A 56851-nucleotide genomic window follows, 5' to 3' on the forward strand; every position below is an offset into this window, starting at 1 on the left:
GACTCGGTCCCAGTCGATCGGGCCGGGACGGACCAGATACAGCTCCTTGCGCCAGCCGATCCCGCGGTCGCCGCGTGCGCGGGCCTGGTCGAGCCATTCGGCCGGTACCGCGCCCGCGGTGGCGGCGGTGAGCAGGTTCTCGCGCCCGAGGGCGTGGCGCTGGTACGCGCCGAACCACTGCGGTGAGGGTGCGCCATCGATTCCTTGCGCTTCGGTGAGCAGGTCCGCGAGGGCGCGACTGGAGTTCTGGACGGCCGCGAGTACGCGGGTCTGGGCTCGGGTGGGTGTGATCACGGCTGCTCCTGGGTGTCCTCGCCGGGGGCGAGGAGTCGGTAGTCGGGGCCGAATCCGAGTCGTTCGATCACCGGGCGCGTGCCGGGCGCGCCGAACCAGTTGCGGGGCACACGGCTGGCGGTGAGTCCGGGCAGGTCGACGTGCTCGCCCGGTACGCAGCGGTGCAGGGGCCCGTTGGCGGCGTCGAGGACCAGGCGCATGGTGGGGTCGATACCGCGGGTGAACAGCGACGACATCGCGGTCTTGTTCGCGGAGATGACCGCGGCCTCGAACGCGGCGTGCAGGAGCGCGAAGCGGACCGCGACGCTGTGGTGTTCCCACCAGCGGGTGCACCAGGTGTAGGTGCCCTCCCGGTGCTGGCCGGCGATCCGCACCGAGGTCACCGGCAGCAGCCAGTCCTGCACCCAGAGCCGGTAGTCGCTGAATCGCGGCGGCGGCGGTTTCTTCTTTTTCGCGCCGCCGTCCTCGCCGGTGCCGCTCCCCGAACCGGCACCGGCCCCGGCCGCCGACTCCGGGTCGGTGTCGGCGCGCGGGATGATGCGTGGGAGTTGTTCGGCGGGAACGGGTTCGAACGGCAACGAGGGTGTCGTGACGTGCTCGGTCGGGGTGCAGCGGTGCAGCGGGCCTTGCGCGGCGTCGAGGATGACCCGGAAGTGCGGGTCGACGTGGCCGGTGACGAACGCGCTGACGCCGGAGCCGCGGGAGGCTTCGAACGCGGCGTGCAGGTGCGCGACGCGGACCGCGACCGCCCGGTGCGCCCACCACTGCGCACACCAGGTGTAGGTGTTCTCGCGGTTGCCGCCCGAGATCCGCACGCTGATCAACGGCAGCAACCATTTCTCGGCGAAGGCCACGAAATGCGGATACGAGGGCTTGCGTGCCCGCGCCGTTTTCGCGGCCGGTGCCGCAGGCGGATTCGGAGTGCTCATCACTGGTCCCCCGCCCCGCCCGAAACGCTCGGATCGTCGTCACCGTCGTCGGGTGCGACAACGACGACGGACTGGCCGCTGGTGGCGAATTCCTTCAGCGATCGGCGGATGACCGGCGCGTAGTCGGTGTCCTGCCACCACACCTTCTCCACGAGCACCGGTCCGTGGCCTGGCAGTCGCACCAGGGCGCGGTCTTTCGGCAGCGCGGCGAGCGCGGAGACTTCGAGGATGGGTTCGGCCCGCCACGACAGGGTGCGGTTGGTGCCGCCCTGGCCGCGGCTGCGGGAGCGGTCGGCGACATCGTGCTGTCCGGCCATCTGCGACCAGTGCTGGAGGTAGTCCACCGCGGCGATACCGCCGCCGTAGACCTCGATGCTCTGGGCGCGCATCGTCTTGAGTCCGCTTGCGCCCCAGAGGTCTTCGCCCTGTTCGAGGACTTGCAGGATCGTCATGAGGATGATTCCGCAGCCCCCGGCGTAGGTGTAGTAGGAGGGCAGCTCCGAGATGCGGGCACAGTTGGCGGCTTCGTCGAGCACACCGAGCAGCGGCACCGCCAGCCGCCCGTCAGGCCGGGCGCGGGCCGCAGTGAGGGCGGCTTCGATGATCTGCCCGACCAGTGCCGAGGTGAGCGGGGTGGCGCCGTCGGGTCCGGCCATCGACAGCGCGTACACGGTGTCGGTGGATTCGACGAAATCGACCGGCTTGAATTCCGGCAACTCGTGCGTGCGCGACTGGATCTTCTTCTCGATCACGACCTTCGCCTTGGCTTCCCGCACGCGCAGGTGCGTGCGCGCGGGCGGGGTGACCATCTGCGCGTAGTCGGCATCGGCGAGGACGTTCAAGAACCGTCTCGCCATGTCGTAGAGCCCGTCGCGCTGGCGGGCGTACAGGGCCTGGGACTCGCGGATACGGTCGGCCGGGCGGCGCTGGCCGTGGGCGTCCAGGATCAGCGCCGGGGTCGGATCCTGGTCCTTGCCGAGCCACTCGGCCACGTGCAGCAGATCTCCGCCCGCACGAGCGGCGGCCAGGATGTAGAGAGCCAGCAACTCTTGGGCCCCGCCATCGAAATAGCTGTCCACCTTGGCATTCGCGGCCTGAGCCGCGGTGCCCGAGGACGCGGAGACGAAGAACCCCGCCAGCTTGCGCGCCGCCGGGAGCCCGGCGACCTGGGTCAGCAGGTTCACCCAGAACCCGCACACCGCGGTACCGGTCACCCCTTGCAGATCCGTCACCCACACCCGGCCGCGTTCCTCACGGCCGCCCACGGTGTGGCGGTAGAGATCGGGTTTGTTGCTGGTGGCCAGGCACGGCCCCCACGCCGCCAGCACCGCCGGAATCGCCCAGGCCATCGTCTTGCCGGTGCGGGTACCGGCCGCGATCGTCACCCCCAACTCCGTGGGCACGAACAACTCGACCCCGCCGACCACGGTGCGCCCCAGCGGCGGGCCTTTCAGTTGCTGCACGTCCTCGGGCGCGTCGGCCAGCAACCGCTGATTAGCCGCGGCGTTGTCGCGAGCGCGGGCGATACGGATCTGGTTGGGGCGCTGCATGGTCCGCGCCGCCGCATCGATCTCGTGCAGTGTGCGCAGCAGCCGCCACCCGGCCACGAGCACGCCCGCTTCGAGGCCGTAGAGGACAACGGCCACGAGTGTGGCCTGCCACGGCCACCCGGTGTTGCCGAGCACCACGGCCAGCAGGGCGGCGGCCGGGTTCCCGGTGACCGGTAACCCGGCCCACCACCGGCCCACCGACAATGCCGCCCACGCGGTGCCCGCGAGTGCGAGTGCCGCGAGGAACAGCAGCAGCATCGTGGTTTCCTCGCCGACTCCGCTCTTGGTCCGTCGACGGGTCTCTCGTGTCGCGATCATGCGCGCACTCCTGGATAAGGATCGGTGATCTGTTGGTGGACAGGTGTTTTCACAGCGACGCTCCGATGTCTCGGGACGGTTCGGGCTCGACGTCGACGTCGACACCGGGTTCGGGTTCAGGGTCGGGTGGATCGATGCCGTCGGCGTCGCCGAGGGCGGCGGCGACGGCGGCGTCGATGTGGGCGGTCGGGTCGGCCTCGGTGGTGGCGTGGGCGTAGGTGCCGTCCCGTCCGGCCAGGTAGGCGCGATGAATTTGTTCCGGGTCGGCCCCGGCCAGCGCCGCGTCGCCGCGTGCTTGGCGGGTCTGGTCGAGAAGTTCTTCCAGGCGCTCGATGAGGGCTTGGTCGTGGTTGGGCAGGTCGGCGAAGCGTTCGCTGGTGCGGGTGTGCTCGGCCGAGAGGTCCTGCACCCGCCGCAGCGCCGCAGCCCGGTCCACGCTGCGTCGGTCGGTGCCGGTATCGAGATCGCCGTCGAGTTCTTCGGCGTCGAGCAGGTCGTCGGTGGTGGCGATGAGCGCGTCGATCTCGGCCATCGAGACCTCGGGGCCACGTCCGCCGAGTGCGCGGTCGACGGCGTTGCCGGGGCGTAGTTCGATAACGTTGGCCCGGTCCTGGGGGCGGGAGCGGGCACTGTCCTGCGCCGAGCCGGTGATGTCGGGCTCGACGCGGCCGGTCAACACCGCCGCCTGGCGCAGGCTGCGCAAGGTGAGGTCGTCGACGACCTCGTCACCGTCGGCGTGGGCCGCGGCGACGCGGACGTAGGCGGTGCGGGTGGTTTCCGGGTGGGACTGCCACGCGCGGGTGGCGGCATCCAATTGCGTCCACAACTCGTGGGCTTCGACATCGCCCGGATCGGCCCACCGGAGTGCCAGCAGTCGGGCTCGCTCGGTGAGTTCAGCGACCTGCTCGGATGTTTCGCCGAAGGGAGCGATCTCGCTCAGGTAGTGGTGGAGGGCGAAATCGGCGCGCAGCCGGGCTTCGCGGTCGTCGGCGGCATCGTGGTAGTAGCCGGGATCGGTGGGGGACCCAGGCTGCGACTGCGCCCAGCTCATCGGCACCGCCCCAGCAGACGGTCAGCCGGTCGCGGCGGGTGGTGGTGTGGTTGGTACGGAATGGACATCGGCAGCCTCGTGAAAGAGAGGAATGCGGTGTCCCCGGGGTGGGTTCGATGTCGCGGCCAGTACCCGTGACCGGCGGCATCAACGAAACGCGAGGGTCGATCAACGGGTCAGGGGTCGGTGCCGTAGTCGTAGCGGTATCCGCCGTCGTTCTCCGGCTCCGGCCCGGGATCGGTGGCGGTGTCGAGCCCGGTGGTGTCGGTGGGCAGCGCGTCGTCGACGGCGGCGGAGATGGCGCCGAGCGCGGCGGTGGCGTCGGCGGTGTCGATGAGTGCGGCGTCGATGAATTCGGCGCGCAATGTCGCGGCGGCGGCGGCGATCATCTGTTGGGGTGTCGGCGGCAGCGCGTGCGCGCCGGCGATTGGGGTGCCGGTAGCCGGGTCGAGCGGCACATACGGCGGGATCGCCATCTCGGTGGAGGGTGTGGAGTAGGAATTCCATGCTTGGACCACGCTGAGTTCGTCTCGGATTTCCAGTCGCACGGCGTGGTCACGCCGATACGGTTCGGCGGCGTCGCCCCACAACGTGGCGGCCTCGTTCTCGGTGATCTGCGCGGCGTGTGCCAGGGCGACGACGCGTTCGTGGCGCAACGCCATGTTCTGGGCGAACGTCTTTTCCGAGTCCGGGTTCGCCCCGTAGCTCCACCGTCCGGTCGCGATGCGGTCGCCGCGTTCGGCCGCCAACGCGGCCATGCGTTCCAGGTGCCACAGGTCCAGCCCGAGCATGTCCATGAAGAACGATTGGGCGGCGTCGTCGCGCCAGGGCATGGAGTCCTGTCGCGACAGGGCGTCCACGCGCGGCAGGGCGCTGTTCTCCCCGAGCGCGACCGCGTCCGCGATCCAGTCCTGGCGCACCCCCGCGGTCAGCGCGGTCTGCTCCGCGCGTTCGCGTTCGCCGGTCAGCGCGTCCAGATGCGCGCGCCAGGCGGATTCGGCGTCACCGCCGGGGTCCAGGGGCTCGAAGCCCTCCCAGCCCTCACCGAGGATGCGGGTGTGCTCGGCGGTGAGCAGCCGGATCTGGGTCAGCAGTTGTGCCTGCCACTGCACGACCGTCTCACGGGCCCGGGGCGGCGGGGGCGGTGTGCTCATGATCGCCGCCCGCTCATGGTTCGACTCCGCCGTCGAATCCGACCTCGGGTGGGTGGTCCATGCCGAGGATCCACCGCTCCTCGCGTGCCTCGGGCCCGCTGACCGTCAGCGCGTGCCCGATCGCCTCGGCGTCGGCGGCGGCGGTCACGGCCTCGCGTGCGTGATCAAGCAGTACCTGCGGTCTCGGCGGCCGGTCGGCGTCGGGGACCTGCGACCGTGCGGCGTCGGCGCCCATGTTCTCGACGCCGCGGTGCACGTCCCAGGCGATTCCCGCCCAGGCGTGGGTGCGCCATAGCTGTTCGAGTTCGAGGTCGTCGTAGCCGTCGACGGTGTAGTCCACCAGGCGATCCCAGCCGTGGATGTCACGGCCCCAGAGTTGCTCGCGTTCGGTCTCGCTCAGCTCGGCCAGCGCGGCGACCGAGTCGACCCGGTCCCACAGCAGATCCATGTTGATCAGGTACTGCTGGTGTCCGGCGCTATCGGTCTGGTTGCCGACCCCGCGGTGTTCACGCTCGAGGGCGATGACGGCCATGTGTTCCAACGTCCACACGTCCTCGGCGATCGCCGCGATCATGCGCGCTCGGGTCGGGTCCTCGCCGTGGCGGGTGGTCGGCGGGTCGGTCACGCTCTCGCCCCACCGCCTACCGGCCGCCCCGTTGTCGATCGCCGCGGTGATCGCCGTGTCCGGGATTCCGGACGCGCCGGCGCGCACGATCAGTTCCTGTTGTTCGGCCTCCAGGTCACGCAGGTGCGCTCGCCAGGTCGCGATCGCGACGTCGCCGCGCTCGAATCCGGGCTTGTAGTCCGGATATCCCCGAAACAACAGCCGCGCGTGCTCGGTGCCGCGTTCCTGGATCCGGGCCAACAACCCGGCCTTCCACCCCGCCAGGTCCGCGATATCCTCGGGTCTACTCATCCGTGACGTCCTCTCTGTTCACTCTCTGGCACAACCGGTTTCGCAGGTGTCGATGTCGATGTCGTCATGGTTCGGCTCCCTCGCTCGGGTCGGGGTAGGACGGGGTCAGAGGGTGTTGGTCGGCCGGCCCGGTATCGGGGTCGGTGTCGGTGTCGGGTGTGGCCGGGTCGGTTTCCACCGCGGTCGCGATCGCGGCGGCGGTGCGGTCGAGGGCGGGGTCGGTGGTAGCGCGGTCGTCGAGCAGAGCGAGGGCTTCGGTGACCTCGGTGACCATGTCGTCGGGGGAGGTCGGCATCGCTGCCGAGGCGTCGGCGGCGGTGATCCCGGCGGCTTGCAGCACGACCACGGGAATGGTCGCCGCGCTGAAGTCGGCGGAAACGATCCCGTTCCAGACCCGGGCCAACGCCTTGAGGTCGGCGTCGCGGACTCGCTCGGCGACCACGGTGGACCAATGGTGCTGCCCACGCGCCCAGACCTGATGGCGTTCTTCGGTCGTCACTCCCAGGGCGTGCGCGGTCGCGCCCAGACGCTGCCAGGTCATGCCCATCATCCGGCGGAAACGAGCGGTGACATCGGCGTCGATGCCGCGTTCGGTGAAGACCGCACCGAGCCCGGCCATGTCCTGGAGGCCGCGCACCTCCCGGCCCAGGCCGGTGATCAACTCGTCGCGGTCGACGTGACCGGAACCCAGCATCGGCCGACCTGCCTGCCAGCGCGTGCCGCGTTGCCCGGACGCGCGCGCGTAGTCGATCCACGCCTTCGGCACCCCGATGCCGAGAGCGACCTGCTCGAGCTGGTCCAGGGAGCGTTGCCCGATGCCCCACTGCTCATCGACGGGGGCGAGCTCGCCGCTCTCGGCCGGGCGGGGCCGGCGACGTTCGTTGTCCAAGGCCAGGTTCTGGATACCTCGGAGCAGGTGGGCTTGCAGGCCGGTCGGGGTGTCCATTACCGGCTCCTCGTCGCGGTCATAGGCCACGCTCCGGCTCCGGCCCGAACCGCTGATCCCACTCCGGGTCCGGACCGAACCACTCGGCACTCGGATCGATGCCCGCCTCGTCCCCCGGTTGCGGTCCGTCGCCGATGTCGCCGCCGACGGCGGCGTCCACGGCGTCGGCGACCAACGCACCCACCCCGCGGTCGGGCGCGAGTTCGGAATCCATGAACGGCTCGGCCACGTGCGACAAGCGCGTCTCGGCGGTCAGCTCCTCGGTCAGCCCTGTCACCGCATCCGCCGAGCTCGAGCTCGACCCCGGGTATTCCGGTTCGATGGGCTCACCGGGATCGGTGGCCGGCCCGTCGCTGCCGGTGGCCTCCGGGGTGTCGGGGTCGATGTCGAAGAATTCGACGTCGATGACGGCATCGTCGGCGGTAGCGGGCAGGGCCGCGGCGGTGAAGACCCCGTCGTCGGTGAACTCGTGGCCGGTGTCCTCGGCGAAGCGCTGAGCGAAAGCGTCGGCGTCGGCGTCGTGTTCGTCGGACAGGTCCCGGTTGGCGTCGGCGGCGGCGAACGCCGCCGTTGACGCCTCGGCCTGCCCCTCGCTGCCCTGGTTGGTGAGGGTGTCGGTGAAACCGGCCGCGCGCCTGCGGATATCGATCAGTAGCCGCTTGTACTCGACGTCGAGACCGTGCACTTCGTCGGCGCGTTCCTCGCGACGGTCGTATGCCTTGGTCTTCCTGTCGTGGATCTCCTGGTTGTGGGTGTGCTCCTGCTCACCGGCCTTGTCGCGTCGTGCCAGATCCCTGTCGGCGCGCCCCATGCGTGCCCGGGTCTCGGTCTCACCGAGTTCGTGCGCGTCCTTGTTGTGGCTGGTGCGGCCTTTGATCTCGTCGACGCGGGCTTGACCGATCTTCCAGTCCGTCCTGGCTTTGTCGATCGCGACGCCCACCCGGACGTTGTGCTCACGGATCGAACGCAGCTCGCGCTGCTCGGCTTGTTGGACGCGCTGGCGATGTTCGGTGGCCGAGCGGCCTTCGGTGCCGCGTCCACGCATCAACGCCGCGGTGGTGTGCGCGGTTTGCAGAGCCTGTACGAAGCCTTGGCGGACCTGCTGGCCGCCTTCCTCGACCGGGTCGCCGCTCATGCGCGCACCTGCAAACCCGACAACCGCCACGCCATCGACGACCCTGCCCGGGTCGCGGTGGCATACACCGCGAACACCTCCGGATCGGAGACGGGCGCGGCGATGTCGACGCGCACGACCCGCGCCACCCGGGTGGCGGTGTCGGGTGGGTGGTCATCGGGCAGCATGCGCGCGCTGGTTTCGACCGGGACCCGCTCGGATCGCCACTGCTGCCAGACCGCGGCGGTAACCGGGCTCCACACCAACGCGCTCGCGGCGGCATCGGCCGCGAACCGGTCGTCGAGCACGGGTCGCGCGGTGTCCAGCGCGTCGCGTGGGTCGGCGTGCACGTCGGGCCGGTAGCCGAAGACCGCCGTGACCGCCGCGGTGAGGACCTGCTCGGCGTCACACGGATCGACGTACTCGAACGGCGCGGCGAAACTAGCTGCACCGCAACCGGTCTCGAAAGCGTTCGGGTCGGCGGGGGTCTGGGTGGCGCATGCTGTCGCGGTGAGCGCGACCAGGGCGGTCAGTGCCGCTGTCGTGTTTCGACTGTTCATGACTGCTCCCGGTCGGGGTCGGTGAGGGCGAGTAGTTCGCTGCCCCGCCAGGCCACGCACGGGGCTGTGTTCGCGCGCGCGGCGGGATTACCTGCGGGGTCGGTGACGATGTCGAGCAGTAGATTCGCCGCCAGCGCGGCGCCGTGGAGCCCGACCAGGTCCATGCCGTGACTGCGCGCCACGACCAGGCGAAGGGCCGCGGCGTCGACTCCCCACTGCCCGCAGGTCTGTCCGGCGACCCGGATCGCTTGGTGCGCGGCGGATTCGGCGGCCCGGACCATGCTGTCCACCGCGGCCTCCGGTGGGTGGCGGTCGCGCCAGATGACGTGGCCGCCCGGGGCGACGACGGTGAACAGGCTGCGGGTGCCCGCGCACCACAGCAGCAGTCGAGGCCCGTGCGCGGCGCGCACGGCGAAGATCGGATCCAGGGCTTTGCGCGCGGCGTTGAGCGCGCGCACGGCCTCGTAGTCGATCCCCGCCGTGACCCGCAGTGCGCGCACGAAGTTCTCGAACGCGGGCGGATCATCGAGGCCGTGCTCGACCGCGAACCGTTCCAGATCCAGGGCGCGCGTCGTGCGACGAAGAAACGCGAGGTTGGCGGTGACCAGCTGTTGGATCTCGCGCAGGGTCATCGCGGCCCGGGGCTGCGGTCGGTCGCTGTGCTCGTTCACGGTTCGACCTCCGCCGGGTCCGGTGTCGCTGCGGCGTCCTGCTCGCCGAGGTCCTCGGTCGAGGAATCGACGGTCGTGGGGGTGTCGGGCTCGGTTACGAGCGCGGCGTCGATGGCGGCGCTGGCCTCGGTCCAGGCCGTAGCGCCCGGTGTCGTGGACGCGGCGTCGATTTCGTCGCGGGTGAAGGTCGGGCTGTGCCCCGCCATGGCGCGGGCTTGGAGCTGGCTGCGCAGTTGAACGGGAGTCATCACGTCGTAGCCCTCGGCACGGTCGGCACTGACCCGGTCCATGAACCGGGCCATCGTGTCCGGGCGTGCCCGCCAATCGGCGAAGGCGTCGACGAGATAGCCCCAGTCCCCGGCGAGGCGGTTGTGCTCGCGCCACCGCTGCCCGATCTCACCGATGCGGTCCTCGATGCGCTCGGCCAACTCGCTGTCGATCTCGCTGTCTTCGAGGGTGCGTGTGAACACTGTCGAGAGGGCGAAATCCAGGCGCATCGCGAACTCATCCGGATCGCGGTCGCGATAGCGTCGCGGCGCGCTGTAGGAATGGGAGAATTCAGCCATGCCGGCCAGCCCCCCTCGGCGCGGGATACGATCCTTGCGAGATCGGCGACCGGACGTGAGCGGTCATGACACTCCCACCGGGTCGCGAATCTCGTAGCGGCGCACGTCCATCCGCTCCCCGGCGAATCCGCTGAGAAGGGTGGTCGTGACCGTCTGCCCGGATTGCGGCGCGTGCAGGAGCTGGTCGCGTCCCTGCTCGTCGGGGCCCAGATAGATCCCGACGTGATGAGAATCCGTATCGCCGGGAGAGGTGAAGAAGATCAAATCGCCCGGCTGTCGTTGCGCGAACGGGACCACCACCGCGCTGGGATGGTCCTGTTGGGCCTGGGTGTAGTGCGGCAGCCGGATCCGACCGCCCGAGGCGTGATAGATCGCGTACAGCGTCAAGCCGGAACAGTCCACACCGCCGTTGGTAGGGCCGTTGATGTCCCCGCCGCCCCACACGTACGGGGTCCCGATCCACCGGGAGCCGTGCTCGATCACCGCGCGCCCGAACGCGCTGGCCTCGGCCGGGCTCAACGTCGACCCGACCCCCGAACCACACCCTGTCGGCGCCGCACCCACCACGGATGATGCTGTGCGGGGGTCGATGTCGGCGAAGCGTTGATACAGCTCGCGCGCGAGTTCGATCTGCCCGGCGTAGGCGTTGGGCGCCGAGCGTTCGATGTGCTGGGCCAACTCCGCGGGTGAGAGGTGTTGCGCAGCCGCGCCGGATTGTTCGGCGCGGTCGTAGAACCAGTTGATCTGGTAGACGGGGTTCATCAACTGGGCGATGCCGACCGACCCCCACACGCTCGCCCGGAGTTGGTGCGGTCCGATCGAGTCGTGGTCGTGGCCGAGGCCGTCGTTGGGGAAGCTCAGCGATTCCGGCACCGACGGATTCGCGAGATTCCGGAACCCGGACTCCACCCCTTGAGCGGCCAGTTCGGCGATGATCACCGATTCGGGCATCAGCCGTTGCTTGCCGATAACGACCCCGTCGCGCGCCAACCGCAATTGGGCTTCGGTCATCCCCGCGACCGTCTGCCCGGTCGGACCGCCCGCCGAGACGCCCAGTGGCGTGGCGCAGGAGGTGCGGGGGTCGGCGGCGATCACCCCGAGTAACAGGACCAGCAAGGCGATCGGTAGTAGGATCGCCGCGGCGGCGGTCGTTCTCGAGGTCGCGTTCATCATCATTTCCGCTGGTCATCGCCCGCTCGATTCGGTATCCAGATCGAAACGACGATTCGTGTTGTGGACCTGGCTGGCCCGCTCGGTCGGGGTGAACGTCATCCGGAAGGCGACACCGGGCTCGGCGGCTTCACCCGTCTTGAGCAGGAAGCAGCCTGTGCCGGGAGGGGTTTCGCGTTGCCCGGGATCGAGGTCGTCATCGGTGGGCGGACGCGGCGCCGCCCAGGAAGTGACCAGGAGTTTCTCGGTGTCGGTGATGCCGACCGCGGCTCTGATGCGATCGATCTCCTCGGGGCCGACCGGGCCGATGATCTTCGCGCGGGCGCGTTCGAAGAATCCGAGCGCTTTGGCTTGCGCGGCGGCGGAATCGAAGGCGGCGAGGTCTTTGATGGTGTGGCTGCACATGATCAGCCCGGTCCCTAGGGTGCGGTTGAGTCGGGTCAGGGCGTCGACGCGGTCGACCATGAATTCCCCGACCCCGAGGACGCGCCAGATCTCGTCCATCACGACTTCGAAGGTGCGCGGCGGGGCGAGTCCGGCGTCGGAGAGGGCGTGCGCGGCGGCGACCGCGCCGAAACCCTCCGACCAGCACACCATCAACACCGCTGCCAGGAGTTTGGTGTCGCCCTCGGGGATGCGTGAGACGTCCACGCACACCGCCGGACTCGCCAGATTCAGGCGGGTGGTGGTGGGGCCGTTGAAGATCGCCCCGAACGGACCCTCCACCAGCGCCCGTAGGGATCGGCGCAGGGTTTTGGTGGAACCGCGGTAGGCGGTGTCGTCGTCTTCTTCGGCGAAACGCCGCATCTGCTCACCCCCGGTCGAGATCACGGCGAGGAGGTCTTCGATCAGCGGTGGCCGCTCGTAGGTGAATTCGTGTACGGGGCTGTAGAGTTCGCGCAGCCCGGCGGCGATGAGAACTTCTTCGTAGTCGGCGACACGGGATCCGCGCACGAGTTCGATGAGACCGGCGACGATGTTGACCTGTCCGGCTTCCACCCGGGCGGTGACCTGGCGGCGCTGGTCGGGATCGGTGAGCCGGTCCACGATCGACCCCAGCGCGCCGACGTCGAGAGGATTGAGCGTGCCGTGGCCGTAGCCGACATCGACGACCTGCCCACCCAGGTGCTCGACGAGGTCGCGGTAGTCGGGTTTGGTGTCGCCCATGCACAGCACGGTCTCCCCCGCCGCCACCGCGCCGGTCACCATCCGCCGGATGAGCGATGATTTTCCGAATCCGTTGAGCGCCAACACGAAAGCGATCGGCGCGGTGATGAATCCTCTCAGGAACCACGACATCGGGTCGAAATGGACAGGGGCGCCGGTGATGTAGTGCGAGCCGACCGGTGTGCCGACCGTGGGTGCGCTGGCGCCGACGGAGAAGGGCCACAGTCCGGCGACCTGGACGGTGGTGGCGCGCCATTCCGGGGTGGTGGGGACGACGGCGGCTCGGCCGCCGCCCGGCCCGCGGTAGCCGCGGTCGGTGAGCTGCGCGGGCGATCGGTCGAAGCCATCCCCGGCACCCGCGGTGTCGGTGCGGCGGGCGGCGGTGGCCCGGCGATGATCATCGCTCGATATCGCCAGCCGCGCCCACCAACCGCGCGGTCCGGGCCGGGCGGCAGCGGCTTCGGTCGCCGCGCGCGCGGTCGCGGTGAGCATCCGCACCCCCGCGACGGTCTCGTGGCGCCGCCGATCACGCCGGATGCTGTTCTCGCTGGTCATGCGCTGACCCGCTTGGAAATGGACGCGTGCTCCGGCAAGATCAACCCGATTCCCAGGCTGGCGGCGAAGGCCGCGGCTTGGGAGCCGTAGCAGCGGCGCACGCTCAACCGCGACGCCGCACTCATCGCCTTGACCGACGCCTCGATCCCGGGCAGGTCCCCGTCGAGATGATCGGTCACCGTCACCAACGCCCCGAACCGGGTCAAGCCCGCACCGCGCGCCTGTTCCTCGCGGGCGGCGCTGGTGTTGCCGACCCGGATCCGCGCCGACGCGGAAGCGATACCGCGTTCGGTCTGCTCGGCCGCGATCGCGTCACGGAAGTCCGAGTCGACCAGGGAGGTGGCTTCGGCGGCCGAGTGCAGCCGATACACCAGGGCCACGCGTTTGCGGGGCACGTCCGCGCGCGGGCGTAGGAGTTCTTCGAGGACGGTTTCCATGACCGCGCCGCGCGGCGCGGCGTCCATCTCCCAGGTGATCGAGCGGGCGCCGTCGTGGACGTAGTGATCCCAGCGATCGAGGTGGGCGACCGGGCCGACCGAATCCCAGGACTGGGTCTCCACCAGCGACGCGCCAGCGGCTTCGACGTCGCGTTGGGAGGCGAGGTCGTAGCGGCTGCGGACCAGGGCGAGGACTTCCCACGCCTGGAGCGGGGTGGCGGGCAGGCCGGCGCGGGCGAGTTGGGACAGCACGCCTTGCAGGCGTTGCCCGATCTCACGGGCCTGCTCGGCCTCGTCACGGCGGACACGGCCTTTGCCGATGGCGCGGTAGGTGATCGCGATGCGGGCCTCGATGCGCACCCCGACGCCGCCCAGGTCAGCGGCGGCCTCGCGCATCACCGCCCGCGCGAACTCCGGAGCTTGCTCGCGCACCAGCCGAGTGACCTCACGGGCTTGACGCAGCCGGGTCTCGACCACGTTGTCCAGGACCGCGGTAATGGCCACGACTTCCCCGCCCCGGCTCTGGGTCGCCAGGAACTGGCCGAATCCCTCGACCCAGGCGTCGATCTGGGGTTGATCGACCAGCTCCTTGCCGCGCGGGACGACCCGCAGCACGACGGTGTAGTGGTCGCTGCGGCGGATGTGCAGCATCGCGAACCTGCGCCCGCCCGCCGTCTCGTACTCCGAGAGCCTCGAATCCGCCAGCAGCCCGGGTAGTTTCGCGATGCCGGGGATGCGTGCGAAGCGCCCCGCTTTGTAGAGGTGTTCCCCGCGCGAGCGCGCGGCGGCGAACTGGATACGCAACGCCAGCAGCTCCCACCCCGTGCGGCCGTTGATCGTGACCGCCAACGGCGCGAACACCAACGCGGCCACGACCACCAAGACGGCGGCGACGCTGAGCGAGCGGGTGATCAGGAATCCGGCCATGATCGTGATCACCAGCCCGAGACCGAACATCGACACACCCCACGTGAACCCGAAAAACCCTGCGCTGCGGGGGCGTTCCCACCGCCCGTACATCCGCGCGGTCATCGCCGCACCTCCGCCGGGGTCAGCGAATCCGGATTCCAGCCCCCGTCGGCGGCGTCACGGGTCTGCGACTCGACCGCGGCAACGCCCTGCTCGCCCGCGGCCTTGACCTGCTGCGCCGCCATCACCGCCGCACCAGCAACTCCACCCGCGGCACCGCCGCCTGCCCCACCGCCATCGGCACCGCCCCCGGACTCCGCGCCCGCCCCTGCCGACGAGTTCGCATTCGGCGAGGTCGACCGCGCTGGAGATCCCGTCCCGGATCCACTCGAAGGCGCGCTGCCGGTATCGGCTGTCGACGCCGTGCCGGAGTCGCTGCCCGTACCACCGCCCAGGGGCCTGCCCCCGCCGCCGCCTCCACCGCCGCCGGGCGGTGCACCGCCGCCGGGGCCGTCACCGGATCCTGCTCCGCTGGGCGCGTTCTCACCTTCGCTGACCTTGCGCGCGCTACCGCCACCGCCGGTCGAGCCCATCGCGACACCGGCCGCGCCACCGGCCAGCACCGCGCTCGCGCCACCGCCCCCGCCCAGCGTTGCGACCGCCGGAGCGACCAGCCGGACCAGGGCCGGGAGCACGATCACGCTCATCACCAGCAGGATCAATCCGAGCAGCACCTGCTGCGGGTCGGTCTGGTTCTCGTCGCCCATGACCGTGAAGGCGATGGCGTAGACGAGGGCGCCGACGGGTTTGTAGAGCACGAACGCCAGCGACCAGGACATCAGCCTCTTGTAGGACTGCGATCCCGGCCCGGTGCCCGAGGCTGCCGCTGCTAGGGGGATGACTGCCACGACCAGGATCAGCAGGGCTTGGCGGATCACCAGCATGACCAGCTGGATCAGGGTGCTGATCAATCCGAGTAGCCCGACCACGAACAAGATCCCTGTGCCCAGAGTCGATTTGGTCTGCTCGTTCACCTGCCCGAACCGCTCGACCGCTCGCGCCCAGTCGCCGTCGCTGGCGGTGAAGATCACCCAGTTCGAGAACTCATCGCCAGCGCGGGTACCGGTGGTGACCAGGACCGCGAACGCCATCGAGGTGAAGGAGGCGCGTACCAGCATCAGGAAGCTTTCCTGGGCTTCGCCTGCCAGCCCGCCGCGTTTGGCCAGCGCCAGACGGGCGGCGGCGAACATGATCCCGGCGATGAGGAACACCACCTGGATCCCGCCACTAAACTCGCGGACCGCGGTCAGCGCCGCGCCCGGCTGGCCACCGGGACCGGTCAACACTGGAGACGGCAGATCAGTCCACCAACCCATCGCCATCCGCACGCCTCTGGTGAACCCGTCCATGAGGCGATCGACCATGTCGTCCCAGGCCGAGCCGACCGCGCGGGTCGCGACCTGGCCGACCTGGTCGCACACCTGCTGAGGGCCGAGCGGGATGTCGCAGACCATGGGTGTCGGCAGCTGTTCGCGCACGCCGCCGGGCGGTGCTGCGATGACGATGCTGTGGTTCATGCCGCTGTCCTCCAGCTGCCGAATCCGGTCAGTGAGTCGACGTAGGTGCCTGGTCCCCAAAGGGTTTCGATCTCGGTGGGCACCGCGACGCGCCAGTCGCCGTCGGCCCAGGCCATCGGCCAGCGCGCGATCCGGTAGCCGAGCCCGTCACGGATGGCGAATTCGACGACCGCGTAGTCGGGGCTGTAGCCCTGCGCGATCCGCACGCCGTCGGGGACGGTGACGTAGCGGGCGGCCTCGGGAGTGCGCGCCCGCGAGCGCGCGAACCGGTCGACCAGTGCCTGGCCACCGCCGCGATAGCGAGTCGCGAGTACTTGGCGCCAGGTGGGATCGGGCGCGGCCAGCGCGCGCCCGAGTGCGTCGGCGGCGGCGAGTCCCGCGCCTTGGGGTGTGCGCCCGAAGCCCGAGGCGATGCCGTCGGTGATCGTGGTGGGGCCGTCGCTGATCGAGACCGGCAGCGCCGCTCCGCCCCAGCCGCGTTGCCATGCCATCCCCGCGGGCGCGCGTACCAGGTAGTCCGGCTGGCTCGGGTCGGCACGGCGGGCTGGTTCCTGTACCAGAGCGGTACCGGAGTCGCTGGAGGCGATGTCGAGTCGGTTGCCGAACAGGTCCGCGGTCGGCCCCAGGGTTGCGGTGGCACTCGGGTGCGGCTCGGTGGCGCTCGCGTCTGGGCGGGGTGTCCGTGGCTCGGGCGGGGCGGGTTCGTCGTCGCGGGTGATGGTGACGACGAACACGACGATGACGACCACGACGATGGCGGTCATGAGGATGATCAGCAGTCGAGGAATTCGCATGCGGACGGCTCGCTTTCAGCGTGGCGGGAAGACGACGAGATCGGGTGGCGGCACAGCGACGGCGGTGACCGGCGGCGCCGGGTCGTGGGCGGGGTCGGGCAGGGCCAGGCGCCAGTCGCCGTACTGCCAGGCCACGGCGGCATGGTTGCGGGTGAGCGAGTTGTCCGGGTGCAGGCTGTAGATCTCGACCTCGACTGCCTCGGGGCTGTAGCGGGTGACGACGTAGCCGAGCAGGCGCGGGGCGCCCTCGGCGACGGGGTCGGTGATCGAGAGTTGTGCTCGCGCGGTCGCCCAACTGTCGCGGCCCGCGCCGGGGGCGAGCATGCGAGCACCGATGTCCGGCCATTGGGTGTCGGTGGCGATCGAGGACCGCACCGTCGCCTGTGTCGCAGCGACCGCCGCGCCCGCGGGTGAGTGCTCGTATCCGGTGGCGACCGCGCCGTCGATGCGGTGTGGGCCTTGGTCGGTGACCGGGAGGTCGACGCCCTGGAAGGACTGCCAGTGCAGGCCGGTCGGCGGTGCGGCGGTGTCGACCGCGGCCGGGACCTCGGCGGGTTCGCTGGGAGCACCGGTGCCGCAGGCGAACAGCGCGGCGGCGGTCAGCGGGCCGGCGAACGCCAGCACGGCGGCGACTGCCCATCGTGGAAGGCGTTCGGAGCGCGCGTGATTCGGATCGGTAGGCATGGCAGTCACCACCGGGGGATCACGGCGAGGGCGACGGAGCTGGCGGAACCGAGTAGGGCCGCGCCGAGCAGGGCACCGAGCAGTCCTTCGACGCTCTCCTCGCGGTAGGTGCGGATGGCCAGGAGCCCACCCACCCAGATCACTCGGGCGATGCACAGCAGCAGCACGCACCAGGCGAGGTACCCCAGCAGTTGCAGCAGCGGTTGCAGCACCTGCTGGGGCAGGATCGTGCGCCCGGACGGCGAGGCCGCCCACGGCATCCAATCCTGTTGCACGAATGCATAAACGACGTTGGGGCCCATCAGGAGGCTCCGGTAACGACGGCGTTCATGATCGGTCCGGCGCTGGTAGCCAGGATGCCGCCGAACATCGCCGCGGCAATGATCTTCGGCGACTCGACACTGCCGCCGTGCCAGCGCTCCCAACCAAATTTGCCGCCCGCGTAGATCAGGGCGGCGATCCCGGCCAAGCTGACCAGCCAGGCCAGGTAGTTGACCAGGTTGATGATCAGGTTCGAGCCGGGCGGCGTGGTGGGCGTGATCTTGATTTCCTGGGCCAGCACGGTCGAGGCGACCTCGGTAGCCAATGCGACGAGGGTCATGTCGTCTCCGAATTAGGTGGTGCCGCAACGGATCTGTGGGTCGCGGACAGGCGGGTGATGATCTGAGTTCCGGCGCGATGCACGTCGGCGGGAACCGCGTGGCGCAGCCCAGCGCGGCGCGGAGGCGGCGGATCGAAAGGGCTGAATTCGGCCAGCTCGCCGAGTTCGATCTCGAGGAGTTGGTCGTGCCAGCCGATGTCGTAGACGGCCGCGGCCAGGTCGGTGACCAGCGCCCGGTAGCGGCGCACCACCGCGGGCACCTTGCCCGGCCGTATCGGGGTCAGGACCAGCCCGATCACCTGCACCCCGTCCGGAGTCAGTCCGGCGTGCCATTCCCGTAGTCGGTCGGCCGCGGCGGTCAGACCGGGCGTGCACAAGCGCGCGGCCACGACTACGCGTTGGGTGGTCTCGGTCGAGGCGGGCCACGCCGGGCCGGTGTCGGCGGCCGGCGCCCACCAGCGCGCCAGCGTGGAAGCGGCAGCACCGCCGTGCGCGCCGAGCACCGCGAACAGCGGTGGGTGCGCGCCCGTCGTAGCCAGGGGCTGTTCACGGACCGCGGCGCGGTGCTGCGGGTCGGGAGCGGCAATCGTGTCCGGGTCCAGCCGTGGTGGGCCGGGTGGTCGCGTGGTGTCGGCGAGGCGGTGCGCGGCGGTCATCCTCATCCTCGCTTCTGGATGTTGGAGATCACCAGATCGCCACCGGCCTGGTCGGCGGGGCGGACGTTGATCAGTTGCAAGTAGTCGATGCGGGTTCCGTCGGGATGGCGCTCGACCAGATGCACTTCGGCGGTCGTCGGCGCGATCGGGCTGATCGCCACGCAGTGCGTGCTCCCCGTCGGGATCGAGGCGATCCCGACGGCCAAGGCGTCGAACACGAGTCCGGCCTCGGGGGCGACCAGCCCGAGCGCGGCGGCGGCGTCACGGAGCTGGTAGTACGCGTATTCGAACGCCGCGACCACCCCGGACAGCGAGCGGCGATCCCCGGCACCGTCGGTGACCACCTCACCGCTCAACCCGGTGCACGCCGGCGCCGGTGTCGCGGACGTGGTGGGCGGGGCGGCCAGCACGGCGGAATGCGCCACCGCGGTGTCGGGTTCGGTGGCGCCGGACCGGAATACGGCGAGGATGGTCGCGACGGCGGCGACCACAGCAAGTCCCGCCGCGATGCCGAGCCAGCGCAGACGCGCCGTGGGCCGGACAGTCCGGCGTTCGCGGGGTGGTGGCGGGTCCTCGGCGGGACGGTCCAGCCACCGCCACGCGTGATCGTCACCGTCGGCGCTTCCGCGGTCGTCCGGAACAGGTTGCAGGACGGTGTGTCTCGACTTGTCGAGCCATCCGCTCCCGTGGGGGCTGTCGATCTCGGTGTCCGCCATCGGTGTGTGTCACCTCCTCGGGTCGTGGGTGCGGGGGTGGGCCCTCCGGGCGGAAGTTCCGGGGAGGATCAGCAGACCAGCGGGGTAGCGTCTGCTGAATCCGGCTTCCGCCCGAAGGGGTCTGGGGTGGGTCATCGGCTCGACGGACCCACGGAACTCGTGCTCGCGGGCGGGGAACTCGGCCGGGAGGGCGCGATGACCGACGGCGTTCGCGTCATCGGCACCGTGGCCGGGGTGGTCGGCGTGGTGCTCGCCAGGTCGCGGGCGATGGCGGTGAACCAGGCCGATACAGTGCGCAGGGCGGATTCGCCGGTGCCGGTGGCGGGCACCTCGGTGTAGGAGCCGTGGCGGCCGGTGGTGTCGCTGTACTGGGCCGACCCCGCCAGGGTGTAGAGCTGATCGGGAGCGGTCACGGTGCTGGTGATCGCGTCGAACGCCTCGTTGACCCACCGGCTGGCGGTCTGCGGCGGCACGAGCTGCACCACCGCGGCGGCGAGCTTGGCCCCCAGGACCCCGACCGCCGCGAGGGGGTCGGCCATGCCGACGGTCGCCAGCTCGGCCACCGTCGCCGGGGTGAGCACCGTGCGCGCGACCGAGATCGCGGCGTTGAGCCCGATCGTGCCGAGTTTGAACAGCGCCGAGAGCGCATCGGCCTGGCTCGGTGCGGTCGCGGTGGGAGCGGAGGCTTCGGCCAGGCGCTGCCCGAGGGGTTTGGCGGGCTGGTAGGACAGCTGGTCCAGGCTGGTGCCCGACAGGTCGTCGTTGACGACGCCGACCGCGGTGGTGAACACGGTCGTGGACAGGGCGGTGGCGATGGTGGAGATCGCCGCGATCGGATCGCGGGTGTCCGACCGTGCCGCGATGTTGGCCACCGTCGTCGCCAGCGGGCTACCGGGTGTGGTGTCGCAGGTGGCGTCGCCGCCGACACACAGATCGGCGACCCTGCCGGTCAATGCGCCGTAGCCGGTGGAGCCGGTGGCCGCGGCCGTGATCCCACCTCCGGTCACCCTCGAGTCGAGCAGGGCGATCGTGGAGACATGGGTGCCGGTGGTGCCCGGCGCGGCCGAGGGGGTGTTGGTCTGCGGGCGGCCGGGCAACGTGGCCGCGCCGACGGCGCGGGCGGGGTTGGCCAGCAGCGCGACCGCTGCCACCTTCTCCGCACTGACCGTGCTGTCGCCTGCGCCGACGCGGGTGGCGAAGCGGGCTGCCGCCGCGGCGCCGTGGGCGTAGCCCGCGACCGCCAGGCGCGTAGTCGGGCAGCGGGTTTCCACACTCGCGGCGGCCTGTTCGAGCTGGTCGGCCGCGGAGGTGATTGCGTCGTCGTAGGCCAGGGTGGCGCCCTCGGAATTCTGGCCGTACGGGATGTAGGCTCGTTGCACGGCTTGTCCCGCCGCGGCGGTCAGCGGCCCGAATACCTGCCCGAGTGCGCCGGTGTCGCTGCCGGTGGCGACATCGCCCTCTTCGCCGCCCTGAACACCGAGCACGTACAGCGCCGGGCAAGCACCGTCGATCCGTACACCGGGGTCGGCCGAGACCGTCACGGTGACGTTGACGGCGGCGGTGCCGATGAGCAGAGCGATCACCGCACTACGGAGTGGGCGGCGGGAGAGTATGCGGTTGCTGTGCATGAGATTTCACCTCGGTAGGGAGTGCCTGCCCGCCCCGGGACGAGGGGCCGGGGCGGGCCGACACGATTCAGGTGGCCGGTGGTCGGGGGACGGTGGCCGCGGGCGGTGTGCGGCGGCGCAGCAGGAACCCGCGCAGCCGCGTCAGTGCTTCGCGGGCTCCGACCGTGGCGGTGCGGGTGTGGTCGGTGTCGTATTCGCGCCAGCTCAGATCCACGCCGAGGGCGCGGTATTCGGCGAACAGGGCGCGGCTGTGCGCGATGGGGATGAGTTCGTCTTCGGTGCCGTGGTAGAGGTGCACCGGCACGTCGGGGGCGTGCAGGGCGGCGGTCTCGGCGGCCAGGACATAGCGCCACAGCGGGTCGTTCCAGGGTTCGCGGCGCTCACACCACGTACCGAGGGGGATGTCGCGGTAGGTGTCGAGCAGTTGCTCGAGGGTCAGGGTCTGGGCGTGGGCGAGCCCGCGGCGTCCGTTCTCGGTGAGCAGATGGGTGACGGGCAGGTGGCTGTAGGCGCGGGCCAAGCCGACCATGCCCGCGAAGACCAGCCCGGCCCACGGCCCGGCGTCGAGATCGGCGACCAGAGCGCGCGGGTTGGCGACCACCGCACCGGCGGCGACGCCCCGCAAGTCTAGGTCGGGGGCGTAGGCGGGCTGGGTTTCGGCGGCCAGGACCGCGGCGCGCCCGCCGTCGGCGTATCCCCAGACCGCGCAGGCCCCCGACTCGCCGCCGATTTCGGTGGAGCCGGTGACGGCGCGGGCCAGGTCGAGCACGGTGTGCGCGGCGGCGGCCCCGGACAGGAACGGGTAGGCCCCCAATCCGGTCATGCCCACGCCTTGCCCGTCGGGGACCACGACGATCCAGCCCTGCGCCAACGCCGCCGCCACATCCGCGACGGCCGCTTCGCCGAGGCGCTGTGACGGAGCCGTGTGTTGCCCGAGTCCCCCGAAGACCGGGCAATACGCCAGTGTCGACCCGTCGTTCGCGACGGTGTCGGCGGGAGCCAGCACCAGTCCGGAAGCCGGGAGTGGGGCGTGGAAGGCGGTGCGGGTGGAGTACACGACCTGCCACGCGTGCCCGGCCCCGGTCCCTGCCGGGATCTCCGCGTCGCGTGTGCGGAGCAGGACGCCGACGGGCGCGGTGAAGTCGTCGGGGATCGGTGTGTAGAACTCGTCGGCTGCGGTGTTGGTGCGGGTGGTCATGGGTTACCGTCCTGCGAGGTCGTGGGCCAGGGCGACCATCCACGCCACCCCCGTGCCGAGTTGGCCGTTGGTGGCGTAGCCGTTGTGGGCGGCGATGGTGTCGACGTAGCGCAACAGCACCGCCGGATTCACCAGATCCGAGTTGTCGGCGACCAGCTGCCCCCACGCCCCCGACAACTGCGCGGCCAGCTTCGGCAGCAGCACAACAGGATTCGCGATGACGGTAGCGGTGATCGCATCCCAGCGCGCCGTCGCGGCGCGCCCGTCCGGCACCGGGGTGCGCGGGTCGGCGGCCTCGACGAGCCGATCGGCCAGGCCCTGCTGGGGCCGGTAGTCCACATCCGCGCCGTCGACGTAGAAGTCATCGAGCAACACCGTGTTCCACGCGTCACCGAGCGCGGCCTGCAACAGACCGCTCAGAGTGCCCAGCGCGGCGATCGGGTTGCGCAGGTCGGCTTGCGCGGCGATCTCGGCGCCGACTCGTAGGAACGCGGCGCGGTCCGGCGCCGAGCAGGCCAGGTCACCGTCGGTGCAGATGTCGGCGACACGGCCGGTCAGCTCGCCGTAGGAGACCGCGCCCGCGATCCCGCCGCCACCGGCAACCGGGTTGGTGAGCGCGACCTGCGACACCGCCGCACCGCTGGTGCCCGGCGCGGGATCGGGCACGACCTGTCCGGGCCGTCCCGGCAGAACCGGGGCACCGACCGGGCGATCCGGGTTGGCGTAGAGCGCGACACCGGCGATCCGGTCCGCCCCGACCGGCCCGACACCGGCTCCGATGTCGGCGGCGAAATCGGAAACCGCTTGCGCACCTTGGGAATACCCGATCCCGGCGATGAGGGTGTTCGGGCAGGTGTCGGCGATCTGGGTCGCGGCGGCGTCGAGCTGGTTGCGGGCGTCGGTCACCGACACCGCGTACGGGTCGGGTCCTCCCCCGGGCACGATCCCGCCGAAACCGGCGCCGTAGGGGATGTAGGAACGCTGGACCAGGCCCGGCGCGGCCGAGAGCACCGGGGCGATGAGCGCGCCGACGACCCCAGTGTCGGCGAGCGGGTCCGCGCTAGGGGAGGACTGGCCCGTGCCCTGCACACCCAGCACATACAGTGCCGGGCAGCCAGGACCGATCGGCACCGCCGAAGCGGGAACCGAGGCCAGCGTCACCCCGGCCGCCACGGCCGTGGCGGCGACCGCGACGGCGGCGAGTCGGCGGGTGGTCGAGGTCGTCGCGTTCACTGGCCGACCCCCACTCCGGCGCCGAATCCCGCCCCGACGGTTCCGGCGGCGACCGCGCCCAGGGCCGCGGCGGGGACACCGGCCACCACCGCACCGGCGAGGGCACCGGCCGCCGCACCGAGGGCGGTACCGGCGACCCCGGAGGTCACCTCACCGACTACCGGGACCGGCACGATGGTGCCCAGCGCGGCACCGGCGATCCCGCCGACCGTGCCCCCGATCAGTCCCCCGGCGACCGCACCGGCCGCCGCGGCGGGCGCTCCGAGGGCGATGGCACCGGCCGCGCCACCGATCCCGGCGCCGGCCAGGGTCGACCCCGACACCCGGTCCGAGCGCCCGGCCGGGATGCCGACCGAGTCCAGCGCGGTCGCCAGCTGCGCCTCCACCCCTGCGGAGAAGTCGTTGATCGCCTCCGCGCACGGTTCGTCCAGCCAGCCGGGCCGCGCGGTCTCCCACTGCCCGATCCGGATGACATCGGCGGGGACCTCGACCGGTGCGACCGGCTCGACGGGTTCGGGTAGGTGCAGGTCCTCGATCCGGATCGGTTCCACCGGCTCGTCCACCGCCGGCGCCGGACGCGTCGGCGCGTTGCGCACCTGCGGTGGCTGGGCGTAATACACCGGTGGCGCCGGGGCGGGGGCGGGTTCCGGCGGTGCCGCTTCGGGCGCGGGGTCCGGCGCGGGCGGCGGGGGCGGGGCGGTGGTCCCGGGCTGTGCGGGGCCGGTGACGCCCGGTTGATCGGCGATCGCGGTCAGCGGCTCGGCGGCCTGCACGATGCCCGCGGTCGCGATCAGCATCGCGACCGGGACCACCGCACTGAGGGTGACGCGGGCGGTGCGTGAGGTTCGCGGGGCGTGCCGCGCTCGGCGGGCGGCACGGTTGCCCGGAATCGGCATGGGGTGGTAGTCGATCGGATGGCGTTGCAGCGGTGGGTTCCCGGATGAGGGCATGACGAAATAAGCCTTCCCAGTGAGGGTGAGCGATGCGGGAGTTTGCAGGTGGCGCGCGAGGCGACCTAGGAATTCCGGCGGCCTGCTCCCACAGCGGAGGAGATCCGCTGTGGGAGACCGCTTCTCAGGTCATCTCGGTCAGATGATTCAGATGAAGGGCAAGATCAGGCTCAGGGCCTGCGCTGCGACGTTCAGGCCGTTCGACAGCAGCGCCAGTCCGGCGTTGATGTAGCCCAGAATTGCGAAGGGATCCACGTGGCGTTCCTCTCAGCGACTTTCGGATTCTCTGCGGGGCCGCTGTCGACCTCGCACATTCAACGAAACGCCCGGAAACGCTGGAAAACCAGGGTTTTCAGGTATGCAGTTTGCGGTACCGAAAACTGCATACCTTTGCTATTCGCTATCTGAACTGCTGGTTTGCTGGCGAAGGTATGCAAATTTGCACCACCAAAATTTTCTCCGGAATCCGGTCCGCCACAGCGCCGCTCAGATCGAAATCCGCCCTCGCGCTCGCATCCGCAGGGCAACCGGTTCGGATGATGTGATCATCCATGCCCTTGCCGGGCGGTACCCCATCTGGTAGGAACGAAACATCAACCTGGGGGCCAACAGATCACCATAACCTCTGCCCATCCTGCCGTGGAAGACTTTCGAGGAGGGGGATTCCACTCCCATGACCCGTGATCCCGAACAACGCAGATCACCCGGATCCCGACACGCACTACCACCGCGTGTCCCCACTCTCGGCAACACCTGCCGCCGAATCCGTGAAGAACGCGGCTACACCCGCGACCAAGCCGCAGTCATGCTGCTCAAGATCAGCCGAAGCTACCTCCGAGACATCGAACGCGACCGCCGAACTCCCGGCGTGGAGCTGCTGGAGTTGATCATCCTCGGCTACCGACTCGACTCCACTCTCGCCCGCCACCTGCGCGAATTACGCGTCGCGGCAGTCGATCTCGAACCCACCGCGGTACTCGCCAGAACCGTCACCGGCAACCCTGCGCTCATGGCCCATCTCGACGACCTGAACCGACGAGGCGAGCTCGCCGCCTACATCGACCCCGTCTGGAACGTGTTGGCCTGCAACGAGAAGTTCCGGGAAGCGACACCCGGACTCGAGCGCAGCGGGTCCATCCCCATCTGGATGTTCAGCGCCCACACCAAACCGATCCTGACCGATCGAGCCTACGAACTCGCCCACGCAACGGCCTCGATCCGAGCCATAACCGGGATCTTCCGCAACGCCGAACAGACCCGGGCGGTCTACCGCCACCTGGGACCCAACACCGAATTCCGGGCCACCTGGATCCAGAACGTAAGCGCCGCTTACGGGCGCGACCCCAGCGCCCTGATGCACGCCATCCACCCCGTCACCAGCCAGCCCGTCGCCTACAGCCTGACCATCTCCAACCAGTCGCAGTCCGTCCTACTGCTCATCCTGTCGCCCAGACCCTCCCCCGAGGAAGCCACGCACCGAGAAACCGACGGATAGAAAACTTTCGACACGCACAACGACACGCCGGTGACCTCACTTCGAGTTCAGCCGACCGCCGGGTCTTATTGATCAAGCTCAGCGCTACCCCACACCGGCATATAACCCGCCCCGAGGTTGCCGATACCCCCGTCAGCAACCTCGGGACGCTGTGACATCGCCGTGACTCATCTCCAGAAGATTGAGAAGGCAACGGAATCCGCTGCCGCAGCCATCGAGAAATTGCCGGATACAGGATCTATCCATGACCGTAAACTCTCCCACCCCCGCACCCGATCCCCACCGCCCCCCGTCCGAGGAAACTCATGAGCAGACCTATCCGGTATCCGCCGGAGCCCGCGCACTGAGGAAATCCGAACGCTGGTACATCCAACAACTCAAAAGCGGACGCTTTCCGGGCCACAAAGCTGGCCGGACCTGGTTCCTCACAGCCAGCGACATTGACGCCGCGATCGAAGCCTCCCGCCCCCCATCATCACGCCCAGCCAAACGCCAACCTCCGCCACAGCCGACGAACCGTGCTCGGCCGAAAACTCCACGCACGCCCAAGCGAACCCGCCACCGCCGATACATTCCACCCCAGGATCGATGACGGAATCGTCGACCGGTTGTCCGCGAGTCCCGGCCATCTGCGAGGTTGAGCGCGTCGTGCCGGGAAACGATTTCAGGTTCGTGACGACTGCCTTGTGCGGATCGAAGCCTCGCGATGCGGCACGTGACGGTGCGCTGCCGGAGCTATCAGGGCGCGCTGAATCGGTGGCGGCCTGCGCCGAGGGTGGTGCTGTAGGCCCATTCGAGGGTGTGATCGGTGCAGGTCACGGTCTTGGCGGCCCAGTGGGTGGAGTAGGCGCGACGAGGGTGTGGGGATCGGTTCGGGCGGGAGCTGTGCAGCGTGAGGGGATGGTGCAGCACGACGCTACCCGCTGCGGCCGGGGCGGGGACGCGACGGTTCCAGTCGACGTGGGCGCGTGCCTGTTCGGGGGCGAGGATGGCGTTGTGTGCGGCGCCGGGCATCGGGTGGTGGTCGAGCAGCGGTCCGTGGTGGGAGGCGTCGATGTAGCGCAGGCAGCCGTTGTCGAGGGTGGCGTCATCGAGGGCGATCCAGGCGGCGATTACCTGGTCGGCAGGGTCGCAGTGGAGGTGGGGCTGGTCCTGATGCCACGGTTTGACCGAGCCGACGCGCGCGGGTTTGAGGAAGACCTGATCGCGCAGCAGGTATCCGGGTTGGCCGAGGAGGGCCGCGACGAGTCCGGTGAGCCGGTGGTCGAGCACGAAGGTGCGGAAGGCTGGGTGTTTGGGGAAGGCCCAGTCCAGTTTTCTGGGTTCGGTGATGCCGTCGGCGGTGTCGACCACGAGCGGCGTGTGCTGGTCGCTGGTCTGGTATTCGCGCCAGGCGAGTTCTTCGGCCAGTTCGGCGATGGCGGTGGTCTCGGCGCGGGTGTAGACGTCGGGGATGACGACCCAGCCGTGTTCCCAGTAGTGCTCGATAGCGATGGCCAGAGCAGCGGACGTGGTTGTCATGGACGCTCTTTCGGGCTGAGTGATCAGGGGGCGCGGTGGATGAGCTGGTTGTCGCCTCCGGTGGTGTGGCTGTAGCCGTAGCGCGCGGCGGCGGTGGTGCAGGTGGCGGCGGCGGTGACCCAGTGGGCGGTATAGGCGCGGCGCCAGTGCGGGCTGGGGTTGGGAGCGGAGTAGTGCAGGACCTGGGAGTGCAGGACCACGACCGCACCGGCGGGGACCGGGAGCAGGACTTCGCGATCGAGGTCGATCGCCTCGGCCGGGGGCAGGTGATTGTAGATGGCGCCGGGCTGGGCCTGGTGGGGCCACAGGGTGTGGTGGGAGCCGTCGATCACCCGCAGGCAGCCGTTGTCGGCGGTGGCGTCGTCGAGGGCGATCCAGGTGACGATCATCGCCTCGGGCGGCTCGTAGCCGAGTGAGGCGTTTTCCTGGTGGTAGGGCTTGGCGGAGCCGAAACCCGGTGGTTTGCAGAACAGTTGGTCGCGCATCAGGTGCGCGGGGCCACCGAGGACCGCCGCCGCCAGCTCGGTCAGGCGGGGGTCGAGGACGAATGCGCGGAACTCGGCGTGTTTCTGGAACGGGTAGTCGATCTTGCGGGGCGCTTCGGCCGTGCCGTCGGCGCTGCGGTCGACGGTGAACCCGTCCCGGCTGTGCCGCATTTCATGGGTGCTCACGGTCATGGCGATCTCGGCGATCCGCGCGGCTTCGGCGGGGGTGAACACCGCGGGGACGATCGCGTAGCCGTGGTCGCCGACGTGCGCGCTGGTCTCGGCGATGGCCTGGGAGGTGGCCGTCACGATGGGTCTCCTATTGGGTGGTGGGCAGGTCGATGGCGGGTTTGATGTCGATCAGCGGGGTGTCGGTGACGCAGTCCATCCCGCGCACTGTGATGCGTGGGCCGTCGACGTCGACGATGTCGATGAGGGTGAGCCCGATCGGGTTGGGTCGGTCTACACCGCGGGCGGCGAACACCCCCAGCGGCGGCCCGTCGGCGGCCTGGCGCCGCCGGGTCACGGTTCGGTCAGCGGCGTGCGCCCACCACAGCACGTGGGCGCGGACTCCGGCGCTCAAGCCCTCGACGGTGTCGGCGAAGTCGGGGTCCAGCTCGATCGTGGAGAGCGCAGGCCGGGTCCAGGGCTGTCGCGGGCAGTCGCCGACCTGCTGGTAGGGGGTGTGGATGACGCCCATGAACACCACGACCTCGGCGCTCACCGCGGCCTCACCGGTCCCATCCGGCGGCGTGCCGGTCGAACAGCGCGGCGATGTCGGCGTCGCCGACCAGCTCCCGCATCCTGGCGTGGTAGGCGGGCCAGTGGGTGCGCAGCAGTTCGGTGGGGTCGGCCAGGATCCAGGACAGCAGGGCGCGGGCGGGTTCGTCGCAGCCGAGCAGCCCGGTGTCGTAGGCCATCGGATACAACCGGCAGCCGCCCCCGCACACCGCCAGCAGCGGGCATCGCGCGCATTCCATGTCGTCGGTGTGCAGCCCGGCCAGCGGCAGCCGATCGGTGAATCCGATACCGGTGTCGTCCAGGATCGAACCGGCGGTGAGCTCGGGGGCGAGTTCGGTCAGGATCGGGCATTGAGTGATCTGGCCGGTCGCTTTCACCGTGGCCAGGTGCTCGTCCTCGCGACAGGGATGCCCGGCGGTCATCGCGGTCAGGGCGTGCGGGTGGGCGAGCAGGCTCGTGGCCAGGTAATTGCCCATCCGCACGGGAAACGGGAACGGGGTTTCGGCGTGGCGGGCCAGGATCGCGGCGTAGTGACGCAGCGGCAACCGCACATCCGGGCGGACCCCGAACAGCTGGCGTTTGCGGGCGGCGGTGCGGGTGCGGTCCCCGTCGCCGTGGTGCACCGGGACGGCCAAGCGCACGTTCCACGCCTGCACCCGCGCGTAGCGGCGCAGGTGCTCGGCGATCTCGATGATCTCGCCGACCGGCTGTGACCACAGGTTAGTGGTGAACACCAGGCCGTATCCGGCGGCGGCCAGGTCGCCGATGGGGGCGTAGGGGTCGGCCAGGTTGCGGTAGCCGGGGCGGATCCGGTCGAGCAGGTCCGAGCGCAGCGCATCCAGCGAGATCCGGAACACCGTGGCCGGGTCGACCTCGGCGATGATCCGGTCGCGGATCTCCTCGGTGAGGAAGGTGGCATTGGTCGAGACCGAGGCCAGGGTGATGCCCTCGGCGCGCAGGGTCGCGGCGAGTTCGAAGAAACGGTCGATGTAGTGGGCGGAGAACACCTCCCCGCCCGTGACCGACACCGAGGCCACACCTTCGGCGCGCACGGCGGCGAGGATGTCGCCGATGCGCTCGGGCGGCCAGTGCTCGTTGCGGGTGCCGTGGTAGCAGTGCGGGCACTGGCCGTTGCAGGCCGCGGTCGGCTCCAGCACCGCGTGGTCGCGCCCCGGCAGGATGCTGCCCACACACCGCTGCCCCTGATCGATCTCCTCGAGGAACGCCGCGAAATCGGCCGCCGCGCGCTCACGCGGAATCGCGAACCGCTCGGCGATCACCCCCACCGCGTCCGGACCGGTCCCCCACCGGCCCACGGTCTCCCAGAACACACGAGATGTGCTGTTGAGCACCATCTTCCGCCCCGACACCCGATCGGCCAGGACATCGTCACCGACCAGGTGCAGCCGGTCGAGCAGTCGTCGGGCGCGTTCGTCGACGTGTTCGGTGGTCGTCATCGCCCGCACCCCTGACCGGTCGCCGTGCCCGCCGGGCTCAACGGCAGCAGCGTTCGACCCTCGTTCCCCGTGCCGGTGCCGTAGCTGGTGATCTTGCCCAGGTGGCAGCCGCCGCCGCACGCCGAGAGCTGCCCGCATCCACCGCAGGCTCCGGTCGGGGCCAGCGCCGCGCGGACCGTGGGCACCATCCGGGTGCGCCACAACCCCGCGATCCCTTCCTGGATCGGTCCGGCGTAGACCGCCGAGTGCGGGCAGTGCCGCAGCCGGCCGTCGACGCTGACCGAGGCCCACAACAGCCCCGCCGCGCAATGGCGGTCGAACTCCGGCCGCACCGGGGCCGTGATCGGCGTCGGATCGGATTCGAGGCAGTGCTTCGGCGCGCACGGCACCGTGACCCGCAACGCCTCCAGGTCGGCGCGGCATTCGTCGATCACCTGCGCCAGCCGCCGCAACGCCACCGGCCGCCGCGGATCCAGTTTCCCGAAGGGCACATACGGCATGAACGACACATCGTGCACGCCGATCTCGATCAACCGTCGCGTCAGCTCCGGCATCTGATCCAGGTTGTCCTCGCAGACAAGGGTTTCCGCAACCGTGCGCAGCCCGGCTCCGACCGCCGCCGCCATCCCGCGCCATGCCTGCGACGCGGCGGCGGGGTTGCGGGCCATCGCGGTGTGGGTGGCATCGAGGCCGTGCACGCTCAGCAACGCGACCCGCAGCCCGAGACCGGCCAGCCGCGCGGCTTCGGAATCGGTCAGGCGCACGCCGTTGGTGAACAGCTCCACGTCCATGCCCGCCTCGGCGGCGGTGGCGATGATGTCGCGGCAGTCCGGGTGCAGGGTCGGTTCCCCGCCGGAGAACCGCATCCGCAGACATCCCCCGGCCGCGGCCTGCTCGATCACCGACCGCGCGACCTCGATGCTCATGTGCGCGCCCGGCGCCGACGCGCTGACCGAGGTGCCGCGCTGGCCGTAGTCGTCGGGTACTTTCCACACGTTGTAGCAGAAGTCGCAGTGCCAGTTGCAGACCCGGGTGATCTCCACCTCCAACGCCAGCGGGAAATCCAGATCCTTGGCGGCCCACTCCGGCGGCGCGCCGCTGCGTCGACGCGAATGCGGCCGGTCCCCGGCCTCGAGCAGACCCGACCAGAACCCGGCCAGATCGGTCGCCAATACCGAGGAGTCCGCAGAGAACCGTGCCGCCAGCACGCTGACCGGGTCGTCGGTGGAGGTGTCGAAGGTGGCTTCGACGAACGCGGCGGCCGTGTGGTCGAGACGGTGTTCGAGACCGTGGCGGGCGTCGTAGAGCAGCCCGATATCGGGCCGGTAGGTGAATCGGCGGCGCAGATCCGTGGCTGCGGCCGGTAACACGGAAACCATGATGGATCCCCCTTGCGGCCAGACCCGCACGCGGCGTCGGCCGCGCTGACCGGGAGTGCCGGAGATGATGGTGATGTCGGCGAATAGCGTTGTCGCCGTTGAACAGTCCGATCACGGTGGAGACGGCGGGACGAGACATCCGCGCGCCGCGTCTCCACCGTGCGAACCACGATCCCGATCAGAACGAGCACTGCGGCGGCAGGTTCTCGGTCGTCTCGACCGACGGAGGCGTGTATTCCTCCTGCCCGCTCGTGTCGGCGTCCTGCGCCTCGATGGTCACAGTCGTGTCTTCCATGGGGTATCCCTCCTTCCCGTTCTCGTCGAAAGGGGTGAAAACCCAACGCTAGGACCACTTCTCGGCCGCTGTAACCGAAAAAGGGCCCCGCCGACCCGAAGACAGGAATTATTCCTGTCTTCGGGCCTTGCGGGACCCTGCGGGGTTGACGAAGCGCTACACGCCGATCAGCTGGGCGTGCAGGTAGGTCTCCACCTGTCCCAACGCCACCCGTTCCTGGCTCATGGTGTCGCGTTCACGCACCGTGACGGCCTGGTCGTCGAGGCTATCGAAGTCGATGGTCACGCAGAACGGTGTGCCGATCTCGTCCTGGCGGCGGTACCGTTTGCCGATCTGACCGGCGTCGTCGTAGTCGATGTTCCATCCGGTCGTGCGCCGCAGTTGCGCGGCGAGGTCTTTGGCCTTCGGCGACAGATCCCCATGGCGCGAGAGCGGGAACACCGCCACCTTCACCGGCGCCAGCCGCCGATCCAGGCGCAGCACCGTGCGGGTATCGACACCGCCCTTGGCGTTGGGCGCCTGGTCCTCGGCGTAGGCGTCGACCAGGAACGCCATCAGCGAGCGGGTCAGGCCCGCGGCCGGCTCGATCACATACGGGATGTAGTGGGAGTTTGTGCTCTGGTCGTAATAGGCCAGCTCGGTGCCCGACGCCTGCGAATGCGCGGTCAGGTCGAAGTTCGTGCGGCTGGCGATGCCTTCCAGCTCACCCCACTCGCTTCCGGCGAACCCGAACCGGTACTCGATGTCGGTGGTCCCGGCCGAGTAGTGCGACAACTTCTCCTTCGGATGCTCGAACAGCCGCAGGTTGTCCGGGTCGATTCCCAGATCGGTGTACCAGGCCAGCCGGGTATCGATCCAGTACTTGTGCCACTGGGCTTCCTCACCGGGCTTGACGAAGTACTCCATCTCCATCTGCTCGAACTCGCGAGTGCGGAAGATGAAATTGCCCGGGGTGATCTCGTTGCGGAAGCTCTTGCCGATCTGCCCGATTCCGAAGGGCAGCTTCATCCGCGAGGTCGTCACCACGTTGGCGAAGTTGATGAAGATCCCCTGCGCGGTCTCCGGGCGCAGGTAGTGCATCCCCTCCTCGGTCTCCACCGGCCCCAGATGGGTCTTGAGCAGGCCCGAGAAGTTACGCGGCTCGGTCCAGCGCCCGACCGTGCCGCAGTCCGGGCACGCCACCACCTCCATCGACACCGAATCAGGGTCATCGACCTTGTGCTTGGCGGCGTACGCCTCCTGCAAGTGGTCCTGGCGGTGGCGGTGGTGACATTGCAGGCACTCCACCAGCGGATCGGTGAAGGTCTGCACATGCCCGGCCGCTTCCCACACCTGCGGCGGCAGGATCACCGAGGAATCCAGGCCGACCACATCCTCACGGCCGGTGACCATCGACCGCCACCACTGCCGCTTGATGTTCTCCTTCAACTCCACCCCGAGCGGACCGTAGTCCCACGCCGACTTGGTACCGCCGTAGATCTCACCACACGGGTACACCAGACCCCGACGCTTGGCGAGGTTGGCGACGGTGTCCACCTTCGACTTGGGTGCCACTACAGGTTCTCCATCCGAATGAAATGCGACGTGAAACAGGAATTCCGCACAGCCTATCGGCCGTCTACGGTTCATCGACAATGCCATCCCGCGCTGATCCGTACGACCGACAGGCGCTCCGCGGGGGCGCCGCCGCCCCGTCTATGGTTCAGCGTGCGGCCGATGGGCGGCCTCGTCGGCCGATCCGCAGGCGCGCGACCCGGTAGAACCGATACAGCGGTCGATGAAGGCGCGGCGGCCGGTATCGCTGGCCATTGGCGCGGCGCTGGAGCGGTGCCACCGGTATGCGCGCATCCCAGATCTCGACCACGGCTATCCCCGGCGAGGTGCCCCGCACTCGCAGAGTGGCGATGGGGCTCGCTTCGCCGCCGTACCCGCGATGGCTGGCGCTGTAGGCAAGCAGACACCGCACCAGGTCGAGGCCGGTCTCCGCCATTTCCTCACAGACGGCACCGGCCACGCCCCACTCCCGTGCCGTCTTACGCAAGAAGTCCTCGGCCTGGCGGGCAGGTTCCTCGACGGTGAGATCGATCAGCACCCATCCCGACTGCGATGATCGGCCGCCGTCCCCGCTGCTCCGACCGCAGCGTCGACCTGGAGAACGGCCCGTGCCACCCGCCCCCGACAGCGGCTGCACCGCGGGATCGGTATTGCCGAGCTTCGGCTGTTTCACCGCAGCCCTCCCAACTCGGTGAGCTGAGTTACCGACACCGACTCCCAGTCCAGCAACCGCGTGCGGAATCGCTGGATCGGGCCGGAGCCATCCCAGCCTTCTTCGTCGGCCATCCCCATACCTATCGGTTTCCCGTACTCGGCTCGTGCCGGATCCCGGTGCCACAGCGCGTAGCGGCCGACTACCGGCGCGGTACCGGCGCGCGGAATCTGCGCACGAGTCCGCGCCATCCACATGGCAGGCCGCAGGTCGGATGCAGCGAGATCTCCTGCACGCCACCGTGTTCGCGGGTCATGCGCGTCGCGGTGGCCGCGTACCCGCACTGCGGACACCGCTCGAAGAAGTCCAGCTCCTCGCGGATCTGTGTCGACGGGCTCGATACCGGCGCGAGGCGTCCCTCCGCTGCCGCCGTGCCCCTGGGCGCCGCAGTGGACGTCTCCGGAAGTTCTCTGCTGTCCGGTGGTGTCGTCGGGGTATCGACGACCAGGCCGGACACGAAGGCGTGTGTGGCGTCGGTGAGGTCGTAGACCGTCTGGCCGCCGTCCGGGTCGGGCGTCGTCCTCGAGCGGACGAGCTTCCTGTTCTGGAGGCTGTCGAGTGTGCGCACGGTCGCGCCCATCGGCCCTCGTGTGTTCAGATCTGCTGTGGTGCAGGGATTCACCGCGTACCACAAGGCCAACAACATGCGCAACTGTGGAAGGCTCAGCCCGCGCACCCGGTGTCGGCTGTGGCGGGCGTGGATGGCCTCCGCGCTCGGCACCGTCGCGCGGTCGAGGGTCGTCGGATCGAGCACAAGGGTTCTCCCTCACCGCGGGATCGGCAGGACGCGGGGGCCGTCGATGGCAAGCCCTCGGGGGTCGGGAGCAAGGCCGATTCGCGCATCGGGCACGGTCCGGCGCAGCGCGGTAGTCGCTGACGATCGCACGATCGAGACGACACGATCGGCGGTATCGGTCGCACTGCACCAGCACTTGCTGCTCGGTATCCACCGGGAAGGCCCTGTTCACGTCCGGTCCTGTTCTACCCAGACACGCGCTGCCGCCGAGATGGTCTGTGCGACCGCACGCGGGTTGAGATCCGAGCTGTCGATGACCAGTTCGGTTTCGGTGGTCAACCAGCCGGATCGGGCGTCGAGGTAGTCGGGCAGGTGCTCAAGGCGCCAGCCGGCCGCGCGATGCAGGGTCGCGTCCTCGGTGATCCGCCGCCGCACCGTGTCGGGCGAAGCCTCGATCAGGACGTGGTGCAACTGGTGACCGAGCGTCCGGATGCCTGCGGCGATCTCGAGCCAGTACCGCTCAGTCAGCACCGTCTGGGGGACCACCAAGTCCTGTCTGGTTTCTCGGGCGATCACGTCGACGGCCAACGGCGTCAGCTTCCGCCACGCCGAGAGGTGCTGGAAGTCGTCGTAGCCAAAGTCCTGCAACTGGGACAGAACCAGGAAACCGACCTTTTCCGGGTCGAACCGGTGCCATGTCGGATCGGCCTCGACCAGCGCATCGGCACTTTCGGTCTTTCCGACCCCGTACGGGCCGTTGAGCCAGATGATCACCGCAGCTCCTATCTCGGGCGGGATTGCACGTCTATGCCTGCGTCGCGCCGTCGCTCGATGCCGATTCCTCCACCGGTATCGGGCGCGCGAATGGTAGGCGGTCCCAGGGCCACGGTTGGCCGCCGCGCAGGACGCGGGCGATGTTCTCGACCAGGACATCGGCGACGCCGTGGTTGGCTTCGCGGGTGCGTCCGGCGATGCCGGGGGTGTGCACGACGTTGTCGCGGCCGAGGATCGGATCATCGAGGGGCACCGGGACGGTCTCGTACACGTCGGTCGCCCAGGCCAATTCGCCGCGCAGCACCCGCTCCCGCAGGGCCGCCAGGTCGATTCCCGCGGCGTCGAGTGTGACCACCAGCGACCCCGCCCGGAGCCGGTCGAGCACCGCCGCGGTCAGCCGCGACCGCGGCGTGCCCTCGGTGACCACGACGATGTCGGCTGCGCTGACGTGCTCGAGGTCGATGCGCTGGGCACCGCTGACCGCGACATCGATCTCATCAGCGTCGGGATCCGCTACCGCCACCGTCGCCCCGAACGCGGCACACAGTTCGGCGACCCGTGCTCCCAGCGGCCCCAGTCCGACCACGGCCACCGTCTTGCCGCGCAGAGTGCCGTTCACGAGGCCGGGATGGTCGCTGTACTGCCAGCTCGGCAGCGGCCACGCACGCGGCCCTTCCACGGCCATCGTCGTGTGCCAGGACGGGAGCGACCGCAGCGCGGCCAGCACCAGGGCGATGGCGTGCTCCGCGCGCGAGTCGGTGTGCCCGCGCGACCCGTCGACATAGGCAATTCCGCGTGCCGCCAGCTCCGCGGCGACGGCCGAGCCGACACCGCCGACACCGGCGACCACAGCCAGTCGCGACAGGGCCGCGAGGTCGGCCGGTTCGGGCTCGACGCCGATCAGCACCAACGCCCGAACATCATCGACGCCGCGGATATCGCGCAGATGCGAGCTTGCGGGCACGGTCTCCCACAGCAAGGTGTGATCGGTCCCCACCAGGCCCTCGCGGAGGCGATCGGCCAGGAACGGCCACGTCGCCTTGAGATAGCCGTCGTTGACGATCAACACGTCCGGGCAGTCCAAGGTCCTGCCCGCGAACCGGCGGCGATGCGCTGCCTCGTCAGACGGTGATGGCACCGAGACCGGCTGATCGCCTTCGGGGTGCGAAGGGGAACGTCCCGTGGTCACCGCAGCCTCCCCACCGCCGCCAGGCAGAATTCGCCGTTCGGGCTGCCCCACCCGAACTCCGCCTCGTCCAACCCGGCCCGATCCGCGTCCGGACGCCAGCGGTGTACGGGCACCAACCCCGGCTCCCACAGGTCACAGCCGGACAGGATCGTGGCGATGTCCTCGCGCGGGCGGGGCCGGAAGTCGATCCCGTTGGCCTGGTAGATGTCGGTCGCGCGGGTGACCGCGCCGGTGTCGTCGTCGGTGGTGACGTGGCTGAGCACCACCCACGACCCGGGCGCAAGGATCGCGGTGAGCGCGGTGATGACGGTCCGGGGATCGGGAATGAACTCGGCGACGAATCCGAGGCAGATCGCCACCGGCAGGCCAGGATCGATCGTCTCGGTGAGTTCTTTCACGATCGTGTCGGTGTCGGTGATGTCGGCGCCGATGAACAACGTTTGCTCTCCGGCGAGCAATGCGCGCCCGTGGGCGGCCACCACCGGGTCGCTGTCGACATAGATCGTGCGCGCGGACGGACGCACGCGGCGGGCGATCTCGTGCAGATTCGGCGGGCACGGGTACCCCGAGCCGAGCTCGACGAACTGAGCGACGCCCTCGACGGCCAGGTCGTGCACGGCTCTGGCCAAGAACATGCGGGCCGCCTGCGCCGCGGGTGCGAATTCGGGCACGTCGGCGACGAGTTGTTCGCCGACTTGCAGATCCGTCCAGTACGAATCCTTGCCGACGCCGAGCAGCACGTCATGCACCCGCCCGCACTGGGCGCGCGACGGGTCGAGCGGGTCGCTCGCCACCGCAGCCGACCCCACTCCCCTGCTCACCGGATCTCGCCTTCCGCGTCCGGAGCGCTCACCACGACATCACCCACCGGTGCATCCACCGCAGGAAGGCGTCGTAGTCGACTTCGGCCGAGACCCGCATCGGGCGCCCGTCCTGATCGCGATACAGTCGTGTGTCGTCGCCGATGCGGATGCGTTCCTCGGCGAATGTCACGAACGGCAGCCCCAGCGCCGCGCTCAAGGTCAGCGGGTTGGGTCGGCCGCGCGGCGAGGTGCCAATGGTATTGGCCCTTTTCCGCGCGGCCTCCCGCCGAACCGGACTTGATGGTTTCCCGATCATCCGGCTCTCCAGTGAACTCTTGCGTGAGCGGGGTCGGCAGGGTGCCCGGTGTGGATGTGGCCGTGGCAGGCGGCGCAGACCACAAGGGTCTTTCGGCGTCGCTTGGACATGGCTGTAATCCATTGGGGTTGGGCTGGTTCGGGTGTTCCCAGGTCTGCGATCCTGCGGATGTGGTGGACTTCGACGTCGCCCACCGTTCCGCAGAGTTCGCAGGTGTCGGCAAGGAGTCTGGTGATGATCTCCTTGTGTGGGTAGTCGACCCGGACCGGTTGAGAATCAACGATTCTCGCTGTTGTCTGCCGTTGGAGCAGGATCTCGCCGAACCGTGCGACCAGTGCCTGTCTGCCGTTTCGTTCGATATGCGCTTGGAAGCAGGTGCGCGGCCCGTGCGGTGTCGTGATCTTGACCTTGTATCTGGTCGCGGCCTTCGACATCGACGAGTGGTGCTTGGCTGCCAGGGTCTTGAGCATCGATGTCTCCATGACCCAGCGCAATCGGCGAAGCCGGTGAACGTCGCCGGCGAGTAGGTAGTACTGGACGATGCCCCGGTAGATGGCCCCGTATGTGGCGACGATGCTGTAGTCGCTGCCACTGATCAGTGCCTTCTGCCTCGCGGGTTTGCCGCGGTGCAGGTAGGGGGCGGATTTGGCCTTGATCACATCCCGTGGGACACGTAAGCCGATCTTGCCGTTGATGCTTCGATTACGGCCGGTCTTCTTCGTGTCGCTGTGTTGGGCGGTGATCTCGTAGCCGAGGAATCGGGCCGCGCCTGTGCGGGCGTGGGTGATCAGCGTTTTGTCCTGGGACAGTTCCAGTTTGAGGTCTTCACGCAGGAACTGCGCCAGCCGCTGTTTGATCTCCTCGGCTTCGGCTTTCGGTCCGACGAATCCGAGCAAATGGTCATCTGCGTATCGGCAATACCGCAGACGGCGGAAACCGGGATCGTCCGGGTCGCCACTGGGCAGCCCGGCCATCCGCTGACGCAGTGTCCGGGCTTTCGCTCGATCACCGCCGCGCCGAGCTTTGGCGATCTGCCCGAGCAGATGACGGTAGGCAGGGTTGTTGACCCTGCGATTTCCTCGGGTGTATTCCGGGATGAGGGTCTTCTCGACGAACTCGTCCAATTTGTGCAGGTAGATACTGGAAAGGATCGGGGATGCGACCCCGCCCTGCGGGGCCCCCGACAGGGTGGCACCCCATTTCCAGTCCTCGAGATATCCGGCCGTGAGCATGTTTCGCACCAGCCGCAGAAACCTTTTGTCGTGGATTTTCTCCGACAAGATCTCGAGCAACCGATCATGCTCGATCGAGCCGAAGCAGTCGGCGATATCGGCCTCGATGAACCACGCGGTCCCGGTCCAGGCTTCGGCGATCTGCCGCAACGCGGTATGACAGCCGCGACCCTGACGGAACCCGTGGGACAGGTGGGAGAACGTCGGTTCGTAATACGCCTCCAACAGCAGCCGCACCACTTCTCCGACGAGCTTGTCCGACCAGGTCGGTAACCCCAACGGGCGTGTTCTGCCGTTCTTCTTCGGGATGTGTACTCGCCGGACCGGGCGGAATCGATAGCGTTCGTGACGCATCGCATCGATGATGCGATCGATCTTGCCCAGCGACATGCCATCCACGGTTTCCGGTGTGACCCCGGCCGTCATCGCCCCCTTGTTGGAGTAGATGCGCCCGTAGGCCAACAGATACAACTGCGGATTGAACAATTGCCGATACAACTCCTCACACGGCAGACCACGCCTGCCGCGCTCACTCAGGACACTCAGCACCGTTGTGGCGCTCTGCATTTCGCATACCTCTCGATAACTATTGGTGTCCGGTTCACCTGGTCTCCTTCGCCCTGCGAGCGGCTTTCCCGCTCTCCCCGGCCGGGCGTGACTCCGGCGACTACTACGAGACCTCCGTCGCCATAGGACTCGCGTCCCGTAGGCGATCCCGCGTTCGTGCGTGTTGTACGTGACAGCGTGAGTTAGGCGTCCCACTCATCTCCTTGAATGTCCTCGTTGGACATCGTCTCGCGCTCCAGAGGTGCGTCGGTCACGACCAAATCCGACGCAGAGCACGACACCGGTTTCAGCGGTCCTTTCCGGTGGATGTGGATTTGCATCGACTGGAGATTGGGATTCAGGCAATCCAGCTTTCGCCATATCACGCGGGTCCCTCCGGCACCCCGTCCCAGACCACTGGACCCGGTCGCCGGATTCTCTGGCATGCTGTTGTCCCCTCAGCCTTTCGGCATCAGGTCAGCCATTCGACCCAAGAACCTCCTCTGAGTTCCCCCCGGCTGAGCCGGGAATACAACACGCCGCTTCGCGGCGCACGTCGTGCATCCACGATCCGTCTTTGATGGCGAACCAGCGGCGCAGGTGCGTGGCCAGCCACCGCGCCCACTCCGGAGCGTCCGGTGCGTCGAGTGCGTCCACGAGCGGCCAGTCCTCGACCACCCGGATCTTGGGGTGGTTGGTGTGCTCGGACATCACCAGGATCGGGTGTGGCAGTATCCGCAGGGCCAGGGCCGCCGAGCCGATGCAGGTGTGGAAATTGTGGGACGCGCGCTGCGGATCCCGGTAGTCGGTGAGCCAGCCTCCCATTTGGGTGACGATCAACTGCTCGGCGTATTCCGGTGCGGCGGTGAGTAGTGCCGCCAGTTCGGCCATCGGCCCGCAGCCAACCCACCGGACCGGGCCCGGCGCGGCCTCGATGATGCCGGTGAGGGATTCGGTGAGCCGGTTGAGGCGGTCTTCGCGTTCCTCGGCCGGCGGGCGGATGTAGTCGGGGATCTCCTGACCCGGATCGACCAGAAGCCGCCGCTTGCCCCCGAGGTCGATGCCCTCGATGACCGGCACCTCGGCGCGGTCGAGCGAATCCAGCACCCGGCGCGCGAACAGCGCGCGCTGTCCGCCGACCTCATCGGCGGTCACCACCACCAGCTGGCCCGCCGGAATCAGGCGCGCCGCGAGGATCACGGTCACGAAATCGTCTGGGTCGTAAGCTATGTCGGTATTCACGACCACCAGGCCATCGAGGGCGGGCGGGTCGGAAATCGCTGTCGCGGCGGCGGAAGGGTCGACGATGGTTGTCAACGGAGTTCTCCTCTATCAGTGCGTACTACGGGTAGGTGGGATCGGAGTCAGCGCGTGCGGCGGGCTCGGGCCTGGCCGTCGACGGTCAGCACGGTGACCGCTGCGGCGTGGGTGGTGGTGGAGCGTGTCGTCGCGGACCGACGATGTCGGTCAACGCGAGTTCGATGTAGCTGCGCACCATCTCGACGGTGATGTCGGCCGGTTCCGGGTGCTGGGTCACCAGTCCCAGCAGCACGCACACCACCAGCGAGACGGTCACCTCGCAGTCGGTGGGCGGCGCGCCGATCCGCTCGGCCGCGTCGGCGAGCCAATCGCCGAGTGCTGTGACCAGTTGTGTGAGCGGGATCGCGCGTGCGGGTGCGGGTATCGGCGGTTTGGGTGAGAATTCGAGCTCGATCCAGCTCGTTCGCGTGGCCGCCAGGAACGCCCACGTCGACACGACCGAGATCAGCTGGTCGGCGGTGTCGACGCGCACCAGGCCCAGGCGCTTGATCACACCTCCGTACACGTGGTCCAGGACCGCCGCGCCCAGCTCGTCCTTGCCCGAGAAGTTCGAGAACACCGCGCCATGCGTGAAGCCGGCGCGCGCTGCGATCGCCTCGACGGTGGTCGCCTCGAACCCCTGCACGAAGAACAGCTCGACCGCCGCGGTCACCAGGCGCTCTCGGGTTTCGCGTTGCTTCTCGGCGCGCGTCGGCACCGGCTTGCCCGGATTCGTCATCAGCACGCCCGGCCCGCCGGAGGTATCTCGACGACAGCGCTCATCCCGTCGAGGACCCGCATCGTTCGCAGCGTCTGCTGTCCCAGCGGTGTCAGCGACCACACCCACGCACCATCAGCCCAGCTCTGATGCTGCCCTCGGACCAGATGCCGCGCCTGCAACGTGGTGAGCGCGCGCGCCACCGGCATCGACCGCCCTCCGGCGGTCGCCGCCGCGACATCGGCGGAACGGCAGCCCGCCTCGGCGCCCTCGAGTTCCCGCAGCACAGCGACCTGCACGCCGCTGAGCACGAACCCCGCGCTCGACCCGCGACGTTCATGATGGTCCTCGGAGACTCCCCCTGCGGGACGAGTGAGCACCGCCGCGGTCATTGCCGCGCTCCGCGCGTGAGGCCGCCACCGGTCCACCGAACATGCTGCGCCGCAGTGCTGTTCGAGTCTGCCGATGTGGTGGTGTGGTTCGGAGTCGCGCTCGCGCCGACTCGTTCCCGGTCGGACTGACCCGGCAGGGTGCCGCCCGCGTCGACATGGTCTTGCAGGTCTTCGCCGATCGCGTTGTACACCGAAGTCGCGTGGCCGAGCGCTATGGCCTGGCTCTGCTTCCGGGTCCAGCCCGCGAGTATCAGAATCTCCACCGCGGCTTCGAGTTCGCTCGAGTAGCGCGCCAAATCCTTCTCGTGGTTGGCAGCCTCGAATGCCCGAGCGAACGTCATGGTGTAGTCGCGGCCGAATTGGGCGGTCATCTCCGCAATGATCGCCTCGACTCGCGGGTAGTCGATGTCGCTGTTTTCGCTCTCCGGCAATGGCTGCGCCTCCGCCGGCGGTGGCGTGCTCATGCCGGTCGCGGGGCGGCGTGCGTGCGGGCGCCCAGGGTGACCGGCAGGCGGAGGTGGCCATTGACCACGAGGCTCGCGATAGGAGCGAGGTCTTGCGGGTCGGCGGCGAGTTCCATGTCCGGGAACGCGGCGAACAGCGCCGGGAGCGCGACCGTCGCTTCCAGGCGCGCCAACGGTGCCCCGACGCAGAAGTGCGGGCCGTGCCCGAAGGCCAGGTGCCCACCTTCGGCACGGGTGGGGTCGAACCGCTCCGGGGTGCGGTGCAGGTTGGGGTCACGGCCTACCGCGGCCAGGTTGACCAGCACGACGTCGCCCGCCTTGATCACGAAGCCGTCACCGAGATCGATGTCGGTGACCGCGAACCGGAACGGCATCAGGGGCAGCGGCGGCTGGAGGCGCAGGACTTCCTCCACCACCGCCCCCCACGTGAACTCTCCGGCCATCGCGTTCGACAGCAGCGTGCGGTCGCGCAGCAGGGCCACGATCGCCTGATCGAGCAGGTGGGTCGTGGTCTCGTATCCGGCCACGATCAGCAGCATGAGCGTGTCGGCGAGTTCCTTGTCCGACAACTCGTCGCGGGCGTACGCCTCCAGCAGGGTGCTGGTGACGTCCTCGCCGCGGTGGTCCGCCTTGAAGGCGATCAGCTCGGCCAGCACCTGATACATCTCGCCCAGGTTGGCTTCGGCCTGCGCCGGGGTCAGGGTGATGTCGAGGATCTTGGTGGTGCACGCGCACAGCGCCGCGGCCGGGCTGGCGGGCACACCCATGAGTTCGCAGATCACCCGGATCGGGACCTCGTTGACGAAAAGCGCACGCAGGTCGACCGTTTCACCGATCGGCATCGCGGACAGGCCCTCGATCAACTCGGCGGTGATCGCCTCGATTCCCGGTCGCATCGCCTCGATCCGGCGCGGGGTGAACGCCGGTGTGACCACCCGGCGCAGTCGTGTGTGGTCCTCGCCGTCCACGGTGAGCATGCTGCGTACCGCGACCCACCCGTACATCGCCCATGCCGGGGTGATCTCGCCGTCGCGCAGCGCGGGCCAGTGCTGGTGCGCGTCCTTGGAGATCCGCGGGTCCTTCATCAATGCCCGCAAGACGGCCGTGTCGGTCACCGACCAGGCCAGCACCCCGCCGGGCAGCTCGACGCGCGCGATCGGACCGCGCTCCCGCGATCGCTCCAGTTCCTCCGGCCAGTCGGCGCCGGTCAGCACGATCGGCGGGAGGTCGGTGTGCAGTGTCATCGGGAGTTCTCCTTCGGGTGCATCGGCGGCATCGCCAGATTCATGGGTGGGCAGGGCTGGAAGGTGACCGGAAGCGCGGCCAGGGCGCGGTGGAAGGGTCCGGGGCGCCACGTCGGTGCCTCGGCGGCGAAGGTGAGATCGGGAATGGCGTCGATCAGCAGCTCGACGGCGCGGGCGACGATGATTCCGGCGATGTCGCGTGCCCGTGTCGGGCATGCGTGTGCCCCGGCGCCCCAGGACAGGTGAGAGTGGTTGCCGTCCCGATCGATCCCCTGCTGGTCGACGGCGGGATCGGTGTTGCAGGCGGCGTAACTGATCAGCACCGGCTGGTGCGCAGGAAGCCACACGTCCTCGATCAACAGCGGTTGCGGTGGATAGGTGGCCCCGAAGTTCGGTAGCGGGGTGTCGGTGAAAAGCACCTCGGCGATCGCGTCCCGGACCGAGAGTGATCCGCCGTGCACATCGCCGCCGAACCGTTCGTCGCGCAGGGTCAGCAGCACCGCGTTGGTGATCAGATTGCACGTCGGCTCCGTGCCCGGACCCAGCAACAGCGCGGTCTGTTCGACGACCTCGACATCATCGAGGCCCGCTGGATGCTCGATCAGCCGCGATATCACGTCATCGCCGGGCGCGGCGCGTTTGGCCTGCACGGCCTTATACAGCGCCTCCCCGAACCGCGGGCCTGCCTCGGCGTCGCCGTCGAGCATGGCCGCCATCTGCGCCCACGCCGAATGCGCGTCCTCCGGTGCCAGGCCCAACAGCCCGCACATCACCCAGAACGTCAGCGGGTAGGCGTATTGACCGCGCAGATCCGCCCGACCCACCTCACAGAAGGTGTTGATCAGCAGCTGGGCATGGTCATCGATGATCCTCTCCACCCTGAACCGGTCGATCCCGGTCAGCGCGTCGTTGATCGCGCCCCGATACCGTTTGTGGTCGGGTCCGGCCGTGCGCAGTCCGTTGCGCCGCCCCCGCAACACCTCGAATACCGAACTGCTCGGGTCGGCGGTTTCCTCCCATCGCGACGGGGCCGCCGGGAAATGCTCCTCGTCGTGCATGACCCGCAGCGCGGTCCGATAACCGACCACCAACGTGGCCGCTACCCCCGGCGCCAACCACACCGGCACCAGCGACCCGTACTGCGCGCGCATCTCCCGGTACGCGGCGAGTGGATCAGCGGCGAATTCCTCCGAATACAGCGACACCCGCTCCTCGCCGTCGACCGCCGCCCCCGGACCGAACGGGCATCGAGCCTGAGTCGGGGCCGTCACCGGCGGCCCTCCTGCTGCCGCACGGCCGCACCGATGTCCACGGTCAGCTTGGCCAACGGGTTGAATTCCGCCAGTCGGCCGGTTGGTCGCCGCAACCAGGCGCGCACAGGGTCGTCCGGGCCGGGCAACGGCAGCTCCGTGCCGCCGACCGTGCGGATCGCCGCCACCTGGAACAGGCCCACGGCGACCTCCAGCGTCGGCGCGGGGACCTCCGGCGTCGATGCTCGCTGCATCAGGTGCACCGGCCGCTGGTCACCCGCCGGTGCCGCACTCGTCAGGAAGGTCAGGAAATCGGTTCTCCAGTTCTCCACGACCGGGGTCGCAACGCCCTGCTTGTCCAGCGCCTCGAGAACCCGGACCCCGAGGGCGCGGGGCATCTGAATGGCCTCCACCACGCCGGTGCGCAGCAGGATGCGTCCCTGCTTGCTGACCGTGGTGTCGAAGTCGTGCTCGTCGCGGTACTGCTCGCTCATCCGCTCGGCCGCGGCGATGTCGGTCTCTTCATCGACGGCCTGTTGCTCTAGGGTGATCATGGTCTGAATTCCTCGTACGGTTGGGATCAAGACAGCCGTCCTCGACGACGGCACAGGGAAAGGCGCTCAGCGCCCGACGAAGGCTCCGCACCTGGGTCTGCGGCATCGGTGAATGCGCGATAATCCACGGCGAGTGCGGAATTCATGCACCTCAGCATCGGCACACCCCACCGAATGGGGAACTGCACTAGCGCCGCACCGCACTGCAACATCACTGCACTTCCGCAGTAGCCCACTGCCGCACGACGGTGGATGGGTGGAAAACTGGGCGGCATGACAGAACTCAACGGCGTCCCGGTCACCGCCGACGATCTCGCGTCGCTGGCGCTGGTCGGCTACGGACACTTCACCTCGATGCGGGTCGAGCAAGGCGGCGCGGTACGCGGCCTGAACCTGCACATGGACCGCCTCCGCCGCGACTGTCAAACCGTCTTCGCCGCCGACCTGGACACCGAGCGTGTCCGCGAATACGTCCGCCACGCCATCCGCGGTGCCGCCGCGCCTCTGGTCGTGCGGGTGACCATCTACGATCCGGCGCTCACCCTCGCCCGGCCCGGCGACGCGGCCGAACCGCACGTGCTGATCACCATGCGGTCCGCGCCGTCCGCGACCGCTGGCCCGCTGCGTCTGCAACCGGTCGTGTATTCGCGAGATCTGCCGCGGGTCAAACACGTCGGACTCTTCGGTGCCCTGCACCAGCGCGCACTGGCCCAGCGCGCCGGATTCGACGACGTCGTGTTCACCGAGCCGGACGGCACGATCACCGAGATCGGCACCAGCAACATCGCTTTCGTCCGCCGCGACGGCCAGTTGGTGTGGCCGCACGCCGAAGTGCTCGTCGGCACCACCATGCGACTGCTCAACCAGGTCCGTGACGAAGAAGTCCTCACCGAGCACGTCACCCTCACCCAGCTCCCCGACTACGCCGGAGCCGTAGCGACCAACGCCGCGACCGGGGTCCGGCCGGTGATCAGCATCGACGAGCACCACTGGCCCGAACACGAAGTGGTCGAGAAGCTGCGCGCTCAGTACGAATCCATTCCGCCACAGCGGATCTAGTCTCACCCCGCGCCAGGAGGCCACTAGGCTGATACGCCACCGCAAGGAGAAGGGGTAGACGCGGAAATGATCAGCCTGGTGAAGCCCTGGACCGGCGCCGAAGTGACGGCGCTGCGCCGCGCGCTGCGCATGTCGTTGCTCGACTTCGCCGCCTACCTGGGAGTCAGCCCACGCGGCGTGTCCCTCTGGGAGGCCAAGGGCGCCGAGATCGAGCCGCGCCCGGTCAACCAAGCCGCCCTCGACACCTCGCTCAAACGACTCAGCGCCGACGAACTCGCCCGCTTCGTCCAGTTGGTACCGGCCGAGGCCATCACCGAAGCCCCCGAGGACGAAGACCTCGTCCAGCCCGACCGCGCCCGACATCCCGTCGACGGACGATGGATGACCCGCATCCCCGACAGCGTCTACCTGTCCGGACCACTCGACCAACCCGTATGGCTGCCCGACTACTGGATCGACACCTACCCGGTCACCAACGGCGACTACGCCCTGTTCGTCGGCGCCATCGGCCACCCACCGCCGCAACACTGGACCGGCCGCCACCCACCCCCGGAGATCAACAATCACCCCGTCGTGTGGGTCACCCACGACGACGCCAGCGCCTACGCACGCTGGGCCGGAAAACGCCTCCCCACCGCCCATGAATGGGAAAAAGCCGCACGCGGCACCCGCGGCGCGACCTGGCCGTGGGGCGACCAAGCCACCCCAGCGAAATGCAACTGCAAACGCGACCGCACCATCGGCACCACCACCCCCGTCGACCGCTACAAATCCGGCGTCAGCCCCTACGGCGTCTACGACCTCGCGGGCAACGTCTGGGAATGGCTGTCCACCGAAACCGCCCTCGGCCGATACGAACTCAAAGGCTCGAGCTTCCACTCCCTGCTCGAAGCCGCCGCAGCCGCGGCCTTCAACGACGCCGACCGGCTCATGCTCGACGACGACACCGGATTCCGTTGTGCCACAACTAACCTTGATGCCACACCGACGACAGGAATTTGATCGCGACTGGACAGAGTGTCCACACATCGGACATCGCCAGTCCGCGACATCTGCACACGTGCGAAACTGCACGGCGACCACAGTTTCAACGGCCGATGAAAAAGGCTCAAATCCCGCAGATTGAAGAATTCCGGGAACTCTGGTGTGCCGAATCGGCTTCGACAAACTGTCCATCAGAGCCTCCTACCTCGGTCGATTCGGTCGCGAATCGACGAAATCCCCCTGCGTAATCAGTCCGAGTAACTATTCGGCTCGTCGCTTCAGATCAGTCTGCGCGGCGCTCTAGTCTTGGTGTAGACCTTCGATGCGGACACAAATCTGTCCGCATCGGGCACCGAATCCAAGGGACCAATGGATGCCACAGCAGATGCGTGAGTTGATCGTTGAAACACCGCACCAGGTGTTCGGGGCGGAACTACGGCACTGGCGGCTCCTGCGCGGACTCTCACAGACGGCCCTCGGCGCACTGACCACCGATAGCGGTTCCCTCATCGGCAAAATCGAGAAGGCTCAGCGGATTTGCCACCTAGAGCTCGCGCAGCGCTTAGACACGGCACTGAACACCCAAGGCGCACTCGAGCGGATGTGGCGGCGCATAGAACAAGCCGCTACCAACCCCAGCATCGACACCACGGCCGATGCTGAGGCAGTACTACCGGGCAACCCATGGGCAGCATTGCCGTTGCCCGAGCTCCTGCGGGACTGGGAAGCCGGCGACACCCCAGAAGTTCCTCGTGGCGCGAGTAGAAGGCGCGTCGGACAAGCCGACATCGACATCATGTGGTCGATGTGCAACACCCTGACCACCGCCGATCGCCATCTCGGTGGCGGCTACGCGCGCGACGCCCTGACACAATTCCTGACCAGCACTGTCACGCCCGCACTGCACGGAACCTACGACGCGACGATCGCCACCGAGTTGCACACCGTCAGTGCACGTCTCGCTGACCTGGCCGGGTTCATGTCCTTCGACACCTCCCGGCACACATCTGCACGAGCGTGGTTCCGCACCGCCCTCGCGTTGGCCAAGTCTGCTGACAACCTCGCGCTCGGAGCGCATATATTCAGCGACATGGCCATGCAGGCGCACCACACCGGCCACCCAGCCGACGCGGTCACCCTTGCCGAGACAGCTGTGGGAACAGCCCGCCAATCCGGCTCACCATCGACCATCGCTCGCAGCAGCGCTCTGCTGGCGCGGGCACACGCCCTTGCCGGCGACCGCGGCCCAGCCGTCCAGGCACTCGTGGCCGCCGAACGCCAACTCGACCGCGCTCGGCCCAACGACGAGCCCCCCTGGATTCGATTCTTCACCCACGAACAGCTCGCCGCCGAGGCGATGTACGTCGCTAGCGACAGCGGCCAATTCGAGCTGGTACAACACCACGCACCCCTCGTCTTGGCGTCCACTGGCGAGATGGAACGCCGCTACGTCCTCGCCTCGTCAACCCTTGCTGGCTCCCACATGGCCCATCCACGTCAAGCCGACGTCGACCAAGCCGCGCAGATCCTTATCGAGGCATTGCCCGCAGCCAGCACTGTCGTGAGCAGTCGCGGACTCGACGCGATCAATACCGTCCGCCGTCAGCTCGCCGCGCACTCCGAACGAGAGCTGGTTCGACAGGTCGAGCACGACTTCGCCGAGGCTATGGCGCCGACCGGACAATGACCACAACTGCCAGTCTCCATTCGAGCCTTTACACAGCCTGCACAGCACACGGGCTGAGCACAGCCGGAGCACGGCTCATCCATCACTCCAGCAACGCTGTATTCGTCCTGCCGGAGCACAACGCGGTCGCCCGAATTTCCACCGGTGCCGCAGACCTTCCGCGGGCCCAGCGAACCAGAGCCCTCACCCTGTCACTCGCCGACGCCGGCTTCGGCACCACTACGCCCCTTCCGCACGCAACCCCGATCATCGTCGACGGCCACGACGTCAGCTTCTGGGTCTACTATCCGCAGCCCACAGGACAACCGTCGCCGACTTCCCGCGAGCTCGGAACACTGCTCCGCACACTTCATTCCACGGCAGTGCCAACCCACGTCGAACTCCCACAGTGGGTTCCGCTCGAATCTCTGCACTCCGCACTCACCGATCCGAACACTGAGACCGACCACCTCGGTGTGGACGAACGGCATCGGTTGCTCGACATGGTGTACGCCGTTCGCCAAGACATCACCGATCTCGAATGGCCCCTCGGCGACGGTCTGCTGCACGGTGACGCCTGGGCGGGCAATCTACTCTGGCACGACACCGGTTCCGCAGTCCGTCCCATCCTCGGGGATTGGGATTGGGCCAGCATCGGCCCGCTCGAGGTAGACCTGATCCCGACCTGGCACGCCGCGATACGCTTCGGACGAGATCAGGAATGGGTCGAGAATTTCATCGACGAGTACGGCTACGACCTGCGCGACGACTCCCGTGGATTCCAGGTGCTCCGCCGAATGCGGGATCTGGTCCAAGTAAGCGGCCCGCTCCGCCGCGCAGGCACCTCTCCGGATCATGCGGCGCGTCTGCGACAGCGAGTCGAAGGCATCCTGTCCGGAGACGAACACGGCCCATGGAGCCAGTACACCTGACTCGTACCGCGGCCAGCTGCCGCATGCGATGCAGTCGCTCGCTCGATGCCGATCCCTGGATCTGATCAGGGTGTCGTGACTCGGGCAGCCCGATGGAATTGCCAGGCGTCGCTGATGATGGTGGTCAGGTCGGGGTGTTGGGGTTCCCATCCGAGTTGGTGGTGGGCTTTGGTGCTGGAGGCGATGCAGATGGCGGGGTCGCCGGGGCGTCTGTCTCGGGTGTGGACGGGGAAGTCGGTGCCGGTGATTTCACGGACGGTGTCGAGGACTTGGCGGTTGGTGAAGCCGTTGCCGTTGCCGAGGTTGTAGATCTCGTGGCGGCCGGGCCGGGTGGCTTCCAGGGCGAGCAGGTGGGCGGTGGCGAGGTCGGCGACGTGGATGTAATCGCGGACGCAGGTGCCGTCGCTGGTGGGATAGTCGTCGCCGTAGAGGGTGAATTCAGGGCGGTCTCCGCTGGCGGCTTGCAGCAGGATGGGGATCAGGTGTGATTCGGGGTCGTGGCGTTCGCCGAGGTGGGTTCCGTCGGGGGTGAGGACGGCGCCGGAGGCGTTGAAGTAGCGCAGGCATGTGGCGCCGAGGGTGGTGGCGCCGCATTCTCCGGCGATGAGTTGGTCGACGGTGGCTTTGGTGGCGGCGTAGGGGTTGTTGGGGCGGACTTCGGCGGTTTCGTCGAAGGCGGTGGTGCCGTCGCCGGTGTACATGCTGCCGGTGGAGGAGAAGATCAGTCGCGGGGTTGCGGCGGTGCGGATGGCGCGCAGCAGCGCGAGGCTGCCTTCGATGTTGTTGGCCCAGTATTTCTCGGGGTCGCGGACCGATTCGGCGACTTCGATACTGGCCGCGAAGTGCAGGACTCCGTCGAAACCGGCGGTGGGGGTGAGGATGTCGGCGACGTCGTGGACGCGCATGTGGTGGAAGGTCGCGGCGGCGGGCAGGGTGTCGGCGTGGCCGGTGGACAGGTCGTCGATGATCTCGACGTCGTGTCCGGCGGCGAGGAGTTGGTGGGTGACGACCGATCCGATGTAGCCGGCGCCGCCGGTGACGAGCAGCTTCACAGGCGTGGATTGCCTTTCCGGGCAGTGTTATTCGATGATGGCGGTAGCGACGATATATCCCTTGGGATCGCGCCAGACGCGGCCGGGGTGGCTGGCGAACCAGTCGCGGATTTCGGTGGTGACCGCGTCGAGGATCTCGGCGCGGTGCGGGCTCGCGGTGTCGATGCCGCAGAAGGAGAACAGGGCCTCGGCGAACCGGATCAGCGGTGGCGCGTTGTCGAAGACCAGCGCGTTGTCGAAGACCTGGATCTGGGGTTCGCCGATGGTCGTTTTCATCAGGTCGGGCAGCGTCGTGGAGTCGACTCCGTTGGTCATGTGCTCGGCTGGTCGCAGGCCGTAGGGCCGGGCGCAGTCGGTGATCAGTTCCCGGGTGCATGCCGCGGTCGCGTGATGATTGACAGTGACGCTCACCCGTCCCCCTGGCCGGGTGACGCGCGCGAATTCGCGCAGGGCCGCAGCGGGGTCGGGGACGTGGTAGAGCATGTGCCGGGCGGTGGTGCGGTCGAACTCGTCGTCGGCGAACAGCAGTGCGGCGGCTTCGGCGAGCACGGCCTCGACCCCCGGCACGACGGCGGTGGCGGTGACCATCGCGGGGGAATTGTCCACCCCGACCAACCGGCCACGGTGCCCGGACCGGGCGAGGTGGGCCAGGAAGCGGCCGTCGCCGCACCCGATATCGGCAAGGTCTTCACCGCCGGTCAGCTCGAGGGCGTCCAAGACGTGGGTGATGGGGTCGTCGGGGTGTTCGCTGTGGCGGGCGTGGGTGTCGATGCGGACCTGTAGCGGGCTGGTGTCGGCGTATTCGGAGGCCAGGGTGGGGCCGGGGTTGCTCATGAGTGGTGCTCCTCGGCGGTGCTGTCGGGGTGATGGAGTTCTCCGGCGGCGGCGACCAGGACCGGGGTATCGAGCAGGTCCAGATCGCGGGTGGGGTCGCCGGGGACCGCGAGCAGGTCGGCGACCATTCCGGCGGCGAGACTACCGGTGCGGTGCCCGATCCCGAGCGCGTAGGCGTTGCGGCGGGTCGCCATGTCGATGGTCTCGCCCGGGGTGAGCCCGAGGTCGGTGTAGGCGGCCAGGGAGCTCGGGTAGCAGCCGTGCGGTGTGTGCGGGATGCCGGAGTCGGTGCCCGGGATCAGCTGGACTCCGGCGTCGAGCATCGTCTGAAGTTGGTGGCGGCGCACCGGCCACGGCAACCGCCCGGAGGCGGCGCGCGCGAGGTGGTTGATGGTGGGACACACCGGGATCCGCCGGTCGGCGATCTCGGCGATCAGGCCGTGGTCGAGGTCGAAGCCCTCGGCGCTCATCCAGGTGCAGTGCTCGAGGGAGTCCACTCCGGCGCGCACCGCCGCGGCGATACCGACCGTGGCGTGGGCATGCGCGGCCACCGGCAGCCCATGCTCGGCGGCGGTGGCGACGATGGCGGCGAGCTGGGCGTCGGTGAACTGCGCCGTGTACGGGGAGGCGCCTGCGCTGGTGGTGAATCCGCCGGTCACCATGACCTTGATCCAGCGCGCGCCGCGCGCGGCGTTGGCGGCGATCACGCGTTCGATGTCGGCGGTGGTAGTGACCGCGCCGCCGAACGCGGCGCAGTGCCCGCCCGGCACGGTCAACGGGATTCCCGCCGCGAGCACCCGTGGCCACGGCAAGCCGGACGCGGCGGGCGAGGTGAGGTCGAGGTGGCCAGGCGCACCGAGGTCACGCACCGTCGTCACGCCCGCGCGCACCAACTGCCGGGCAGCGGCGATGGCCCTGTCCTCCGCCGACGGCGCGGCGGCCTGGCCGGTGGGCGGGGTCTCGGCCGGGGCCGTGGCCTCGAAGGCGAGGTGGACGTGGGCGTCGACGAGTCCGGGGAGCAGGGTGGCGTCGGGGAGCGGGATCTGCTCGATCTCGGGGTGTCGCCAGTCCGACGGCAGGTGGTCGGTGGGTCCGACCCAGGCGATGTGGGCGCCGTCGACTACGACCGATCCGGACCGCAGTGCTGCCCCGCTTCCGGTGAGGACTTGGTCGGCGTGCAGGACACGCACGCTCATCGCGGCGGATCCGTCGGTGTGTGGCGGTCGGGATCGGCGAAGACTTCGATCACCCGCGTCCCCGCCGCGACGACCGCGGAATGGGGGATCTGGTCGTCGAGGCCGAAGTGCTGCCCGGCCGTGAAGGTTCGGGTGGTGGTGTCGGTGGTCAGGTCCACCTGCCCCGTGAGCACGACACCGATCTGGGGCCCGTGGGCGTGGGTCGGCACCCGCGCCTCGACGGGAAACGACCACAGCACCACCTGGCCATGCGGGCCGGCGATCAGGTACCCGCGCCCACCCGAGGCGCCGGTCGCGATCTGGGGCAGTGCTTGTATCCAGTCGGGCCAGTCATCCATGATCGCCTTCTCCCCGCGGCGCCGGGCCGCGATAGTTCTCGACCGGGGCACCGAAGTTGTGTGCTCCCAGCCAGTGGTAGTAGTCGCGGCGAATGCCTTGAAGGTGAAGGCGCACCACGGTATTCGGGTGCTCGATCCCGTGCGCGAAGTCCATCGGCGACAGCCGGGTCAGTGCCTGGTGTGACGGATGGGCGGTGAGGAGGGTGTCGCGGTCGATCGCCGCGGCGGTTAGATGCAGTCCGGCGGCGGCCGGGCGGCGTAGCGCGGGCGGGCCGTAGATGAGGATCGTGGCGGCCAGGACCGCGCGCTGGAATCCGTCCAGCACGTGCATCGCGGCCGGTGGGTGGTGCAGGGCCTCGATCAGTTCGTGTTCTCCGGTCGCGACACCGAACACCCGGCACGCCGCGGCGAGCACGAGCTGGTAGACCTCGGTAGCGGTGATCGGGAGGGGAGTGGTGTGTTCGCGTGCGGTGACGAGCGCCGTGGTTCGGTCGCGGTCGACGAGCCCCGCGAGCGCCGGGTCGTCGGGGAGCGTGCTGTATCGCTGGGGTCCGGGTCGATCACGGGTGCTCAGCGCGCGCAGCGCTTCCAGGGCGGTCTTGGTGTGCCATGGTGTCGCCGCGGGAGCGCTGTCGGGACAGTAGATGCGCGCGAGTTCGTGGACGAGTCCTTCCAGCCCTTCACGCCGCCCGATCCGCGGCAGCGCCACCCCGGCCGCAGCGCGGCCCGCGAGCGGCGCGAACGCGGCGTGGGCCAGGTCGGCGCCGAAGCGGCCCGCCACCCGCGACAGGTTCTCGCGGGCGACGGTGAACACGGTGGACTCGACATCGGGACGCTGTTCCCGCAACGCCGACAGGAACTTCTCCACCCAGAGCGCGTCGCGGTCGGGGTCGTCGACGACCGCGACGAGATCCACATCCGAACTCAGCCCGAACTCGTCCCCGCGCCGACGGATCGCGGGCTCGCCCCTGGCCAATGACCCGGACACGCAGACCGTCGCGGCGTCACCGAGATGGGTGCGCGCGCATTCGCGCACCGTCGCCATGTACTCGTGCAGGTCCGCGTTGACCTGCGCGCGGGCCGCTGCGGGGATGGTCGCGGTGTGCGTGAACCAGTCGTCGTATGCGCTCACCCGGTGGCCTCGTATGCCTGGATAATCGCCGACATCTCCTGGCCTCCGAGTCCGGCCGCGATGGCGGCCTCGAATCGTCGCGTGGCCGCGGCGATCAGCGGTGCCGCCGCTGGGTCGGTGGTGTCGAGGGTGTAGCGCAGGTCCTTGGCGATCACCGCCAGGGAGCAGTCGCGCAACTGGTGCTGGCCGGTGATCATCGCCGTGCCGTAGCCGCTGGCCACCGGCGCGGCCCAGCCGTGACGCGACCACACCCGCACCAGTGCGGCGGTGTCGAGTCCCAGTGATCGTGCGGTGGCGAGGGTTTCGGCGAGACCGGTGAGGATGACCGCGGCCACGGCGTTGTTGAGCAGTTTGACCGTGGCGGCCTGCCCGGCGCTGTCGAAGGCCAGGACTTCGGCGGTGATCACGCGCAGGATCGGATCCGCCGCCGCGCGGTCGGCGCGCGAACCCGCGGTGAAGGCAATCAATCCGGCGTTCTCGACTCCGGCACGGCTGCCGGTCACCGCCGCGTAGACCGGCCGTGCCCCCGCTCGCTTCGCGGTCTCACTCCACTGGTCGGCGTATCCGACCGAGAGAGTGGAACTTTCGATCACCACCGCACCTTCGGCGACGGCGAGCGCACCGTCGCGTCCCGCCCAGACGCTACGGCTGGCGTCGTCGTCGTGGACGAACGACCACACGACCGATGCCCCGTCGGCGGCCTGTGCCGGGCTGGCGCACACGCATCCCGGTCCTGTGATCGCGCTGGTGGTGCGGTTGTAGCGACGCAGCGCGACATCACGTTCGTGTAGGACGTGGGCGACCGTGTTGGCCATGATCCCGGCACCCAGCAGCGCCACCGTGGAGTTCTCGGTCATCACGCTGCTCGCTTGCCGTAGAGCATCCATACCATCGTGGGCGCGAATTCGGCGCGGACCTCGAGTTGGTGGTAGCGGGCCACGACATCGACCGAGGCGATACACGCCTGGACCTGCCCGCGCGCGGCGGCGTGGGCGGCCAGCGGTTTCGCCTCGACCATCACCTGCCGTGCGGCGGGGGCGTAGCGGCGGGCGAAGAACCGGGTGGCCGCATGGGTGGCCACCGTGGCGATCACCGCGTCGTGGCCCAGGTCGGCGCGGACCGCCAGGCACATCGGTTTGGTCGGGCTCTGCCAGCAGGCCAGCAACTCGAGCACACCGGTGTGGGTGAAGTGCTGATCGACCCAGGAGTCACGCACACGCCCGGCCTCGTCGAAGGCCAGATATCCGGCCGCGATCAGCGCGCGCACCTGCCCGTCGCGCGCGGCGGCGGCCATCGCGTCGGCGAACGAGGCCACCAACCGGACATCGCCGCTGTGACAACCGGCCTCGGCGTGGGCGTCGGTCCCTTCCGGCCCCAACGTCACGATCGGCACGCCCGGCTCGAGCTCGGCGACGGCGGGCTCGGCGACGGTGATCGCCTGATTCGGGCAGCACGCCGCCGCGTCAGCCGCCGTCGCGGGGTCGATGCCGCCCGCGCAGGTCGCCAGGTCGCCGACCAGGCGCAGTCGCGGGGAGATCGACAGGCACACTCCGGTCCCGGTGCAGCGGGCGGGATCGATGAGCAGTCTCACGTCCATGCCACGTCCAACCGCTGAAGCGAACGCACGACCCGGCCCGCCCGCCATCGACCGCGATCGCCGGGGTCGGCCAGCCGCAGACCGGGCATCCTCGTGGTGAGGGTGTGCAGGGCGATCCGTGCTTGCAGCCGGGCCAGTCCCGCGCCCACGCAGTAGTGGGCGCCGTGCCCGAAGGCCAGATGCGCCAGCTTCGTCCCGCGCCCCAGGTCCAGGGTGTCGGGATCGGTGAAGACCTGCGGGTCACGTCCGGCCGCGTGCATCGCGGGGATCACCGCGTCCCCGGCGCGCACCAGCACCGGACCCAGTCGTGTGTCCTCGGTCGCGACCCGGGTGAACCCACCGCCGACACCGACCGGCACGAACCGCAGCAGTTCTTCCACGCCCGCCTCGATCGAGGCGGGCGCGTCCACCAACTGCCGGTAGTGGCGGGGCTCGCGCAGCAGCGTGAACAACGCACTCGACAAGAACACCGTCGGCGAACCACGACCCCCGATCAGGCACGCGATCACCAGATTCACCACCTCGTCATCGAGTTCGGTATCGGCCTCCACCAACGACATC

58 protein-coding genes (2 of these 58 only partly in view) are annotated in these 56851 nt (G+C 69.1%); 5 read left to right on the plus strand and 53 right to left on the minus strand.

What is annotated here, in order from left to right:
* The 25 genes from APZ21_RS31520 to APZ21_RS31640 form a co-directional block, all read right to left on the minus strand.
* Window positions 1–294, minus strand: partial view of a hypothetical protein gene (locus APZ21_RS31520; protein WP_040713688.1) — the start only. The gene continues 585 nt to the left of window position 1, outside the view; 294 of the gene's 879 nt are visible here — the first part of the coding sequence; it begins with the start codon at window positions 292–294; its stop codon lies off the left edge, out of view.
* Entirely contained in the window at window positions 291–1223 is a 933-nt protein-coding gene (locus APZ21_RS31525; RefSeq protein WP_054816796.1) for a DUF4913 domain-containing protein, read from the minus strand. The genes APZ21_RS31520 and APZ21_RS31525 overlap by 4 nt, the downstream gene beginning before the upstream one ends.
* A complete protein-coding gene (locus tag APZ21_RS31530; RefSeq protein WP_051028838.1) occupies window positions 1223–3091 on the minus strand; it encodes a type IV secretory system conjugative DNA transfer family protein in 1869 nt (622 codons plus the stop codon). Before APZ21_RS31530 ends, APZ21_RS31525 begins: the two co-directional genes overlap by 1 nt.
* Before the next feature lie 49 nt (window positions 3092–3140).
* Window positions 3141–4142, minus strand: coding sequence for a hypothetical protein (locus tag APZ21_RS31535; RefSeq protein WP_051028837.1), 1002 nt, complete (start codon window positions 4140–4142; stop codon window positions 3141–3143).
* Window positions 4143–4318: 176 nt separating this feature from the next.
* Window positions 4319–5296: a hypothetical protein gene (locus tag APZ21_RS31540; RefSeq protein WP_040703659.1), complete on the minus strand. Its 978-nt coding sequence runs from the start codon at window positions 5294–5296 to the stop codon at window positions 4319–4321.
* A gap of 13 nt (window positions 5297–5309) precedes the next feature.
* On the minus strand, window positions 5310–6212 hold the full coding sequence (locus tag APZ21_RS31545; protein WP_040703658.1) for a hypothetical protein: 903 nt from the start codon (window positions 6210–6212) through the stop codon (window positions 5310–5312).
* Window positions 6213–6276: 64 nt separating this feature from the next.
* On the minus strand, window positions 6277–7158 hold the full coding sequence (locus APZ21_RS31550) for a hypothetical protein (protein ID WP_156371435.1): 882 nt from the start codon (window positions 7156–7158) through the stop codon (window positions 6277–6279).
* 19 nt (window positions 7159–7177) lie between these two features.
* Window positions 7178–8293, minus strand: a complete 1116-nt coding sequence (locus APZ21_RS31555) for a hypothetical protein (RefSeq protein WP_040703656.1) — start codon at window positions 8291–8293, stop codon at window positions 7178–7180.
* Entirely contained in the window at window positions 8290–8832 is a 543-nt protein-coding gene (locus APZ21_RS31560) for a hypothetical protein (protein WP_040703655.1), read from the minus strand. The genes APZ21_RS31555 and APZ21_RS31560 overlap by 4 nt, the downstream gene beginning before the upstream one ends.
* Window positions 8829–9503: a hypothetical protein gene (locus APZ21_RS31565; protein WP_040703654.1), complete on the minus strand. Its 675-nt coding sequence runs from the start codon at window positions 9501–9503 to the stop codon at window positions 8829–8831. Before APZ21_RS31565 ends, APZ21_RS31560 begins: the two co-directional genes overlap by 4 nt.
* Window positions 9500–10069 carry a hypothetical protein gene (locus tag APZ21_RS31570; protein WP_040703652.1) on the minus strand — a complete coding sequence of 190 codons (570 nt, stop codon included), beginning with the start codon at window positions 10067–10069 and terminating at the stop codon, window positions 9500–9502. Before APZ21_RS31570 ends, APZ21_RS31565 begins: the two co-directional genes overlap by 4 nt.
* A gap of 63 nt (window positions 10070–10132) precedes the next feature.
* Window positions 10133–11239 (minus strand): C40 family peptidase, encoded by a 1107-nt coding sequence (locus APZ21_RS31575; protein WP_239476956.1) that lies wholly within the window; start codon window positions 11237–11239, stop codon window positions 10133–10135.
* A 15-nt stretch (window positions 11240–11254) separates the two neighbouring features.
* Entirely contained in the window at window positions 11255–12961 is a 1707-nt protein-coding gene (locus APZ21_RS31580; protein ID WP_040703651.1) for a hypothetical protein, read from the minus strand.
* Complete coding sequence (locus tag APZ21_RS31585) at window positions 12958–14430, minus strand: SCO6880 family protein (protein ID WP_040703648.1); 1473 nt, start codon at window positions 14428–14430, stop codon at window positions 12958–12960. Before APZ21_RS31585 ends, APZ21_RS31580 begins: the two co-directional genes overlap by 4 nt.
* Complete coding sequence (locus tag APZ21_RS31590) at window positions 14427–15884, minus strand: hypothetical protein (RefSeq protein ID WP_040703647.1); 1458 nt, start codon at window positions 15882–15884, stop codon at window positions 14427–14429. Before APZ21_RS31590 ends, APZ21_RS31585 begins: the two co-directional genes overlap by 4 nt.
* Window positions 15881–16678 carry a DUF8175 domain-containg protein gene (locus tag APZ21_RS31595; protein WP_051028835.1) on the minus strand — a complete coding sequence of 266 codons (798 nt, stop codon included), beginning with the start codon at window positions 16676–16678 and terminating at the stop codon, window positions 15881–15883. The genes APZ21_RS31590 and APZ21_RS31595 overlap by 4 nt, the downstream gene beginning before the upstream one ends.
* A gap of 15 nt (window positions 16679–16693) precedes the next feature.
* Entirely contained in the window at window positions 16694–17362 is a 669-nt protein-coding gene (locus tag APZ21_RS31600; RefSeq protein ID WP_239476958.1) for a DUF8175 domain-containg protein, read from the minus strand.
* Window positions 17363–17367: 5 nt separating this feature from the next.
* Entirely contained in the window at window positions 17368–17664 is a 297-nt protein-coding gene (locus APZ21_RS31605; protein ID WP_051028834.1) for a hypothetical protein, read from the minus strand.
* On the minus strand, window positions 17664–17963 hold the full coding sequence (locus APZ21_RS31610; RefSeq protein WP_040703645.1) for a hypothetical protein: 300 nt from the start codon (window positions 17961–17963) through the stop codon (window positions 17664–17666). Before APZ21_RS31610 ends, APZ21_RS31605 begins: the two co-directional genes overlap by 1 nt.
* On the minus strand, window positions 17960–18619 hold the full coding sequence (locus APZ21_RS31615) for a hypothetical protein (RefSeq protein ID WP_051028833.1): 660 nt from the start codon (window positions 18617–18619) through the stop codon (window positions 17960–17962). Before APZ21_RS31615 ends, APZ21_RS31610 begins: the two co-directional genes overlap by 4 nt.
* A gap of 2 nt (window positions 18620–18621) precedes the next feature.
* Window positions 18622–19335: a DUF8176 domain-containing protein gene (locus APZ21_RS31620; protein WP_040703644.1), complete on the minus strand. Its 714-nt coding sequence runs from the start codon at window positions 19333–19335 to the stop codon at window positions 18622–18624.
* Window positions 19336–19466: 131 nt separating this feature from the next.
* Window positions 19467–20963 (minus strand): cutinase family protein, encoded by a 1497-nt coding sequence (locus APZ21_RS36105; protein WP_082393611.1) that lies wholly within the window; start codon window positions 20961–20963, stop codon window positions 19467–19469.
* A gap of 67 nt (window positions 20964–21030) precedes the next feature.
* Window positions 21031–22161, minus strand: coding sequence for a lipase family protein (locus APZ21_RS31630; protein WP_040703643.1), 1131 nt, complete (start codon window positions 22159–22161; stop codon window positions 21031–21033).
* 3 nt (window positions 22162–22164) lie between these two features.
* A complete protein-coding gene (locus tag APZ21_RS31635) occupies window positions 22165–23394 on the minus strand; it encodes a cutinase family protein (RefSeq protein ID WP_239476960.1) in 1230 nt (409 codons plus the stop codon).
* A complete protein-coding gene (locus APZ21_RS31640; RefSeq protein ID WP_156371436.1) occupies window positions 23391–24344 on the minus strand; it encodes a hypothetical protein in 954 nt (317 codons plus the stop codon). The genes APZ21_RS31635 and APZ21_RS31640 overlap by 4 nt, the downstream gene beginning before the upstream one ends.
* A 673-nt stretch (window positions 24345–25017) precedes the next feature.
* Here APZ21_RS31640 and APZ21_RS31645 point away from each other — a divergent pair.
* Window positions 25018–25839 carry a helix-turn-helix transcriptional regulator gene (locus APZ21_RS31645; protein WP_054816798.1) on the plus strand — a complete coding sequence of 274 codons (822 nt, stop codon included), beginning with the start codon at window positions 25018–25020 and terminating at the stop codon, window positions 25837–25839.
* Window positions 25840–26577: 738 nt separating this feature from the next.
* Here the strand turns inward: APZ21_RS31645 and APZ21_RS31650 are convergent.
* The 20 genes from APZ21_RS31650 to APZ21_RS31740 all read right to left on the minus strand — a co-directional run bounded on the left by APZ21_RS31650 (window position 26578) and on the right by APZ21_RS31740 (window position 45500).
* Entirely contained in the window at window positions 26578–27360 is a 783-nt protein-coding gene (locus APZ21_RS31650; RefSeq protein WP_051028832.1) for a phytanoyl-CoA dioxygenase family protein, read from the minus strand.
* A 23-nt stretch (window positions 27361–27383) separates the two neighbouring features.
* Window positions 27384–28154, minus strand: coding sequence for a phytanoyl-CoA dioxygenase family protein (locus APZ21_RS31655; RefSeq protein ID WP_051028831.1), 771 nt, complete (start codon window positions 28152–28154; stop codon window positions 27384–27386).
* Between the two features lie 10 nt (window positions 28155–28164).
* Complete coding sequence (locus APZ21_RS31660) at window positions 28165–28569, minus strand: SAM-dependent methyltransferase (protein WP_051028830.1); 405 nt, start codon at window positions 28567–28569, stop codon at window positions 28165–28167.
* A gap of 7 nt (window positions 28570–28576) precedes the next feature.
* On the minus strand, window positions 28577–30043 hold the full coding sequence (locus tag APZ21_RS31665) for a radical SAM protein (RefSeq protein WP_162240403.1): 1467 nt from the start codon (window positions 30041–30043) through the stop codon (window positions 28577–28579).
* Window positions 30040–31422, minus strand: a complete 1383-nt coding sequence (locus tag APZ21_RS31670; RefSeq protein WP_054816799.1) for a radical SAM protein — start codon at window positions 31420–31422, stop codon at window positions 30040–30042. Before APZ21_RS31670 ends, APZ21_RS31665 begins: the two co-directional genes overlap by 4 nt.
* A 451-nt stretch (window positions 31423–31873) precedes the next feature.
* A complete protein-coding gene (locus tag APZ21_RS31675) occupies window positions 31874–33271 on the minus strand; it encodes a glycine--tRNA ligase (RefSeq protein WP_040703635.1) in 1398 nt (465 codons plus the stop codon).
* A gap of 148 nt (window positions 33272–33419) precedes the next feature.
* Complete coding sequence (locus APZ21_RS31680; RefSeq protein WP_156371437.1) at window positions 33420–33944, minus strand: hypothetical protein; 525 nt, start codon at window positions 33942–33944, stop codon at window positions 33420–33422.
* A gap of 181 nt (window positions 33945–34125) precedes the next feature.
* Complete coding sequence (locus tag APZ21_RS31685) at window positions 34126–34737, minus strand: hypothetical protein (RefSeq protein ID WP_040703631.1); 612 nt, start codon at window positions 34735–34737, stop codon at window positions 34126–34128.
* Between the two features lie 210 nt (window positions 34738–34947).
* A complete protein-coding gene (locus APZ21_RS31690) occupies window positions 34948–35493 on the minus strand; it encodes an AAA family ATPase (RefSeq protein WP_051028829.1) in 546 nt (181 codons plus the stop codon).
* Between the two features lie 31 nt (window positions 35494–35524).
* Window positions 35525–36682 (minus strand): NAD(P)-dependent oxidoreductase, encoded by a 1158-nt coding sequence (locus tag APZ21_RS31695; protein WP_162240404.1) that lies wholly within the window; start codon window positions 36680–36682, stop codon window positions 35525–35527.
* On the minus strand, window positions 36679–37503 hold the full coding sequence (locus tag APZ21_RS31700) for an SAM-dependent methyltransferase (protein WP_082393615.1): 825 nt from the start codon (window positions 37501–37503) through the stop codon (window positions 36679–36681). Before APZ21_RS31700 ends, APZ21_RS31695 begins: the two co-directional genes overlap by 4 nt.
* Before the next feature lie 28 nt (window positions 37504–37531).
* Window positions 37532–37702 carry a hypothetical protein gene (locus APZ21_RS34580; RefSeq protein ID WP_156371438.1) on the minus strand — a complete coding sequence of 57 codons (171 nt, stop codon included), beginning with the start codon at window positions 37700–37702 and terminating at the stop codon, window positions 37532–37534.
* 95 nt (window positions 37703–37797) lie between these two features.
* The gene (locus APZ21_RS31705) at window positions 37798–39600 is read right to left on the minus strand and encodes a reverse transcriptase/maturase family protein (protein WP_174553586.1); all 1803 of its coding nucleotides are present in this window, start codon (window positions 39598–39600) and stop codon (window positions 37798–37800) included.
* 456 nt (window positions 39601–40056) lie between these two features.
* The gene (locus APZ21_RS31710) at window positions 40057–40896 is read right to left on the minus strand and encodes a nucleoside hydrolase (RefSeq protein ID WP_082393616.1); all 840 of its coding nucleotides are present in this window, start codon (window positions 40894–40896) and stop codon (window positions 40057–40059) included.
* Window positions 40897–40981: 85 nt separating this feature from the next.
* Window positions 40982–41617 (minus strand): TetR/AcrR family transcriptional regulator, encoded by a 636-nt coding sequence (locus tag APZ21_RS31715; protein ID WP_156371439.1) that lies wholly within the window; start codon window positions 41615–41617, stop codon window positions 40982–40984.
* Window positions 41617–41988, minus strand: coding sequence for a hypothetical protein (locus tag APZ21_RS31720; protein WP_040703629.1), 372 nt, complete (start codon window positions 41986–41988; stop codon window positions 41617–41619). Before APZ21_RS31720 ends, APZ21_RS31715 begins: the two co-directional genes overlap by 1 nt.
* On the minus strand, window positions 41985–42359 hold the full coding sequence (locus tag APZ21_RS31725) for a hypothetical protein (protein WP_156371440.1): 375 nt from the start codon (window positions 42357–42359) through the stop codon (window positions 41985–41987). The genes APZ21_RS31720 and APZ21_RS31725 overlap by 4 nt, the downstream gene beginning before the upstream one ends.
* An 89-nt stretch (window positions 42360–42448) precedes the next feature.
* A complete protein-coding gene (locus tag APZ21_RS31730) occupies window positions 42449–43696 on the minus strand; it encodes a cytochrome P450 family protein (protein WP_040703626.1) in 1248 nt (415 codons plus the stop codon).
* Complete coding sequence (locus APZ21_RS31735; protein WP_051028824.1) at window positions 43693–44967, minus strand: cytochrome P450 family protein; 1275 nt, start codon at window positions 44965–44967, stop codon at window positions 43693–43695. The genes APZ21_RS31730 and APZ21_RS31735 overlap by 4 nt, the downstream gene beginning before the upstream one ends.
* Window positions 44964–45500, minus strand: coding sequence for a hypothetical protein (locus APZ21_RS31740; protein WP_040703624.1), 537 nt, complete (start codon window positions 45498–45500; stop codon window positions 44964–44966). The genes APZ21_RS31735 and APZ21_RS31740 overlap by 4 nt, the downstream gene beginning before the upstream one ends.
* 273 nt (window positions 45501–45773) lie before the next feature.
* On the opposite strand from APZ21_RS31740, the gene APZ21_RS31745 reads away from it, so the two are divergent.
* The 4 genes from APZ21_RS31745 (at window position 45774) to APZ21_RS33485 (ending at window position 50141) form a co-directional block, all read left to right on the plus strand.
* Entirely contained in the window at window positions 45774–46559 is a 786-nt protein-coding gene (locus tag APZ21_RS31745) for an aminotransferase class IV family protein (RefSeq protein WP_040703623.1), read from the plus strand.
* 66 nt (window positions 46560–46625) lie between these two features.
* Window positions 46626–47561 carry an SUMF1/EgtB/PvdO family nonheme iron enzyme gene (locus APZ21_RS31750; RefSeq protein WP_204249194.1) on the plus strand — a complete coding sequence of 312 codons (936 nt, stop codon included), beginning with the start codon at window positions 46626–46628 and terminating at the stop codon, window positions 47559–47561.
* Window positions 47562–47916: 355 nt separating this feature from the next.
* Window positions 47917–49230 carry a helix-turn-helix domain-containing protein gene (locus APZ21_RS31755; RefSeq protein ID WP_051028823.1) on the plus strand — a complete coding sequence of 438 codons (1314 nt, stop codon included), beginning with the start codon at window positions 47917–47919 and terminating at the stop codon, window positions 49228–49230.
* Window positions 49227–50141 carry a phosphotransferase gene (locus APZ21_RS33485; protein ID WP_063125124.1) on the plus strand — a complete coding sequence of 305 codons (915 nt, stop codon included), beginning with the start codon at window positions 49227–49229 and terminating at the stop codon, window positions 50139–50141. The genes APZ21_RS31755 and APZ21_RS33485 overlap by 4 nt, the downstream gene beginning before the upstream one ends.
* A gap of 65 nt (window positions 50142–50206) precedes the next feature.
* Here APZ21_RS33485 and galE read toward each other — a convergent pair whose 3' ends face one another.
* The 8 genes in view from galE to APZ21_RS31800 are tightly spaced (at most 27 nt apart) and all read right to left on the minus strand, a layout consistent with a single transcriptional unit that may run on beyond the window.
* Window positions 50207–51193: a UDP-glucose 4-epimerase GalE gene (gene galE, locus APZ21_RS31765; RefSeq protein WP_040703621.1), complete on the minus strand. Its 987-nt coding sequence runs from the start codon at window positions 51191–51193 to the stop codon at window positions 50207–50209.
* A 27-nt stretch (window positions 51194–51220) separates the two neighbouring features.
* A complete protein-coding gene (locus tag APZ21_RS31770) occupies window positions 51221–52027 on the minus strand; it encodes a class I SAM-dependent methyltransferase (RefSeq protein WP_040703620.1) in 807 nt (268 codons plus the stop codon).
* Window positions 52024–53223 carry a metal-dependent hydrolase family protein gene (locus tag APZ21_RS31775; RefSeq protein ID WP_054816803.1) on the minus strand — a complete coding sequence of 400 codons (1200 nt, stop codon included), beginning with the start codon at window positions 53221–53223 and terminating at the stop codon, window positions 52024–52026. Before APZ21_RS31775 ends, APZ21_RS31770 begins: the two co-directional genes overlap by 4 nt.
* Window positions 53220–53561, minus strand: coding sequence for a cupin domain-containing protein (locus APZ21_RS31780; RefSeq protein WP_040703617.1), 342 nt, complete (start codon window positions 53559–53561; stop codon window positions 53220–53222). Before APZ21_RS31780 ends, APZ21_RS31775 begins: the two co-directional genes overlap by 4 nt.
* Window positions 53554–54693 (minus strand): hypothetical protein, encoded by a 1140-nt coding sequence (locus tag APZ21_RS31785; protein ID WP_040703616.1) that lies wholly within the window; start codon window positions 54691–54693, stop codon window positions 53554–53556. The genes APZ21_RS31780 and APZ21_RS31785 overlap by 8 nt, the downstream gene beginning before the upstream one ends.
* Window positions 54690–55550 carry an NAD(P)-dependent oxidoreductase gene (locus APZ21_RS31790; protein ID WP_051028821.1) on the minus strand — a complete coding sequence of 287 codons (861 nt, stop codon included), beginning with the start codon at window positions 55548–55550 and terminating at the stop codon, window positions 54690–54692. Before APZ21_RS31790 ends, APZ21_RS31785 begins: the two co-directional genes overlap by 4 nt.
* Entirely contained in the window at window positions 55550–56290 is a 741-nt protein-coding gene (locus APZ21_RS31795; RefSeq protein WP_051028820.1) for a hypothetical protein, read from the minus strand. The genes APZ21_RS31790 and APZ21_RS31795 overlap by 1 nt, the downstream gene beginning before the upstream one ends.
* Window positions 56281–56851: the 3' portion of a cytochrome P450 gene (locus tag APZ21_RS31800; RefSeq protein ID WP_239476962.1), read on the minus strand. Its footprint extends 608 nt past the window's final position; only the last 571 of its 1179 coding nucleotides appear in the window; the start codon falls outside the window, past its right edge — the gene reads right to left on this strand; the stop codon is at window positions 56281–56283. The genes APZ21_RS31795 and APZ21_RS31800 overlap by 10 nt, the downstream gene beginning before the upstream one ends.

Origin of the sequence: Nocardia arizonensis (assembly GCF_001310275.1) — a bacterium.
Lineage (GTDB): Bacteria > Actinomycetota > Actinomycetes > Mycobacteriales > Mycobacteriaceae > Nocardia > Nocardia arizonensis.

Bases quoted from the DNA above. Each gene is read 5' to 3' on its own strand.
- APZ21_RS31525 (WP_054816796.1), bottom strand. From the start codon at position 1,223: ATGAGCACTCCGAATCCGCCTGCGGCACCGGCCGCGAAAACGGCGCGG.
- APZ21_RS31530 (WP_051028838.1), bottom strand. From the start codon at position 3,091: ATGATCGCGACACGAGAGACCCGTCGACGGACCAAGAGCGGAGTCGGC.
- APZ21_RS31535 (WP_051028837.1), bottom strand. From the start codon at position 4,142: ATGAGCTGGGCGCAGTCGCAGCCTGGGTCCCCCACCGATCCCGGCTAC.
- APZ21_RS31540 (WP_040703659.1), bottom strand. From the start codon at position 5,296: ATGAGCACACCGCCCCCGCCGCCCCGGGCCCGTGAGACGGTCGTGCAG.
- APZ21_RS31545 (WP_040703658.1), bottom strand. From the start codon at position 6,212: ATGAGTAGACCCGAGGATATCGCGGACCTGGCGGGGTGGAAGGCCGGG.
- APZ21_RS31550 (WP_156371435.1), bottom strand. From the start codon at position 7,158: ATGGACACCCCGACCGGCCTGCAAGCCCACCTGCTCCGAGGTATCCAG.
- APZ21_RS31555 (WP_040703656.1), bottom strand. From the start codon at position 8,293: ATGAGCGGCGACCCGGTCGAGGAAGGCGGCCAGCAGGTCCGCCAAGGC.
- APZ21_RS31560 (WP_040703655.1), bottom strand. From the start codon at position 8,832: ATGAACAGTCGAAACACGACAGCGGCACTGACCGCCCTGGTCGCGCTC.
- APZ21_RS31570 (WP_040703652.1), bottom strand. From the start codon at position 10,069: ATGGCTGAATTCTCCCATTCCTACAGCGCGCCGCGACGCTATCGCGAC.
- APZ21_RS31575 (WP_239476956.1), bottom strand. From the start codon at position 11,239: ATGAACGCGACCTCGAGAACGACCGCCGCCGCGGCGATCCTACTACCG.
- APZ21_RS31580 (WP_040703651.1), bottom strand. From the start codon at position 12,961: ATGACCAGCGAGAACAGCATCCGGCGTGATCGGCGGCGCCACGAGACC.
- APZ21_RS31585 (WP_040703648.1), bottom strand. From the start codon at position 14,430: ATGACCGCGCGGATGTACGGGCGGTGGGAACGCCCCCGCAGCGCAGGG.
- APZ21_RS31590 (WP_040703647.1), bottom strand. From the start codon at position 15,884: ATGAACCACAGCATCGTCATCGCAGCACCGCCCGGCGGCGTGCGCGAA.
- APZ21_RS31595 (WP_051028835.1), bottom strand. From the start codon at position 16,678: ATGCGAATTCCTCGACTGCTGATCATCCTCATGACCGCCATCGTCGTG.
- APZ21_RS31600 (WP_239476958.1), bottom strand. From the start codon at position 17,362: ATGCCTACCGATCCGAATCACGCGCGCTCCGAACGCCTTCCACGATGG.
- APZ21_RS31605 (WP_051028834.1), bottom strand. From the start codon at position 17,664: ATGGGCCCCAACGTCGTTTATGCATTCGTGCAACAGGATTGGATGCCG.
- APZ21_RS31610 (WP_040703645.1), bottom strand. From the start codon at position 17,963: ATGACCCTCGTCGCATTGGCTACCGAGGTCGCCTCGACCGTGCTGGCC.
- APZ21_RS31615 (WP_051028833.1), bottom strand. From the start codon at position 18,619: ATGACCGCCGCGCACCGCCTCGCCGACACCACGCGACCACCCGGCCCA.
- APZ21_RS31620 (WP_040703644.1), bottom strand. From the start codon at position 19,335: ATGGCGGACACCGAGATCGACAGCCCCCACGGGAGCGGATGGCTCGAC.
- APZ21_RS36105 (WP_082393611.1), bottom strand. From the start codon at position 20,963: ATGCACAGCAACCGCATACTCTCCCGCCGCCCACTCCGTAGTGCGGTG.
- APZ21_RS31630 (WP_040703643.1), bottom strand. From the start codon at position 22,161: ATGACCACCCGCACCAACACCGCAGCCGACGAGTTCTACACACCGATC.
- APZ21_RS31640 (WP_156371436.1), bottom strand. From the start codon at position 24,344: ATGCCCTCATCCGGGAACCCACCGCTGCAACGCCATCCGATCGACTAC.
- APZ21_RS31645 (WP_054816798.1), top strand. From the start codon at position 25,018: ATGACCCGTGATCCCGAACAACGCAGATCACCCGGATCCCGACACGCA.
- APZ21_RS31650 (WP_051028832.1), bottom strand. From the start codon at position 27,360: ATGACAACCACGTCCGCTGCTCTGGCCATCGCTATCGAGCACTACTGG.
- APZ21_RS31665 (WP_162240403.1), bottom strand. From the start codon at position 30,043: ATGACGACCACCGAACACGTCGACGAACGCGCCCGACGACTGCTCGAC.
- APZ21_RS31670 (WP_054816799.1), bottom strand. From the start codon at position 31,422: ATGGTTTCCGTGTTACCGGCCGCAGCCACGGATCTGCGCCGCCGATTC.
- APZ21_RS31705 (WP_174553586.1), bottom strand. From the start codon at position 39,600: ATGCAGAGCGCCACAACGGTGCTGAGTGTCCTGAGTGAGCGCGGCAGG.
- APZ21_RS31715 (WP_156371439.1), bottom strand. From the start codon at position 41,617: ATGACGAATCCGGGCAAGCCGGTGCCGACGCGCGCCGAGAAGCAACGC.
- APZ21_RS31720 (WP_040703629.1), bottom strand. From the start codon at position 41,988: ATGACCGCGGCGGTGCTCACTCGTCCCGCAGGGGGAGTCTCCGAGGAC.
- APZ21_RS31725 (WP_156371440.1), bottom strand. From the start codon at position 42,359: ATGACCGCCCAATTCGGCCGCGACTACACCATGACGTTCGCTCGGGCA.
- APZ21_RS31730 (WP_040703626.1), bottom strand. From the start codon at position 43,696: ATGACACTGCACACCGACCTCCCGCCGATCGTGCTGACCGGCGCCGAC.
- APZ21_RS31740 (WP_040703624.1), bottom strand. From the start codon at position 45,500: ATGATCACCCTAGAGCAACAGGCCGTCGATGAAGAGACCGACATCGCC.
- APZ21_RS31745 (WP_040703623.1), top strand. From the start codon at position 45,774: ATGACAGAACTCAACGGCGTCCCGGTCACCGCCGACGATCTCGCGTCG.
- APZ21_RS31750 (WP_204249194.1), top strand. From the start codon at position 46,626: ATGATCAGCCTGGTGAAGCCCTGGACCGGCGCCGAAGTGACGGCGCTG.
- APZ21_RS31755 (WP_051028823.1), top strand. From the start codon at position 47,917: ATGCCACAGCAGATGCGTGAGTTGATCGTTGAAACACCGCACCAGGTG.
- APZ21_RS33485 (WP_063125124.1), top strand. From the start codon at position 49,227: ATGACCACAACTGCCAGTCTCCATTCGAGCCTTTACACAGCCTGCACA.
- APZ21_RS31770 (WP_040703620.1), bottom strand. From the start codon at position 52,027: ATGAGCAACCCCGGCCCCACCCTGGCCTCCGAATACGCCGACACCAGC.
- APZ21_RS31775 (WP_054816803.1), bottom strand. From the start codon at position 53,223: ATGAGCGTGCGTGTCCTGCACGCCGACCAAGTCCTCACCGGAAGCGGG.
- APZ21_RS31780 (WP_040703617.1), bottom strand. From the start codon at position 53,561: ATGGATGACTGGCCCGACTGGATACAAGCACTGCCCCAGATCGCGACC.
- APZ21_RS31790 (WP_051028821.1), bottom strand. From the start codon at position 55,550: ATGACCGAGAACTCCACGGTGGCGCTGCTGGGTGCCGGGATCATGGCC.
- APZ21_RS31795 (WP_051028820.1), bottom strand. From the start codon at position 56,290: ATGGACGTGAGACTGCTCATCGATCCCGCCCGCTGCACCGGGACCGGA.